The sequence below is a fragment of the Streptomyces sp. MBT53 genome (assembly GCF_016654115.1).
Taxonomy (GTDB): domain Bacteria; phylum Actinomycetota; class Actinomycetes; order Streptomycetales; family Streptomycetaceae; genus Streptomyces.
In genome coordinates this window covers 1-57,237 of sequence record NZ_JAEQAZ010000051.1, presented here as the reverse complement: position 1 = coordinate 57,237, position 57,237 = coordinate 1, and the positions used below count along the sequence as shown (strand labels likewise).

54 protein-coding genes and 4 pseudogenes (1 of these 58 only partly in view) are annotated in these 57,237 nt (G+C 70.0%); 21 read left to right on the top strand and 37 right to left on the bottom strand.

Translation table 11 applies throughout. The annotated features are described in order from the left end of the window. Both JHN45_RS20815 and JHN45_RS20810 read left to right on the top strand, forming a co-directional pair. Positions 1-717 carry the 3' end of an NF041680 family putative transposase gene (locus JHN45_RS20815; protein WP_201049991.1) on the top strand. The gene continues 759 nt to the left of window position 1, outside the view, so 717 of the gene's 1,476 nt are visible here — the last part of the coding sequence; its start codon lies off the left edge, out of view; it ends in the stop codon at positions 715-717. Positions 718-847: 130 nt separating this feature from the next. Beyond that, the gene (locus tag JHN45_RS20810) at positions 848-1,318 is read left to right on the top strand and encodes a hypothetical protein (RefSeq protein WP_201049990.1); all 471 of its coding nucleotides are present in this window, start codon (positions 848-850) and stop codon (positions 1,316-1,318) included. On the opposite strand, the gene JHN45_RS20805 is transcribed toward JHN45_RS20810, so the two are convergent. Beyond that, positions 1,290-1,925, bottom strand: coding sequence for an IS5 family transposase (locus tag JHN45_RS20805; RefSeq protein ID WP_201049989.1), 636 nt, complete (start codon positions 1,923-1,925; stop codon positions 1,290-1,292). The two genes, JHN45_RS20810 and JHN45_RS20805, sit on opposite strands and share 29 nt — an antisense overlap. 157 nt (positions 1,926-2,082) lie before the next feature. Here JHN45_RS20805 and JHN45_RS20800 point away from each other — a divergent pair, with 157 nt between their 5' ends. The 6 genes and pseudogenes from JHN45_RS20800 to JHN45_RS20775 all read left to right on the top strand — a co-directional run bounded on the left by JHN45_RS20800 (position 2,083) and on the right by JHN45_RS20775 (position 6,349). Further along, on the top strand, positions 2,083-2,478 hold the full coding sequence (locus tag JHN45_RS20800) for a MerR family transcriptional regulator (RefSeq protein WP_201049988.1): 396 nt from the start codon (positions 2,083-2,085) through the stop codon (positions 2,476-2,478). Between the two features lie 106 nt (positions 2,479-2,584). Further along, complete coding sequence (locus JHN45_RS20795) at positions 2,585-3,508, top strand: NADP-dependent oxidoreductase (protein WP_236583865.1); 924 nt, start codon at positions 2,585-2,587, stop codon at positions 3,506-3,508. A 237-nt stretch (positions 3,509-3,745) separates the two neighbouring features. Next, a complete protein-coding gene (locus JHN45_RS20790; protein WP_201049987.1) occupies positions 3,746-4,735 on the top strand; it encodes a tyrosine-type recombinase/integrase in 990 nt (329 codons plus the stop codon). Between the two features lie 88 nt (positions 4,736-4,823). Next, positions 4,824-5,351 (top strand): hypothetical protein, encoded by a 528-nt coding sequence (locus tag JHN45_RS20785; protein WP_201049986.1) that lies wholly within the window; start codon positions 4,824-4,826, stop codon positions 5,349-5,351. A 126-nt stretch (positions 5,352-5,477) separates the two neighbouring features. After that, positions 5,478-5,744 (top strand): annotated as a pseudogene (locus JHN45_RS20780) (ATP-binding protein); the annotation flags it as partial. 74 nt (positions 5,745-5,818) lie between these two features. Next, positions 5,819-6,349: an NUDIX hydrolase gene (locus JHN45_RS20775; protein ID WP_201049985.1), complete on the top strand. Its 531-nt coding sequence runs from the start codon at positions 5,819-5,821 to the stop codon at positions 6,347-6,349. A gap of 84 nt (positions 6,350-6,433) precedes the next feature. Here JHN45_RS20775 and JHN45_RS20770 read toward each other — a convergent pair whose 3' ends face one another. Beyond that, the gene (locus tag JHN45_RS20770) at positions 6,434-6,823 is read right to left on the bottom strand and encodes a hypothetical protein (RefSeq protein WP_201049984.1); all 390 of its coding nucleotides are present in this window, start codon (positions 6,821-6,823) and stop codon (positions 6,434-6,436) included. A 110-nt stretch (positions 6,824-6,933) separates the two neighbouring features. Here JHN45_RS20770 and JHN45_RS20765 point away from each other — a divergent pair. The 3 genes from JHN45_RS20765 (at position 6,934) to JHN45_RS54715 (ending at position 9,981) form a co-directional block, all read left to right on the top strand. Continuing rightward, positions 6,934-7,754 (top strand): IS5 family transposase gene (locus tag JHN45_RS20765; protein ID WP_201049983.1). Its coding sequence is split into 2 segments (ribosomal slippage): positions 6,934-7,273 and positions 7,273-7,754, totalling 822 coding nucleotides; the frame shifts between segments, so codons are not numbered across the junction. A gap of 11 nt (positions 7,755-7,765) precedes the next feature. Beyond that, entirely contained in the window at positions 7,766-8,497 is a 732-nt protein-coding gene (locus JHN45_RS20760) for a hypothetical protein (protein WP_307783153.1), read from the top strand. A 797-nt stretch (positions 8,498-9,294) separates the two neighbouring features. Continuing rightward, on the top strand, positions 9,295-9,981 hold the full coding sequence (locus JHN45_RS54715) for a DUF4276 family protein (protein ID WP_201049982.1): 687 nt from the start codon (positions 9,295-9,297) through the stop codon (positions 9,979-9,981). Here the strand turns inward: JHN45_RS54715 and JHN45_RS20750 are convergent. From JHN45_RS20750 to JHN45_RS20730, 5 genes are all read right to left on the bottom strand, one after another. After that, positions 9,953-11,440 carry a UvrD-helicase domain-containing protein gene (locus JHN45_RS20750; RefSeq protein WP_201049981.1) on the bottom strand — a complete coding sequence of 496 codons (1,488 nt, stop codon included), beginning with the start codon at positions 11,438-11,440 and terminating at the stop codon, positions 9,953-9,955. The two genes, JHN45_RS54715 and JHN45_RS20750, sit on opposite strands and share 29 nt — an antisense overlap. Before the next feature lie 84 nt (positions 11,441-11,524). After that, entirely contained in the window at positions 11,525-12,010 is a 486-nt protein-coding gene (locus JHN45_RS20745) for a hypothetical protein (RefSeq protein ID WP_201049980.1), read from the bottom strand. Continuing rightward, positions 12,010-12,531, bottom strand: a complete 522-nt coding sequence (locus JHN45_RS20740) for a hypothetical protein (protein WP_236583863.1) — start codon at positions 12,529-12,531, stop codon at positions 12,010-12,012. Before JHN45_RS20740 ends, JHN45_RS20745 begins: the two co-directional genes overlap by 1 nt. Positions 12,532-12,745: 214 nt before the next feature. Further along, positions 12,746-12,970 carry a DUF397 domain-containing protein gene (locus JHN45_RS20735; protein ID WP_201049979.1) on the bottom strand — a complete coding sequence of 75 codons (225 nt, stop codon included), beginning with the start codon at positions 12,968-12,970 and terminating at the stop codon, positions 12,746-12,748. Beyond that, positions 12,967-13,842 (bottom strand): helix-turn-helix transcriptional regulator, encoded by an 876-nt coding sequence (locus JHN45_RS20730; protein WP_201049978.1) that lies wholly within the window; start codon positions 13,840-13,842, stop codon positions 12,967-12,969. Before JHN45_RS20730 ends, JHN45_RS20735 begins: the two co-directional genes overlap by 4 nt. A gap of 511 nt (positions 13,843-14,353) precedes the next feature. Here JHN45_RS20730 and JHN45_RS20725 point away from each other — a divergent pair. The 8 genes from JHN45_RS20725 to JHN45_RS20690 all read left to right on the top strand — a co-directional run bounded on the left by JHN45_RS20725 (position 14,354) and on the right by JHN45_RS20690 (position 21,897). Continuing rightward, the gene (locus JHN45_RS20725; protein WP_307783152.1) at positions 14,354-14,785 is read left to right on the top strand and encodes an ATP-binding protein; all 432 of its coding nucleotides are present in this window, start codon (positions 14,354-14,356) and stop codon (positions 14,783-14,785) included. 14 nt (positions 14,786-14,799) lie between these two features. Further along, on the top strand, positions 14,800-15,267 hold the full coding sequence (locus JHN45_RS20720) for a hypothetical protein (protein WP_201049977.1): 468 nt from the start codon (positions 14,800-14,802) through the stop codon (positions 15,265-15,267). Between the two features lie 235 nt (positions 15,268-15,502). Further along, positions 15,503-16,507, top strand: a complete 1,005-nt coding sequence (locus JHN45_RS20715; protein WP_201049976.1) for a hypothetical protein — start codon at positions 15,503-15,505, stop codon at positions 16,505-16,507. Positions 16,508-16,685: 178 nt separating this feature from the next. Next, positions 16,686-18,140, top strand: a complete 1,455-nt coding sequence (locus tag JHN45_RS20710; RefSeq protein ID WP_236583878.1) for an amino acid permease — start codon at positions 16,686-16,688, stop codon at positions 18,138-18,140. Continuing rightward, on the top strand, positions 18,137-19,504 hold the full coding sequence (locus tag JHN45_RS20705) for a glutamine synthetase family protein (protein WP_201049974.1): 1,368 nt from the start codon (positions 18,137-18,139) through the stop codon (positions 19,502-19,504). The genes JHN45_RS20710 and JHN45_RS20705 overlap by 4 nt, the downstream gene beginning before the upstream one ends. Before the next feature lie 229 nt (positions 19,505-19,733). Next, positions 19,734-20,051, top strand: a complete 318-nt coding sequence (locus JHN45_RS20700) for a hypothetical protein (protein WP_201049973.1) — start codon at positions 19,734-19,736, stop codon at positions 20,049-20,051. Between the two features lie 339 nt (positions 20,052-20,390). Then, positions 20,391-20,732 carry a hypothetical protein gene (locus JHN45_RS20695; protein ID WP_201049972.1) on the top strand — a complete coding sequence of 114 codons (342 nt, stop codon included), beginning with the start codon at positions 20,391-20,393 and terminating at the stop codon, positions 20,730-20,732. A 70-nt stretch (positions 20,733-20,802) separates the two neighbouring features. Continuing rightward, entirely contained in the window at positions 20,803-21,897 is a 1,095-nt protein-coding gene (locus JHN45_RS20690) for a UDP-N-acetylglucosamine--N-acetylmuramyl-(pentapeptide) pyrophosphoryl-undecaprenol N-acetylglucosamine transferase (protein ID WP_236583877.1), read from the top strand. Between the two features lie 323 nt (positions 21,898-22,220). Here the strand turns inward: JHN45_RS20690 and JHN45_RS20685 are convergent, their stop codons facing one another. The 4 genes from JHN45_RS20685 to rfbB are packed head-to-tail and all read right to left on the bottom strand — an operon-like array spanning position 22,221 to position 25,786. Further along, positions 22,221-22,655 carry a low molecular weight protein-tyrosine-phosphatase gene (locus JHN45_RS20685; protein WP_201049971.1) on the bottom strand — a complete coding sequence of 145 codons (435 nt, stop codon included), beginning with the start codon at positions 22,653-22,655 and terminating at the stop codon, positions 22,221-22,223. After that, on the bottom strand, positions 22,652-23,794 hold the full coding sequence (locus JHN45_RS20680; protein WP_201049970.1) for a DegT/DnrJ/EryC1/StrS aminotransferase family protein: 1,143 nt from the start codon (positions 23,792-23,794) through the stop codon (positions 22,652-22,654). The genes JHN45_RS20685 and JHN45_RS20680 overlap by 4 nt, the downstream gene beginning before the upstream one ends. After that, positions 23,791-24,780, bottom strand: coding sequence for an ATP-grasp domain-containing protein (locus JHN45_RS20675; protein ID WP_201049969.1), 990 nt, complete (start codon positions 24,778-24,780; stop codon positions 23,791-23,793). Before JHN45_RS20675 ends, JHN45_RS20680 begins: the two co-directional genes overlap by 4 nt. 4 nt (positions 24,781-24,784) lie before the next feature. Next, positions 24,785-25,786 carry a dTDP-glucose 4,6-dehydratase gene (rfbB, locus tag JHN45_RS20670; protein ID WP_201049968.1) on the bottom strand — a complete coding sequence of 334 codons (1,002 nt, stop codon included), beginning with the start codon at positions 25,784-25,786 and terminating at the stop codon, positions 24,785-24,787. A 291-nt stretch (positions 25,787-26,077) separates the two neighbouring features. Between rfbB and JHN45_RS20665 the strand changes: the two genes are divergently transcribed. Beyond that, positions 26,078-27,490 carry a sporulation protein gene (locus JHN45_RS20665; RefSeq protein ID WP_201049967.1) on the top strand — a complete coding sequence of 471 codons (1,413 nt, stop codon included), beginning with the start codon at positions 26,078-26,080 and terminating at the stop codon, positions 27,488-27,490. Positions 27,491-27,821: 331 nt separating this feature from the next. On the opposite strand, the gene JHN45_RS53035 is transcribed toward JHN45_RS20665, so the two are convergent. From JHN45_RS53035 to JHN45_RS20540, 26 genes and pseudogenes are all read right to left on the bottom strand, one after another. After that, positions 27,822-29,339, bottom strand: coding sequence for a DUF2637 domain-containing protein (locus JHN45_RS53035; protein ID WP_236583875.1), 1,518 nt, complete (start codon positions 29,337-29,339; stop codon positions 27,822-27,824). 143 nt (positions 29,340-29,482) lie between these two features. After that, positions 29,483-32,905: a LysM peptidoglycan-binding domain-containing protein gene (locus tag JHN45_RS20655; protein WP_201049966.1), complete on the bottom strand. Its 3,423-nt coding sequence runs from the start codon at positions 32,903-32,905 to the stop codon at positions 29,483-29,485. Beyond that, complete coding sequence (locus tag JHN45_RS20650; protein WP_201049965.1) at positions 32,906-33,358, bottom strand: pilus assembly protein TadG-related protein; 453 nt, start codon at positions 33,356-33,358, stop codon at positions 32,906-32,908. It abuts the gene before it with no gap. Next, positions 33,358-33,810: a TadE/TadG family type IV pilus assembly protein gene (locus tag JHN45_RS20645; protein WP_374195630.1), complete on the bottom strand. Its 453-nt coding sequence runs from the start codon at positions 33,808-33,810 to the stop codon at positions 33,358-33,360. The genes JHN45_RS20650 and JHN45_RS20645 overlap by 1 nt, the downstream gene beginning before the upstream one ends. Before the next feature lie 11 nt (positions 33,811-33,821). Continuing rightward, positions 33,822-34,241, bottom strand: a pseudogene (locus JHN45_RS20640) (TadE/TadG family type IV pilus assembly protein); the annotation flags it as partial. Continuing rightward, complete coding sequence (locus JHN45_RS20635; RefSeq protein WP_201049964.1) at positions 34,241-34,444, bottom strand: hypothetical protein; 204 nt, start codon at positions 34,442-34,444, stop codon at positions 34,241-34,243. The gene JHN45_RS20635 and the pseudogene JHN45_RS20640, both read right to left, overlap by 1 nt. 50 nt (positions 34,445-34,494) lie before the next feature. Beyond that, complete coding sequence (locus JHN45_RS20630; RefSeq protein WP_201049963.1) at positions 34,495-35,379, bottom strand: type II secretion system F family protein; 885 nt, start codon at positions 35,377-35,379, stop codon at positions 34,495-34,497. Beyond that, entirely contained in the window at positions 35,376-36,317 is a 942-nt protein-coding gene (locus tag JHN45_RS20625) for a type II secretion system F family protein (RefSeq protein ID WP_201049962.1), read from the bottom strand. The genes JHN45_RS20630 and JHN45_RS20625 overlap by 4 nt, the downstream gene beginning before the upstream one ends. Further along, positions 36,314-37,792 (bottom strand): CpaF family protein, encoded by a 1,479-nt coding sequence (locus JHN45_RS20620; RefSeq protein ID WP_201049961.1) that lies wholly within the window; start codon positions 37,790-37,792, stop codon positions 36,314-36,316. The genes JHN45_RS20625 and JHN45_RS20620 overlap by 4 nt, the downstream gene beginning before the upstream one ends. Then, a complete protein-coding gene (locus tag JHN45_RS20615; RefSeq protein WP_201049960.1) occupies positions 37,782-38,606 on the bottom strand; it encodes a hypothetical protein in 825 nt (274 codons plus the stop codon). The genes JHN45_RS20620 and JHN45_RS20615 overlap by 11 nt, the downstream gene beginning before the upstream one ends. Beyond that, positions 38,606-39,310, bottom strand: a complete 705-nt coding sequence (locus tag JHN45_RS20610) for an SAF domain-containing protein (protein WP_236583860.1) — start codon at positions 39,308-39,310, stop codon at positions 38,606-38,608. Before JHN45_RS20610 ends, JHN45_RS20615 begins: the two co-directional genes overlap by 1 nt. Positions 39,311-39,331: 21 nt before the next feature. Continuing rightward, a complete protein-coding gene (locus JHN45_RS53030) occupies positions 39,332-40,225 on the bottom strand; it encodes an ATP/GTP-binding protein (protein ID WP_307783150.1) in 894 nt (297 codons plus the stop codon). 23 nt (positions 40,226-40,248) lie between these two features. After that, positions 40,249-40,836, bottom strand: a complete 588-nt coding sequence (locus JHN45_RS20600) for a hypothetical protein (RefSeq protein WP_201049959.1) — start codon at positions 40,834-40,836, stop codon at positions 40,249-40,251. Positions 40,837-41,127: 291 nt separating this feature from the next. Next, entirely contained in the window at positions 41,128-41,733 is a 606-nt protein-coding gene (locus JHN45_RS20595; RefSeq protein WP_201049958.1) for an OmpA family protein, read from the bottom strand. 12 nt (positions 41,734-41,745) lie between these two features. Further along, positions 41,746-42,321 carry a hypothetical protein gene (locus tag JHN45_RS20590; protein WP_201049957.1) on the bottom strand — a complete coding sequence of 192 codons (576 nt, stop codon included), beginning with the start codon at positions 42,319-42,321 and terminating at the stop codon, positions 41,746-41,748. 92 nt (positions 42,322-42,413) lie between these two features. Then, positions 42,414-42,542 carry a hypothetical protein gene (locus tag JHN45_RS54065; protein ID WP_268982286.1) on the bottom strand — a complete coding sequence of 43 codons (129 nt, stop codon included), beginning with the start codon at positions 42,540-42,542 and terminating at the stop codon, positions 42,414-42,416. A 249-nt stretch (positions 42,543-42,791) separates the two neighbouring features. Further along, positions 42,792-43,705: pseudogene (locus tag JHN45_RS20585) on the bottom strand (replication-relaxation family protein). Beyond that, positions 43,696-46,326: an ATP/GTP-binding protein gene (locus JHN45_RS20580; protein ID WP_201049956.1), complete on the bottom strand. Its 2,631-nt coding sequence runs from the start codon at positions 46,324-46,326 to the stop codon at positions 43,696-43,698. Before JHN45_RS20580 ends, JHN45_RS20585 begins: the two are co-directional and overlap by 10 nt. Continuing rightward, a complete protein-coding gene (locus JHN45_RS20575; protein ID WP_201049955.1) occupies positions 46,302-46,946 on the bottom strand; it encodes a hypothetical protein in 645 nt (214 codons plus the stop codon). The genes JHN45_RS20580 and JHN45_RS20575 overlap by 25 nt, the downstream gene beginning before the upstream one ends. Further along, positions 46,943-48,055, bottom strand: coding sequence for a bifunctional lytic transglycosylase/C40 family peptidase (locus tag JHN45_RS20570; protein WP_307783149.1), 1,113 nt, complete (start codon positions 48,053-48,055; stop codon positions 46,943-46,945). Before JHN45_RS20570 ends, JHN45_RS20575 begins: the two co-directional genes overlap by 4 nt. 44 nt (positions 48,056-48,099) lie before the next feature. Then, positions 48,100-50,829 (bottom strand): hypothetical protein, encoded by a 2,730-nt coding sequence (locus JHN45_RS20565; RefSeq protein WP_201049954.1) that lies wholly within the window; start codon positions 50,827-50,829, stop codon positions 48,100-48,102. A 1-nt stretch (position 50,830) separates the two neighbouring features. Then, entirely contained in the window at positions 50,831-51,184 is a 354-nt protein-coding gene (locus tag JHN45_RS20560; RefSeq protein WP_201049953.1) for a hypothetical protein, read from the bottom strand. Then, positions 51,181-53,880, bottom strand: coding sequence for an ATP-binding protein (locus tag JHN45_RS20555; RefSeq protein WP_201049952.1), 2,700 nt, complete (start codon positions 53,878-53,880; stop codon positions 51,181-51,183). The genes JHN45_RS20560 and JHN45_RS20555 overlap by 4 nt, the downstream gene beginning before the upstream one ends. Next, the gene (locus tag JHN45_RS20550; protein WP_201049951.1) at positions 53,877-54,446 is read right to left on the bottom strand and encodes a hypothetical protein; all 570 of its coding nucleotides are present in this window, start codon (positions 54,444-54,446) and stop codon (positions 53,877-53,879) included. Before JHN45_RS20550 ends, JHN45_RS20555 begins: the two co-directional genes overlap by 4 nt. Beyond that, positions 54,443-54,775: a hypothetical protein gene (locus JHN45_RS20545; protein WP_201049950.1), complete on the bottom strand. Its 333-nt coding sequence runs from the start codon at positions 54,773-54,775 to the stop codon at positions 54,443-54,445. The genes JHN45_RS20550 and JHN45_RS20545 overlap by 4 nt, the downstream gene beginning before the upstream one ends. Further along, positions 54,772-55,722, bottom strand: coding sequence for a conjugal transfer protein (locus JHN45_RS20540; RefSeq protein ID WP_201049949.1), 951 nt, complete (start codon positions 55,720-55,722; stop codon positions 54,772-54,774). The genes JHN45_RS20545 and JHN45_RS20540 overlap by 4 nt, the downstream gene beginning before the upstream one ends. Before the next feature lie 720 nt (positions 55,723-56,442). Here JHN45_RS20540 and JHN45_RS20535 point away from each other — a divergent pair. Next, a pseudogene (locus tag JHN45_RS20535) lies at positions 56,443-57,237 on the top strand (hypothetical protein); the annotation flags it as partial.

Sequence of the window (57,237 nt, the reverse complement as noted above, 5' to 3'; positions counted from 1 at the left end):
GGTGAGTTCGTCTTCGGCGACCCGGGAACCTGGGGCACGGAGCAGGCCGTGACAGCCACCTGCACCCGCCGCTACGGGAAGGCCACCGCCCAGGCGTGGGACCGGCTCCACCCGAGGCTGACCCGGCGGGCGGCCTGGCTCGATCACGAGGGGCCGCTGCCCATCATCGCGGGCACCGTCATCCGCCTGGCGGTGGAGAAGCTGCCCAGCGGCGGGGTGAACAAGCCGCTGTGGCTGTGGTGGTCGGGCACCGCCGCCACAGAAGCGGACCTCGACCGCTGCTGGCAGTCCTTCCTGCGACGCTTCGACATCGAGCACATGTTCCGCCTGTTCAAGCAGACGCTCGGATGGACCCGGCCCCGGCTCCGCAGCCCGGAGGCGGCAGACCGGTGGACGTGGCTTGTGGTCGCCGCCTACACCCAGCTCCGGCTCGCCCGCCCACTGGCCGCCGATCTACGGCGTCCCTGGGAGAAGCCGGCCGAGCCGAACAGACTCACCCCCGCCCGGGTCCGGCGGGGGTTCAGGAACCTGCGAGCGAAGACCGGCTCTCCAGCCGGTGCACCGAAATCGTCAACACCCGGACCAGGAAGACCACTTGGCTCGAAAAACCGCCGCACAGCCACCCGTCATGACGTGGGCAGAGTCCTCGTGACAGGCGAGGCATACAGCCGGCCCGCCCACCACAAGGTCGGCACGAAACCCCGTCGTACTGGATAAACGTCAAGCTCAGAAGCCATCCGCTTTCCGAACGTGATCGTTTGGTTCGGGCTGGGTGGGCATGAACTCCGGCTGGCGGCGGGAGAGATGGGCGTGGTTCGTCTGCTCGTCTCGCTTGTGGAGGTGGCTGGTGCCGTCGGTGCTAGGTCTGCTGGAGGCTCGGGAGAAGAAAGTCCGGGAAGAGGTGGCACGGCTGCGGGAGGAGGCCGAGCGGGTGGAGGCTGCCCTCGGCGAGGCGGAACGGGCACTTCAGCGTCTGGCGGATGCCCGCGTGACGGTGGCCGAGGTGCTGGCCGAGCCGCCCGTCGCGGTCGCGGAGCCGGTGGTGAGTGCGGTGGCGGGGTCGGTGGTGCCCAGACGGACCGAGGGCATGACGGCGGCGGTCCTGTCTGCGGACTACCAGCGGATCATGTCCGTGCTGGAGTCGGATGCGGCCCGGGAGGGTATGCGGTGCCAGCAGCTGGCCGCGGCCCTGGGCCTTCAGGCGGCTCCAGCGAAGGTCGAGGGGCTGCGGTCCAAGGCGAAACGCCTGGTGGAGCGGGGGTGGGCGCTCCAGGTGCGGCCGGGGGTGTTCACCCCGCTCGCGGCGTCGGCCGGCTGAAGGCGCCTGGCCGGTGCCCGGCCAGGCGGCTGCTCATGAGCATGGTCATGGACCACAGCACCATGGCCTCGTGCATGGCGGGCAGTGTCTCGTAGTCACGCACCAGGCGGCGCGAACGCATCAGCCAGCTCAGGGTGCGCTCCACCACCCACCTGCGCGGCAGCACCACGAACCCGCTGGTGTCGTCGGTGCGTTTGACGATCTCAAGGGTGAGCTGGAGTTTCTCTGCTGCCCAGCCGACGAGCCGGCCCGCATAACCGCCGTCCGCCCAGACGAGGCGGATGGAGAAGTACATGGTGCGCAGCCGCTCGAGCAGCGGGACGGCGGCGTCGCGGTCCTGCACGCTTGCCGCGGTCACCGCGACGGCCAGGACCAGGCCGAGGCAGTCCACGGCCAGGTGCCGCTTGCGGCCGCCCACCTTCTTCCCACCGTCCCACCCGGACGTCGAGCGCGGGATGTTCGTCGCCGCCCGCGGTGACTGCGAGTCCACGGTGGCGGCCGTCGGGTCCGGCGAACGGCCTTCCTTCTGGCGGACCTTGTCGCGCAGCCGGTCGTGGAGCTCGGTGAGCAGGCCCGTCACCTGCCAGCGTCGGGCGAACGCGTGCACTCGTGTCGGCGTACTGAGAAAGGTGGTCAGGCGCGTACAGACGAACGTGCTCAGTTGTGGGACCGGGACGACAACCCTGCGGTTGTGGCGGCGTCCGTGGGTGTCCATGACTGGCCGGCGGTCTGCGCCTGGAGCACGCGAGCGTAGGCTCTCAGGAATGCGGATCGGCGAGTTGTCCACGCGCACGGGCGTGAGTCCGCGCTCATTGCGGTACTACGAAGAGCAGGGCCTGCTGACCAGCTCACGCTCCGATACCGGGCAGCGTCACTATTCCGCTGCGGCGGTCCAGCGCGTCTCGCTCATCCGACAGCTGTTCGACGCGGGTATGTCGAGCCGGGTGATCGCGACTGTGCTGCCGTGTGTGGACGTCCCGGGTGACCTGGGCGTCGCCGAGGAGACGTTCACGGCGATGATGCGCGAGCGCGACCGGATCGACGCCGACATCGCGCACTTGATCGAGACCCGGGATGCGCTCGACGTGCTGATCAGGGCCAACAGCCGGCACCGGGCGGAGCTGTCCACGTCGCCGGAGTCGGCGGCACGGTTGGACTGATGCTGTGACCTGCGTCTCAGCCGCTTGCCCCTGACATCGATGTGACAGGTGAGGATGACTGCAGAGCCCGGAATCACCGGGTCGGTCACATGGGAGGCGGCAGAAGATGGGGCAGGCGTGGGGTTTCGGCAGGTATGGCGGGCCCGAGGTGCAGGAGTTCTTCGATCGTCCCGATCCCGCCCCTGGTCGCGGCGAGGTACTGATCCGGGTCGACGTGGCCGGCGTGAATCCCCTCGACCACATGCTGCGCTCGGGTCTGGTCCCCGGGCTCGACGGCGGGCGTCCGTTTCCCATTGTGCTGGGGATGGAGGCAGCGGGAACCGTTCTCGCCCGGGGCGAGGACGTCGACGGGCTCGAGGTGGGTGACGCGGTCTTCGGCTTCGCACTCACCGGTGGCGGCACCTACGCCGAGACGACGGTGCTGTCCGCGCCGAACACCGCGCGCATCCCGGCGGGCCTGTCCGTGACCGTGGCGGCAACACTGCCCGTGACCGGGACGACCGCGGTGGACGTGCTCGACCAGCTCGGCCTCCCGGCCGGTGCCACGGTCCTGGTCAACGGGGTCGGGGGTGGGGTCGGCCTCGTCGTCGCCCGGCTGGCCATCGGGCGCGAGTTGCGTGTGATCGGCACCGGGAGTACTGCCAAGCGCGAGCAGGCCGAGGCCATCGGGGTGCGGTTCATCGACTACACCGCCGGGGACGTCGTCGCCGCGGCACGCCAGCTGGTTCCGGAAGGCTTCGACGGGATCGTCGACCTGGTCGGAGGCGCCTCGCTGCGGACGGTCGCTCCGCTGGCCCGGGATCCCCGCAACGTCATCGCCGTGGGTGATATGTCTGTGCCCGATCTCGGTGGGCGTTTCATCGAGCGGCGCCTCGACCGGGAGAGTCTGGAGCGGTCCGCCAGGCTGGCACTCGACGGAGTTCTCGCACCCGTGATCACTGCGGTCCATCCGCTCTCCGACGCCCTGGCCGCACTCGCCTCCGTCGAGAACGGCCACGCTGCGGGCAAGGTTGTCATCAAGGTGGCATGAGAAGTGGCCTGGCCGCCCGGTGCCGTCGACCATCTATAGCGGACTGACGAGAGCCCGTGGTCAGCCATCACCAACTGAGCACGTTTACCTGTACGGGGTTGAGCACATTCAGGCGTACGCCGACACCTATATGGGACACCGCGAACCAGCCTGCACCTACTGGTACTTGTCGGCGGCCCCGGAACTGCTCGCCCTGGCCGCCGCCCGCCGCGACAGCGTCCGGAAGGCGGCCCGCCCATGACCCTGATCGCACCCACCCTGCAGGCGTTCTTCACCGAACGGCTCGGCCGCCAGCGTCAGGCCAGCCCCCGCACCATCGCCGCTTACCGTGACGCGCTCCGCCTCCTGCTGGGCTTCGTCCAGCAGCAGACCGGCACCGCCCCGGCGAAGCTGGACTGGAACGACCTGAACGCGAACGTGATCTCTGCGTTCCTCAACCACCTGGAGGACGAGCGCGGCAACAGCACCCGGACCCGCAACGTCCGCCTGACCGCGATCCGGTCGCTGTTCTCCTACGCCGCCCTCCAGCACCCCGAACACGCCCTGCTCATCCAGCGGGTCCTGGACATCCCACCCAAGCGGTTCGACAAGAGGACCGTCACGTTCTTGACCGCCACCGAGGTCGACGCCCTGCTGGCGGCACCGGATCCGAAACGCTGGGAGGGACGACGGGACAAGGCCATGCTGGCCCTGGCCGTCCAGACCGGCCTGCGCGTCACCGAACTCACCAGCCTGAACTGCGACGACATCACTCTGGGCGACGGCGCCGCTGTTCGCTGCGAGGGAAAGGGACGCAAACAGCGCACCGTCCCCCTCGACCGCCCCGTCCAGAATCTGCTCGGCGCCTGGCTGAACGAACGCGCCGGGCGCCGCGGCGATCCCCTCTTCTGCACCCGCACCGGACGACGCCTCAGCCGCGACGCCGTCGCTCAACGCCTGAGCACCCATACCCAGACTGCGGTGCGAGTCTGCCCGTCCCTGCTCGACAAGAGCATCCACCCGCACGTCCTGCGGCACAGTTGCGCGATGGCGCTGCTGCAGGCCGGCGTCGACACCACGGTCATCGCGCTCTGGCTCGGCCACGCCGGCGTCCGCTCCACCGACGCCTACGTCCACGCCGACATGACCATCAAGGAGAAGGCCCTGGCCCTGACTGCACCAATCACCGCTCAGCCCGGCCGCTACCGGCCCACCGACAAGGTTCTAGATTTCCTCGACCGTCTATGAGGTGGGGCAGGGCGAACCCTCGCGGCTGGAAAGACCTCGGACGAAGACCCAGCTCAGTCGGCGCCATCGACTCCGATAGCCTGCGGCGGTGGCCGATGCTTTGTTGAAGTTCCTGATCGATGCCGATCACGGGCAGTTTTATGTCCAAGACCTGGGGCCCTATGACGCGTGGATGGCTGAGCACGCGACGGACCCGGACCTGCCGCCAGCCGGCTGGACCCAGGAAGCGGTCCACATCCATCGAATCGGGGTGGAGCCGCACTCGCTCTCCGTCGGCACTGCCCGGGACGACATGGTCGAGTCACTGATCATCGTCCATGAGTTCGAACCGATGACCGAGCCGACGGCCGAGCACATCGTGGAGACAGACCTGGACGCCCCGACCGGTCAACTCACCATGTCCAGCCCGGGACTCCACCCGGAGGACGGGCCCAGCATGACCGTTCCCGCCGGTTTGTTGCGGGCCCGGGTCTCCTACATCCCGGCTGAAGCGCCCGACGTCGACACCAACGGCGGCCCTGGCGACCACTTCCTCTATCGGATCGACCTCTGGCCCGCCGACAAGACACGCGAGCTTGTCATCCTCAAGCAGGGTCCGAACCCGTGGGCCGGATAGATCCTCCCAGCCTGCGACTATGCCGAGCAGAACAGCCGCCACGCAGCCCGCGATCACGCTTGCTGATGGTCACCTCGGCATAGTCGCGGTCTCGGCATAGGTCGATCTATGCGGATATCGGCATAGGTGGACGAGCTCGGCTATATGGAACTGGATCGCAGGGGCGCTGAGCTGCTGTTCCAGGTTCTGACGGAGCGTGAGGAGAAGAACAGCGTCGCCATCGCGTCGAACGAGAGTTTCAGCGGTTGGACCAAGACCTTCACCGATCCCCGGCTTTGCGCGGCCATCGTCGACCGCCTCACCTTCGGCGGCAACCTGATCCAGACCGGCACCGAATCCTACCGCCTCGCGCTCACCCAGGCCCGGGCCGCAGCACAAGACGCCGCCAGCTGACCCCAACGCTGCCGAGCAAGGCAACAAGCTCAATTTCCGTTGATGCAGTCAGCCAGATGCGGCAACATGCTCCGATGCCGGAATCCCGGATCGAGCCGCTTGCCGTCGACGGCAACGGCAACGCTCTGATCGCGTTCATCCCTGAGGCAGAGGACGCCCCACCCGACGACGCCCCCCTGCCGCTGTCGCTGGTGGCTCTTTGGCACCACGACGCGGTTCTGCTGGTCTTCGGCAGACAACGACAGGAATGGGAGCTGCCCGGAGGAATCATCGAACCGGGCGAAAGCCCACGCCAAGCCGCTTCACGCGAGCTACTGGAAGAGACCGGTCAGAAGACTGATGCCCCCTCACAGTTCGTCGGCTACGCGAAGTTCATGCTTCAACCTGATCTGCGGATGGAGTACGGAGCGCTGTTCATCGGCAACGTCACACACCCTGGGCCCTTCCGGGACAACGAGGAAGTCTCAGCTTTCCGCTGGTGGGACCCCACAGTTCCACTGCCTGGAGGCACAGAGTCTCTCGACCTGCACCTTGCCCGCCTAGTGAGGCCCCCGCGACACCGAGAGGAGCAGGCCAACCTAGAGGGGTTCAAGGAAACTCACTGACGGTGTCAGTTCTCATCGATATTTTCCCGCCCCGTGATCACCAAGCGCTGCCCAAACTCAGCGATACACGGTGTCGCCTGTCAGCTACGAAGCCACGGCCGCGTCGGGGAAGCGGCGCGCTGCCGCTGCGAGCAGTGGGGCGCTGGGGCGGCGCAGTACCAGTTCCAGGCTCCGGAGGTCACGGGAGTGCACCAGAGCGAGGAGTGCTGGCCTGGCGGTCTCTTCGGCGGCACCTGTTGCGTACCGGTGCAGCGTGTCGCGGAGACCGGCGTCCGGGTCGGGCAGGTGCTCGATCCAGTGGCCGATCGTGCGCAGGCGGCTGGCAAGGGCGCGGGTGCTCCTCTGCTGAGGCAGGGCTGCCAGCAGCAGGTCCAGCACAGTTGGTTCCCGATCTCGCCAGATCTCGGCGATCTCCTCGGCCAGCCAGGAACCGCGCGAGCCGATGTCTCCGGCCGTGATCCAGCGAGCGGCCACAGTGAGGCCGGCGTCCGGATCCCCGGTGAGCAGACGCCTTACTAATCGTTTCAGAATGAGTTGAGCTGCGGGTCTTGCGCTCAGTGATCTTGGTCGGCAGGGTGTCCGGAGTGCGTGCTGATCTTGTTCCTGACGACTTGTGGGAGCGGGTGGCTCCGCTGCTGCCGACCGCTCCCGAGCGGCGCCTGCGCCATCCGGGGCGGTTGCGTGTTCCCGACCGAACTGCACTCGCCGGCGTCCTGTACGTGCTGCGGACCGGTGTCGCCTGGCGTGACGTCCCCGCGGAGACTATGGGCTGCTCCGGGGTGACGGCCTGGCGCCGACTGCGAGACTGGACCGAGGCTGGCGTCTGGCCCCGCCTGCACGCCGCCCTGCTGAGCGAGCTGCACCGCGCCGACCTGCTGGACCTGGACGACTGCGCCGTGGACGGCTCGCACATCCGGGCCCTCAAAGGGGGGATCACGTCGGCCCCTCGCCCGTCGACCGGGCCCGCCCCGGCTCCAAGCACCACTTGATCGTCGACCGTCACGGAACCCCGCTCGCCGTCACGCTCACCGGCGGCAACCGGCACGATGTCACCCAGCTCCTGCCCTTGTTGGACGCGGTCCCATCCATCCGGGGTCTGCGGGGACGCCCCCGCCGCAAGCCTCGGCGACTGTACGCGGACCGGGGCTACGACTTCGACAAGTACCGCCGCCTGCTGTGGAAGCGTGGCATCAAACCCGTGATCGCCCGACGCGGTGTCGCCCACGGCTCTGGGCTGGGCAAGGTCCGCTGGGTGGTCGAGCGCGCCTTCGCCTGGCTCCACCAGTTCAAACGACTCCGCACCCGCTACGAGCGACGCGCCGACCTCCATCAAGGCCTGCTCGAACTCGCCTGCGGAATCATCTGTCTCCGACGGCTTCTGAGAGCAGTCGAAGCGCAGCAGTAGGCTCCTGACGCGTGACCTTTTCTCCTCACGGCGTACCTGCGCCACTCCGCCATGAGCCCAGCCCGGAGGCCAGGCAAGAAGCGGACGACGACGCGTTGATCAAAGCTCTGCAGGCTCGCGCATGGGATCCGGGCCTGCGATTCGACCGCGCGGACGTCCCTGCCGCGTGGATCGTCGAGCGTTATGGCAAGCCCCGGTTGGAGCGGATGCGAGACGACATAGTTTCGTATGGCAGTGATGGGACGGTTGAGCTCAAGGCCGAGACCGAGGAGGTGACCGACTACTACGCCGACGCTCCTCGCGGGCCGCTGTTCCCTCCGATCTCCCTGTCAGAGGTCGAGAAGGCAGAGCAGAGAATCGGACGCCGTCTTCCCGAACTGCTTCGGCGCCTCTACACCGAGGTCGCCAACGGAGGATTCGGACCCGATGGCGGGCTTGCCTCCCTGACCGACGGCAACCGGGCTCCAGGGCACTTGCGCGACTGGCCGTGCGCGGCCAGCGTCCACGAACGCAACCTGTCAGAGGGCATGCCACCATCGTGGCTCTTCCTCACCTACGGCGGCTGCACGATGGAATGGCATGTCTCACTGAGCGCAGTCGACAACCCAGTGCTTCTCTACGACGCCGACGGCTACACCTTCGGGGAAGGCCCTCACGACGGCCTTCGCCATGCGACCGCCTCACTACGGAAATGGCTGTGGACCTGGGCTGACGGCGGCGACGTCTGGGATGAAGTCCTGTGACTGCTCTTACGAGCAAGAGTGACGTCGCCTCCCACGTCCAGCTCATTCTGAAACGGTCAGTTAGTTGCTCGTCCTGGGTAGTGGTGCCAGACCAGGGAAAGTCTTCGTCCCCTGGGTCAGGTTCGGCACCGTCCTCGGCGATCACATCTACCAGATCAGCCGGGTAGGGCGGCCCGGATCGTGCGACGGCAAGCATGGCCGCCGCCAGCCTGACCTCAGGCAGCGGGCCGTCGAGTGCCCCTGTCTCCCGTCCGAATCGGGCCAGGACCACCATCGCGTCCGCCCGTACCGCCGGGACGGGATCGGTGGCGTAGACCCCCTCGAGCTGTGCCACGACGGAGGCCCGCTGCTCCACTGGAAGCAGATCGGCCACGGCCGCGACCACCCGCAGTGCAGCCCGGCGTATCCCTCGCTCGGTGTCCTCGAGGCAGAACAACAGCTCTGGGAGCACTTGGCAGAGCTCGATGCAAACTGCGGCGACCGAACTGCTTGGCCAGTGAGGCAAGTCGACGTCCGCCGGGTCGTGGTCGGCAAGGACGGCGAGCAGCATCAACAACTCGGCGCGCTTGTTCGGGGCGTGCCGCACGGCGTGCGCGAGGAAGGAGACGGCAGGCGCCGACGCTGAGTAGACCGTCCCCTGGTGGTGGATGTTGCCGTAAAGCTCATAAATCGCCTCGTCGGCCATCTCCCCGTCGTCCTGGTAGATCGCCTTGATCAGCTCAGGCACGTCCTCCGCGGAACCGTAGGCGTGGGTCAGGGAATGCCACCGGACACGGTCCAGCTCGGCCGGAGATCTCATGGTCTGCGCTCCTCAGCTGATCAGGTGCGCCGACCATATCGATCACCGCCGACAAGGCCTCGTCCAGACCGATGCGGGATTGACGAACCCTGTGCGAACGGCCGCTCCCTCACGCCGCGGCCGGCCTCGGTCTACCCGACGACATCGGCATGCCGACCACGCACTACGCCATACCCGTCGAAGCCAGCCACAGCGGCGGCACCGCGTACACGCTGCTCCGCCTCGGCCTCTGCAACCAGACCGGGCGGGCCGAACACGACAGACGCGTTCCCCCCGGCCGACCGGGGTCCTGGCTCTGCTGGACTCGGACGACGACTGCCCCGTCGAGCCGGCCCGGACCCTGCATGAGCACGCACAAGCCACTCACCACAACGTCCCGCTGGTCGCAGTCGCGGCAGTCCGTGAATTCGAAGCCTGGTTCCTCGCCGGCGCGGCCAGCCTGGCCGGCCGCGCCGGACTGCCGCACGGCCTCCAGCCGCCACCGCGTCCAGAGAGCATCCGGGGCGCCAAGGAGTGGCTCTCACGGCAGATGCCACCGGGCGCGACGTACCAGGAGACCGCACACCAGCCGTCCTTCGCAGCACAGTTCGACCTGGACGCCGCGCGCGCCGCAGCGCCCTCCTTCGGCAAATTCTGCCGTGACGTGAAATTCCTCGTCACCGGAGAACGCGAACGGCACGGCTGACCTCGCCAGACGGGTGGGTGTTGATCCATGAGAGGCCGCCGAGGTCGAGGTGTTGTCGGGCGCGGGTGACGGCGACGTAGGCGAGGCGGGCGTCGGTGTCGTTGACGGGTTCTGGGACGGGGTGTCCCTGGTCGTCGTGCCGGTCGGTGTCCTTGGGCGGTGGGAAGTCGTTGCCGATCTGGACGGTGGGCCATTCGCGGCCTTTGGCGGTGTGGGCGGTGGAGACGGTCACCTCGGCGTGGGCTTCGTCGGTGAGTTGGTCGACGGCGGTGAGGATGGCGTCGGGGCCGTGGGTGTCGACGAGGTCGACGAAGGGCTGCAGGTCACGACCGGCGGGATCGTGGGCGGCGTAGTCCTGGACTTCGCTCCAGGAGGGGAAGAGGACGAGTTCGGGGTGGGTGGTGCGGCGCCCGTCTTTGAGGTCGCGGGCGGCGAGGGCCAGCGCGGCGAGCTGCTGTCCTCCCCGGGTGAGGGCGACGCGGTGGCCGGTAGTGAGCAGGCGCATGACTTCGGCCAGGGCGCCGATGTTGGTGCGGCACAGCACCGCGTCCGGCCGGTCGAGGTCGCCGACTTCGGTCGCGATGGTGTCGGTGCCGGTGAGGCGGATGGGGGCGTCGGCGAGTGTGAGCCAGCGGTTGGCCTCTTCGGCGATGAGGGGGCCGAAGCGGAAGGAGCGGGTCAGGGTGAGGGGAGTGGCGTCGAAGCCGGTCATCACATCCTGGGCGCCGCGCCAGCCGTAGATGGCCTGGGCGGAGTCGCCGACCACGACGAGCTGGGCACGGCCGCGCTGGGCGGCGAAGACTTCCTCGAGGACCGGGTTGGTGTCCTGGGCCTCGTCGAGGAAGAGGAAGTCGGCTTCGATCGTGGGCTCGGTGAGGGCCCACATTTTCAGGTAGTGGTCGTGTTCGAAGCGGACCACGCCCCGCTCGGGGTTGTGCAGGTCGGCCCAGGCTTCGAGGGCGAACGGCAGGACCTGGTGGGCGAGTTGGGCGTGCCCGGCGGGTGTGTCGAGGCCGCGCAGGCGCGGCACGTGGTGGCGGGCCAGGGTCCGGTCGGCGGAATAGCAGTAGTGGGTCACGGTGCGCAGCACGGAGTGGGAGAGCGCCCGGGGGCTGATCTCGTGATCGCCGATGCGGACCGGCCGGGTGATGCCGAGTGCCTGGCCGGTCTTCCAGGCGGGCTGGCGGGGGCTGTTGATCCGGCTGGTGAAGCGGTGGCCGAGGGCGGCGTAGGCCGTGGCATGGGCGGTCTTGCACCGCACCGTGCGCGGGAAGCGGGTGGCGGCATCCCGGGCGATGTCCTTGTTGAAGGCGAGGTAGCGGCCACGGCGGCGGGTGCTGTCGGCGAGCAGGCCGAGCGTGCTGGTCTTCCCCGTCCCGGCGCCGGCCTGCAGGACGAGATGGTGACCGGCCCGGAAGGCATCGACGGCATGGGCCTGTTCGCCGGTGGGCGTGTGCAACAAGGGCTCCGATGAAAAAGGGATCGGGGAACGCAAGGCGGGGTCTGCAACCGCTGTGCCGCGGGTGGTGCGGGGGAGGGGGAGTCACGGCGCTGCGCGGGTGGGCTGGTGCTGACGGCCGTGCAGGAGCCCGTCGACGCAGGCCAGTACTTCGTGGGGCGTGTGGTGGGCGAGCAGGCTCTCCAGCCGGTCCTCCAGCCGTCGGGCGCGTTCCTGCTCGGCCCGGGTGAGGGCCGCGGTCACACGCCGGCGGAGCAGGTCCCGGGGCCGCTGTCCCACGACGGCCGCGTCCCGCCGCAGTGCCCTGTCGGCTGTGTGGCCGAGGGCGACGTTGAGCAGGACCTGACCGTGCCGGTCGGGGTAGTGCGTGCTCAGGACGTCGATGGGCAGCAGCACGTCCAGCCGGCGCCGCAGCGCATGCAGGGCCCCGCCGGGACTGCGCGCGCCACGGACCGCCATCAGCCGGGTACGGTCCGCGTTCGCGGCCAGCGGCACACCGCAGCGCGCATGCCGGAGTTCGCCGGAGGTGGCGGGTCTGGTCAGGGTGCTCTCGACGGCGTGGTGCGGCATCACGGCCGGACCCCCTGCCGAGCGCGGCCCGCAGACCCGGGGCGCCGGGCGGGGGCGGGCAGGCGGGCGTGGATGTGCTCGTGGTGGCGCAGCGGGTCGAAGGGTTCCCACTCGGCCACCGCCAGGTCGGCGGCCGTGGGCGAGGCTGCGTGCTGCGGGCAGCGCTGGGCGCGCCAGCGCAGCTGCTCGGCGTACGGGAGGGCACTGAGGTCGTAGAGGGCCATGACCGCGGCGGGCAGGGCCAGCTGACCGCTCGTCGCGGTGGCCGGGACCAGCCTCCAGGTGCCGGCTGGGGTATCGGGGGAGAGCAGGGTGCTGGTGCAGCGGTGACGGCGCCGGGTCGGGGCGATGCACTGGATCTCGTCCACCGGGCGGGCGGCGAGGTAGCGCACGTACAGCAGCTGCACGATGGGGCGGGCCGGGCGGCAGGCCCCCGAGTTTTCTTGCTGGGGTGCCGGGCTGTCCGCGAAGGCCGGGGGAGGGGTGAAGGCGCCGGCGTCGATCAGACGGCGGGTGTTCACGGCCAGCACCCTAGGCATCACCCGTCAGGGATGTGCTTGGACCGTCAAAAGTCTCCCGCGACCGTCAAGCAAGTCCAGCAACAACCGCGTCAAGCATCACCTGGGACTGCACAGTCAACGCACCCCGACCTGCGTCAGTGCGGTGGGCGAAAAGCGCCGATGCCCATCCCTGCAAGTCAGGGGAGATGCATCGACGCTTCCGTTCGTGAGCGGGCTACTGATCGAATGAGTGCGAGCGGAATAGGCTGACGAAAGCGGACCAAGCCCCGGTGCGTACGGCAAGCGCAGGTCCCGCCGCGTTCTTCGAGTCTCGGACCCCGACCTTAGTGCTCAAGGCAGCGACCTCGACGCAGTTCCCCCCCTCGCCTGTGCTGTAGGAGGACTTGAACCAGGCCCCCTCGGGGGCAAGTTCGGTGGAGACAGCGTGCTGATGGATCATGTCTTCTCTCGCTTTAGTGTCTCAACGAATGCAGGGGTTTCCTCGGGCGGCTGCGCCGAGGCGATCATGGAGTTGAACCAGCGGGTGAACCGGGCCACGGTGGCAGGTCGGTCGGACATGGACATGGCGCTGCCGAGGCCTGTGTCGACCTGCACGGTGGTAGGGCGGTCTCCACCGAGGTCAAGGATCGTGAAATTGCTCCAGAGACGTTTGACCGGGGCATCCGTCAGCAGCACTTGGATAGTCACGTTGGGCAGCGCAGCCATGCGAAGGATCTCGTCGTACTGGCCCCGCATCACAGCAGGGCTGCCGACGGGGTGCCGCAACGCGGCTTCGCCCAGGATCGCCCACAGCTTCCGAGGTTCCTCGTCACGAGTGAAAGGCTCGCGACGTTTCATGCGTAGCGCGACGTTGCTGATGATGAACTCGCTTGTCGTTTCTTCGATCGGCTGCACCTCGGTGAACTGGGCGTGTGCGTACCCCTCGGTCTGCAATTGCCCCGGAATCACGTTGGGGTTGTAGACGCTGACGGCCTGGGCGACGGATTCGATCCCCGCGAACGTCCTCGTGGTGGTGAGGACCGTGCGGAACTGGGTTGTCCAGTCCTGACTTGCCGGGGCCTTGTAGAGATCCTCAAGCGACTGCACCAGGTCGAGGTCGTCCGCGACGCCGTAGGCGATCAGTAGCTTGCGAAGGTCACCGACCATTCGGAAGGCGCTCTGGCCGAGTTCGATGCGTCGCAACTTGTCGTAGGTGAGCCCGTTGACCGTCTTCGCGGCCTCTTCGATGGTCAAGCCGGCGGTCTTGCGAAGCTCGCGCATCTGGATGCCGAGGTCCACTCGTGGTGCCGTCGTCCCGATCTGCTTGGCCATACCCTGCATCCTCCAGCGTCTCAAGTCGCCTGTGTACGCACGGGAGCTACCGATCTTGCCATCCGAGCTCGGAGCCTGACACCCCAAGTCCCCTTCTTGTAGCCCTCACTGCATCTTGCGGCATATACCAATCCATGCGCCAGTGCATATGCAGTACACATTCGATTGCGTATGAACCTGCCTCGGCGCCAATCTAGTTGGGCGCGCCGGATCGGACGTCACGTTCAGAGCGGAGTGCTCGGTGGGCGCTTTCGTGTGACGGGTGCTGGTGAGCGGCCCTGCGACGATCCGCGCTTCGCGTACGGCTCGGTTCCTGCTGGGAACCGTCCACTTCCGTGGGTGTGGACAGCGGGACTTCCGCGCCGGGCCGGACGCGCCACTGCTTCATGACGAGACGGAGAAGGTGACGAGGATGTCCCCGAAAGTCGCTGGCCACGCTGGCGAGGCAGCCACGTGTCCGGTGTCCGTAGCGCCTGATGTCCCGCTCCGTGGGGCGTTCGGAGGATCCGGTGTGGACGTGACCATGCGCTCCGTGCTCAGCGTGTACCCCGGATTCGACATGTCCTTCAGGCGAAGTGCGGGTTCCACGGCTGGCGTGATCGCCGAAGCGGACCGCGCCGTGCCGTCTCGTTCACGCGTTATCGTCCGGGCCGCGCTGCGGTATTGGGGACTGCAAGAGCTCGTCGAGGATGCTGATCTGCTCGTCACCGAGCTCGTCACGAACGCGTTCAAACACGGGCGCGGTGATGTCGGGGTGCGCCTGTACCTCACCGATACGCACCTCCTGATCGAGGTGCGGGACGGTTCTCCCAAAGTTCCCGTGCTGGGCGATGCCGCTCTCGACGACGAGGCCGGACGTGGTCTCTTCCTCGTCTCCGCCATCGCCGACGACTGGGGTGTCAGCCCTGACGGCATGACGACCTGGTGCTCCCTCCCCTTTTGAGAAGGAACGACGGCATGGAACAGCGCGCCAGTACCGTGGTCCTGGATCTCGCGGGCGAAGACACCTGGTGGATTCGGAAGGAGAAGTTCCCCGCCGATAGTCTCGCGGCCGGGAATGCTCTCCGCTTCACCCGTCTCTACCTGCATGCGGACTTTGAGCACGTCTTCGTGGACATCGAGGATGCGAGCGCGGTCGCGGGTGTGCTGATGGCCAACGCCGTACGCCATGCGCGTGTGCCCGAGTACGCCCAGATCACCGTGGAGTGGGCGCTCCTGGCCTCCGGTGACGTCGTCATCCAGGTGCGTGACCGCCGTCGTGACTTCCCCGACTTCGACGAGGTCATGAAGTGGGAGCCGGCCGAGGGCGACCGTCCCCGCGGTTTGTGGATCGCCCGCCGGCGCGGAGCGGAGATCGCCTACGCCCCCGTGGACGACGGGAAAGTCGTCCAAGCCTTGATTACGCCGCGTGCGCTGGCCGATTAACCCCCGTCGTGCATCGTCCCCCTTGACCGGCCGCCGGGGTGCTGCGCGCCTTGCCTCCCCCGTCGAGGCGCCCGTCCCGGCGGCCAACTCCCCTTCTTTTCAACCTTCTTGAGGCTCCGATGACCCCCTTACCAGCGCTCCGGCTCTGTCTCAGGCCGTTAGCCACACTCCCCGTTGCCCGCGCCCTCGCCACGGGAGAGACTCCGGAGCGCCCGCGCAGGAACGGGACCTGCCGATGAACGGCGCTGTTCAGCCCCAGTTTCACCCGGCGGGGTTCGACGGCGCGCTGCGGACGGCGCTGGACGACATCCGTGCCGGCCGGTGGCGGTCGACGAGCGAACTGCTGAGGAACTGCCGCACCTGGGGGGTGCGTACCGCTCGCAGTCAGGTTCTGGCGGCGGCGGTGGTGGCGGCTCAGGGGGATGCGGTCGAGGCGTGGTTGCAGGAGGAGCCGAGCGCCGACGCGTTGATGATGAGGGCGCGGGTGAGGGTGCAGCAGGCGCTGGGTGCGTACCGGGCGGGGGAGCGCGGTGTGGGGGTGCTTGCGGGCCGTGCCCGGGCGGCGTGCTTTGAGGCGGCGCGTTACGGGCCTGCTGATCCGGTGCCGTGGGTGTGTCTGGTGGCGCTGGCGCAGCTGGACTGGCCCGAGGAGTGGCGGCGGCGCCCCGAGCACCGGGTCCAGCCCCCGGAGTACATGCTGCCGTCCGGGCCGTGGGTTTTGTTGCACGAGGCCGACAAGCGTGATCCGGGCAGTCGTGAGGCGTGGCACCGCATGGTCCAGGCGCTGCGGGCGTACGGGGCGAATGTCCGCGACGTGGTCCGGTGGATCTGTTCGTGGGCGCCGGAGGGTTCGTCGCTGTTGTTGCTGCCGCTGTATGTGCACGCCGAGCACTATGCGAAGGAGCGGGCCCGTGGTGCGCTGACCCCGTTGTACTGGACCACCGACCTGATCTCCCACTCCGCGTGGCGGGCGTTGGAAGGGTGGTTCTGGCACGCGGACCGGACCGAGTGGTTGCCCCAGGACCTGGGCCACCTTGCGCAGACGCTGTTCTCCACAGGCCTGTACCGGGAGGCTGCCCCGGTCTTCGAGGCGATCGGGCCGTTCGTCACCCCGGAGCCGTGGAAGTACGTCGCCGAAGCGCCGGACATGTGGCTGGAGCAGTTCGAACGCGCCCGCGACAAATGCCTTGCGGCTGCGGCTGCGGCGGGCGGCACGCGGTACGCGGCGCGACGCCGGTGACCGGTCGCCGAAGCACCTGCCGCGCCCCGCCGTCTCGGCACTCCCTCACCCCGCAGGCCACCGCTCGGCCCCCCTGGTCGTTTCACCGTCCCCGCCCCCGTTTGTGGAGGTATTTCCGTTGTCTTCCCCAAGAACCACCCACCGCCGCGCCCCGAACGATGAGGATGTGTTGCGGCAGATGGGCTACAAGCCCCAACTGGCCCGCCGTATGGGCCCGTTCGGGAACTTCGCGCTGAGCTTCTCGATCATCTCGGTGCTGTCCGGGTGCATGACCCTGTTCGGGTTCGGGCTCATTACCGGCGGTCCGGCGGTCATGCTGGGGGGCTGGGCCTTCGTCGGTCTGACGGTGCTGTGTCTGGGTGCCGCGCTCGCCGAGGTCACCTCCGCCTACCCCGTCGCCGGTGCCCTGTTCTACATGGCCGGCCGGCTCGGCGGCCCCAAGTGGGGCTTCTATACCGGGTATTTGAACCTGTTGGGTCTGCTCGGCGGCATGGCCGGGGGCAGTTACGGCATGTCGCTGTTCGTCGGCGCGTGGTTGAACCTCCAGTGGGGCTTCACGCCCACCCCCGGAAAGACGCTGGCCATCTGCGGCGCCATCCTGTTACTGCTGGCCGTGCTGAACCTGTTCGGGGTGCGGCTGGTGTCCGTGCTGAACTCGGTCAGCGTGTGGTGGCACATCGGTGGCGTCGCGGTGATCGTCGGCGCCCTGGCCCTCGTCCCCTCCCGGCATCAGTCGGCGAGCTTCGTGTTCACCCACTTCGCCAACACCACCGGGTGGGGCAACCCGCTCTACGTGATCGCGCTCGGGCTGCTCCTCGCGCAGTACACCTTCTGCGGCTACGACGCCTCCGCCCACCTCTCCGAGGAGACCGCCCACGCCCAGATATCCGCCGCCAAGGGCATCGTGAACTCCATCTTCTACTCCTGGATCGTGGGCTTCGTCCTGCTCGCCGGGATGCTGTTCGCGATCCAGGACTACGCCGGCACCGTCGGCAGTGCGACCGGGGTGCCGCCCGCGCAGATCTTCCTGGACGCCCTCGGCCTGACCGGCGCGAAGATCCTCCTGCTGGTCGTGATCGTCGCCCAGCTGTTCTGCGCGAACGCGGGACTGGCCTCCGCCTCACGGATGGTGTTCGCGTTCTCCCGCGACGGTGCCCTGCCCTTCTCCAAGACCTGGCAGCGGCTGAGCCCCCGCACCAAGACCCCGGTCCCGGCCGTGTGGCTCTCGGTGGCCGTCCCCTTCGTGCTGGCCCTGCCGTCGCTGTACTCGCTGACGGCGTACTCCGCGGTCACCGCGATCAACGTCATCGGGATCACCCCCGCCTACGCCATCCCCGTCTACCTGCGCCTGCGCGCCGGGGACCGCTTCGTCCCGGGGCCCTGGTCTCTGGGCCGCTGGAGCAAACCCATCGGCTGGATCGCCGTCGGCTGGGTGGCCTTCATCAGCATCGTGTTCTGTCTCCCGCAGGTCTCCCCGGTCACCACGGATTCCTTCAACTACGCCCCTGTCGCGCTCGCGGCCGTCCTGCTCCTGGCCACCGTCGGATGGGCGACCCGCGGCCGACGCAGTTACGGGATCCCTGAGTACGGGACCGCCAAGGAGCGCGCCCTGTTGGGGGAGGACCTCGTATGAGTGAGACCTCTCGCCGGCCGGAGGCCCCCTACTTTGCGGCCCTGTGCGAACTGGTGGAGCGCGGAGCCGCGGACACCGTGCTGCTGGCTGTGCCCGACATGCTGGGCCGGCTGAAGGGCAAACGGATCGACGCGCACCATTTCGTTGACCGCGTCGCGTTCGGCGGCAGCGACGTGTGCGCCTACGTCCTGGCCACCGATGTCGACAACCGGGCGCTCGACGGCTTCGCCCTGGCCTCCGCCGAGACCGGCTACGGCGACGTGAGCCTGCTTCCCGACCCGGGCGCCGTCTACCAGCTGGGCTGGATGAAGCGCACCGCCCTGGTCTTCGCCGACGCGATCGGCCGCGACGGAGGGCCCGTCAGCGTGGCCCCGCGGCAGATCCTGCAACGCCAGCTCGCCCGGCTCGCGTCCCGCGGCATCACCGCCCGGGTCGGCCTGGAGACCGAGTTCGTGCTCAGTTACGCCGACGCCACGGACTCCCACCGCCGCCCCCTGCGGCCGGTGTTCGACCGCAACCTCGACTACGCCCTCGACCACCCGCGCCTGCTGACCCGCTTCTTCGAGGAGCTGCAGGAGTGCCTCGGTGCCATGGGGTGGCCGGTCGAGGCGGTCAAGACCGAGGGCGCCCCGGGGCAGGTGGAAGTGACGTTCCCCTACGGCGATCCGCTGCGGGCGGCCGACATCCACCTGCTGTTCCAGCATGCCGCGCGGACCCTCGCCGAGCAGGCCGGACTGGTGGCGAACTTCATGGCCGCACCCGCGACCGGCATCGGCAGCAGCTGCCACATCCACCTCTCTCTCCAAGGCCGCGACAAGGTGCCGCTGTTCGCCGAGACCGAGGGGCGGATGCCCGATGCCGCCCGCTACGCCGTCGGCGGCCTCCTGGACGTCCTGCCGCACCTGGGGCTCCTGTATGCGCCGACGGCCAACTCCTACAAACGCTACGTCCCGGGAACCTTCGCCCCAACGACCTTCACCTGGGGCCGCGACAACCGCACCTGCGCCATCCGGGTCGTCGGCCGGGGCGAGAACCTCCACCTGGAGAACCGTCTGCCCGGCGCCGACACCAACCCTTACCTCGCACTCGCCGCGACCCTCGCCGCCGTCCTGGCCGGCCTCGACCACAAGCCTGAACCAACCCAGCCCTACATCGGCAGCGCCTTCGACGACCCCCAGGCACCACCGGTACCGGGCTCACTGCAGGAGGCACTCGACGCCCTCCAGGGCTGCCCCCTCCCGGCGCAGGACTTGCTCACCCCGGAGGTGGCCGCGCACTACAGGAACGCGGCCCGCCACGAACTCGCCGTTCACCGCACCACCGTGACTGACCTCGATCTGCACAGGGGACTCACTCCGGCCTGATCGGCATCCAACTCCCGTGCGCGGCGGCCGGGTTGGGGCTCGCCGCCGCGTACGGGCCCTCACCTCGCCGGTATTGGACACGGAGCTCCGGCTCTGTGCTTGGCGCCGGGGAGCGGGACACCCTTCGTTCCCCGGGACCAGACGGTGGCCCGGGGGCGAAGGGCCCCGGATCCCATCAGACAGACCACTTCTCGGCAGGGCTGTCCGTTCCCTCATTTTGGAGAGTGTCTTGCTCGCGGCGCTGTTATTGGGCAGTGTCGGGGGCGCCTACCTCGCTCTGCTGCGTCTGGCAGGGGAGCAGGCGGAGTACGGGATTGACGCGTGCGGTAATGCCGCCCGTGAAGTGATCGGGGTCAGCTTCCGACTCGCGGATCCCCGTCAGCGTCTGCCGTATCTGGCCAAGCGCGGGCGAAATCGGGTGTTCCAGTCCGCCGAGGCCCTCTGGCACCTCGCCGGCCGCCGGGACCTGGGGATGATCGGCCGCTACTCGGCGTCCGTACGCGACTGCAGCGCCGGCGGTATCCGTCTGGGTGGGTCCGCCTACTGACACACGTTGTCCGGTCCGCCCACGTCAACGACACCGACGCCGAGCGCGTCAAGCGCGTCCTTGAGGAGGCGGACTTCGGGCCGGCGGCGCTGTCTTTCCCGTTCGCGGCGATGCCCCGCAACACCACAGGCTCCGCCATCGCGGACGTCCCGCGCCACGAACACGTACTCCGTACGAACCGGCGCCGCGGCGCGGTGGCCCAGGACATCGACTTCGACCGCTGGGCGGTCATCCTGCGCAAGCCGGATGCCGTCGAGCGCGGTCTCACCGGCGCCGTCCTGACGCCGATCGAGGCTTCCGGCTGCACGATGATGAGCCGCCGCACCGGACCGTACAGCCGTGGCAGGTCCATGTGCACTACAGGGATGGGATCTCATCGTCGGCGCGGACCGTTTCCCCGACCCGGACATCCCCGCCTGCCTGGACGACACCTACGCGGGCAAGCCCGTGACCGTCGCCCTCGCCTACGGCGAGCCCGGCATCCACAGCCACCTGTGCCAGCTGATCAGTCACTTCGATCCATTGCGGGCCGTGCCGGGCACGATCCACGGGGATCTCGGTCACGACAGTCTGGAGCTGGCTCCCGTTGCACGTGACGGGGTCGGGGCCCATCGGGTCCGCTACGGTACGAGCGTCCTCCGTACAGCCCGATGGGATTTCCTTGGTGAACAGTGCTCATGACGCCGTGTCAGCTGGCGTTTTCCGGTTGGTTGTGACGGGTGGCGGGACCGGTGGGCACACCTATCCTGCGCTGACGGCGGTGCGGACGCTTCAGCAACGTCTGGCGGTGTCCGGCCGGGCGTTGGAGGCGCTGTGGATCGGCACGGAGGGTGGTCTGGAGGCCAGGGTCGCACCCGCTGAGGGGATCGCGTTCACGACGGTCGCCACGGGCAAGATCCGGCGGTCGGCGAATCCGCTGAAGATGCTGTCGGGGGCCAACATGACGGACATGGCGCGGGTACCGCTCGGGGTAGCACAGGCCCGCAAGATCATTGCGGATTTCCGGCCGGACGCCGTCCTGGCGACGGGCGGCTACGTGGCCGTGCCGGCCGGGCTCGCGGCCCGGATCTGCCGACGGCCGCTGGTGCTGCACGAACAGACGGTGCGTCTGGGCCTGGCCAACCGCAAACTCGCCGGGTCGGCGACCGCGATCGCGGTCTCCTCGGAGTCGACGCTGGAGCTGCTTCCCGCAGCCTCCCGGGCGATCGCCGTCGTCACCGGGAATCCGGTACGGCCTCAGGTGCTGTCGGGGCACGGCGCGAAGGCGATCGAGGCGCTCGGCCTGCGAGGCTTCGACAGCCGACGGCCCACGGTGTACGTGACCGGCGGCGCCCAGGGCTCCCAGCAGATCAACGAGGTCGTGGCGGAAGTGCTGCCCTGGTTGCTCACGCACGCGAACGTCGTCCACCAGTGCGGGCCCGACCACGTCGAGAGCCTGCGCCGCCGCGCGGCGTCACTCCCGCCGGAGTCCGTCGGCCGCTACTACGTGAGCGGGTTCGTGGGGGCGGAACTGCCCGACGTGCTCGCGCTCGCCGACGTGGTGATCTCGCGCAGCGGAGCGGGCACACTCGCCGAGCTGACCGCGCTCGGCAAGGCGGCCTTGTTCATCCCGCTGGCGTCCTCGGCGGGCAACGAGCAATACCACAACGCCCGTTACCTCCAGGAGGCGGGCGCCGCCGTGGCGCTGACCGACGGTGTTACCGGGCAGGCTCTCGCCAGTGCACTGGAGCCGCTGCTGGCCGATCCGGGCCTGCGGGCGGCGATGGCGGAGCGGGCCCGCGCACACGGAAGGCCGGACGCGGCCGAGAGGCTGGTGGACGTGATCCTGTCCGCCGCGGCCGGCTGACCCCAACCGCAGGAGAGCATCGGAAGGCCCTGGACGCCCGTTACCGCAGGCCGGAACGTGCGTTGGTGTCTGAGAGGAGCGGCGTCACGCCGCTCCGTCTGGTCACAGGATCTGAGGCCTCGCGCCTGCCTTTCGGGCGGCAGCGGGGGACCGGGGCAGGGACTGGCGGGCAGGCCCGATCGGTACCACGCGACCGAGCCTGCCGACGCCGTGGCGAAGCTGGTGGATTCGGCTGGGATCCCGACCGCTGCGCGCTACGCATGCGGAACCCCCGGAAGGCGATTACCCTCCCGGGGGTCTTCTGCGCCCGGCCCAGGGAGCGGCTACAGGTGGCGGTCGGCACCCGCGTCGATGACCGCGGCGACCTCGGCGAAGGCGGTGGTGTCGCCGCCGTAGGGGTCGGGGACGTCCTGCCCGTCCAGGTAGAGGCGCAGTTTGGGCAGGTCGGGCGGGACGGCCAGGGCATGGAGCGCGGAGAGGACGGCGTGGTCCATGGCGAGGACGGTGTCGGCCCATCCGATGAGATCCCGGTCGACCCGGCGGCCGCGGTGCCCGGTGAGGTCGTAGCCGAGGGCGGCTGCCGCGTCGATCATCAGCGGATGGGCGGGGCGGCCGGCGTGCTTGTCCCGCAGGCCGGCCGAGCGCACCTCGACGGCGCTTCCGCCCCGGTGGGCGAGGACGGCGGCGCCGAGCGGGGAGCGGCAGATGTTGCCCAGGCACACGACCAGCACGCGCCGGGGCCGGGACGCCGCGGTCACGGCCGTGCCCGGGAGAGCGTGGTGCGCAGCGCGTCCGCGACCTGGGCGATGCCATTTGGGTGGAGGTGGAGGTGGAAGGGGAGGGTGAGGATTTCGCGGCCGACCTGCTCGGTCACCGGCAGGGGCCGGTGCCAGGAGGCGAACGCGGGCTGGAGGTGATTGGGCGGGTAGTGGGTGCCGACGCCGATGCCGTGCGCGCGCAGGGTGCGGAAGACGTGCTCCCGGTGGTGGGGGACGCGGACTGCGCACAGATGGGGCACGGTGCGCTCGATGTCGAGGTTGACGAGGTCGATGCCCTCGATCCCTTCCAGGGCTGCGGCGTAGTCCTGCCACAGCTGTCGGCGCCGCTGCTGGATCTCGGGAAGGTGGGGGAGTTGCGCGAGGCCGATCGCGGCGTTGAGGGATGGCATCTGCACGCGCAGCCCGAAGCCGCTGACGGGGTAACTGGTCATGTCGGCGCGGCTGGTGACGGTGTCGGTGATGCCGAGGCTGCGCAGCGCCCGGCAGACGGCCGCCTCCTCGGCGCTGCGGGGAATGACCATGCCGCCCTGTCCGCAGGTCAGGTTCTTGACCGGCCCGAAGGAGAAGCAGGTCAGGTCGCCGGTGGCTCCCACGGGATGGGCGGCGTCGTGGGCGGAGCCGAAGGCATGCGCGGCGTCCTCGATCACGGTGATGCCCCGCCGGTCGAGTTCGGGGCGTATCGCCGACAGGTTGACGGCCCGGCCCGCGTACAGGACGGGGAGCACAGCCCGGGTCGCCGGGGTGAGAGCTTCGGCGATTTCGGCGCCCTGGGTGCACAGGGTAATGGGATCGACGTCGGCGAAGCGGGGGGTGGCCCCAGTGGCGAGGACGGCCTGGACGGTGGCGCAGAAGGTGAAGCTCGGCACGACGACCTCGTCACCGGGGCCGATCCCGGCGGCCAGCAGTGCGACGTGCAGGGCCGCGGTCCCCGAGGAGACGGCGACGGCGTCCGTGACGCCCAGGACATCGGCGACCTGTGTCTCGAACTGGTCGCAGGCGTCGGAGTGGTTGTAGTGGCCGCTGTGCAGAGCGGTGAGGAGCGAGTAGTCCTCGGTCCCGAACAGGTAAGGGCGCGCGTTGGCGCCGGCACCTGTGACGGAGGCGGTGGAGGTGGTCATCGCGGGGCGATCCCTTCGGTGACGGCGAGCGTCTCGTAGGACTTGGTGAGGCGGACGCCGGGGCGGTAGCGGAGCCGGTCGTGGTCGACGGGGTGGCCGGTGAGGCCATTGAGGTATTGGCCGACGAGGTCGGCGCCGGCGGCTTCGGCGGCGGGAAAACCGCCGCCGAACCGTGCGTTGGCCTCGATGATCACCACTCGGTGCGGGCCGCCCTCGCACAGGAAGCCCTGGACGCAGCAGGCGCCGACGAGGCCGGTGGCCGCCAGGACCGCCCTCACCTGCTGCTCCACCTCGGCGTCGTGGAACGTCTCGGTGACCATGGCCAGTCCGCCCTTGACGACCAGCCGCAGGCGCAGAATGACGCTGGCGCACCCCTCGCGGTCGATGAGGCAGTCTGCGGTGAACTCCCGTCCCTCGACCTGTTCCTGGACGATCGGGTCGGGCACCAGTTCACACAGGACGGTCGCCTGGGCACGGGTGCGGCAGTGGATGACGTCCTTGGAGCCCTGCCCGCGGCGGGGTTTGACGACGAGCGGCCCGTCGGGGGCCGCGTCGAGCTGGTCGGGCCCGACCGTACGCGGGGTGGGGATGTGGTGGTCGCAAAGCACCCGGGCGAAGCGGGCCTTGTCGGTGCAGGCCGCGATAGCGGGCAGGTCGGGCAGCCAGAGCGTCACGCCGAGGCCGGCCAGGTCGCTGCGCAGGCCGAACAGGTGGGGCAGTTCCTGTTCGACGGCCGAGACCACGGCGTCGGGCCGCAGTTGGGCGCTCAGCCGCAGCGTGCTCGATGCGTAGCCGGCGTCGCGGGCGGGCACGGTGACCCGCGCCGTGACATCGGGCAGGCGCAGGCCGATCGCGTCCGGGTCGCTGTCGGCGGCGATGACCTCACAGCCCAGGGCCAGGAGACGACGGGCGACATCGAGGCCCGGGGCTCCGCCCACGCCGGTGACGAGGATCCGCCGGGGACGCCCGCTGGTGGTGTCGGTCATGGCGTCACGCTCCGGCCGGGACGGCGAGCGGACGCAGCGCACGGGAAGTCTGGAGCATTGGTGCCCAGCGCTCCGGATTGCGGCGGTACCAGTCGGCGGTGGCAGCCAGTTCCTCCTTCAGGTCACGGACGGGCCGGTAGCCGAGCCGGGTGGCGATCTTGGACCAGTCCATGGCGTAACGCCGGTCGTTGGCCTGCCGGTCGGGGATGTAGGTCACCAGGTCCTGCTCGGCGCCGCACACCTCCAGCAGCATCTCCGTCAGCTGGGCGTTGGTCAGGTCGCTCCCGCCTGCGATGTTGTAGATCTCGCCCGGTTCTCCGTCGCGCATGACGGCGCCGATGCCCTGGCAGTTGTCGGCCACGTGCAGCCAGTCGCGGACATGCTCGCCCCGGCCGTGGAGCGTGACCGCCTCGCCGCGCAGCAGGCGGGTGACGAACAGCGGGATGATCTTCTCCGGATACTGGGCGGGCCCGAAGTTGTTCGAGGAGCGGGTCACGCACACGCCGAGCCCGTAGGTGCGGAAGGCGCTCAGGGCGATCAGGTCGCTGGCGGCCTTCGAGGCGGCGTAGGGCACGGTCGGCAGCAGCGGAGAGGCCTCAGTGGCTGTCCCCTCCGTCAGCGGTCCGTACACCTCGTCGGTGGAGACGTGCACGAACCGTTCGATCCGGTGCCGCACGGCGGCGTTCACCAGGATGTGGGTGCCCATCACGTTCGTCTGGACGAACGGCCCGCCGGCCTGCAGGGAGCGGTCGACGTGGGACTCGGCCGCGAAATGTACGACGTGGCTGTGCCCGGCCATGACCTGCTCGACGAGCGAGCCGTCGAGGATGCTGCCGTGCACGAACGTCATCCTCGGGTCGAGAAAAGCCTCCCCGAGGTTTTCGACGTGGCCTGCGTAGGTGAGGGCGTCCAACACGGTGACCTGGGATATACCGTCTGCCTCCAGCAGCGACTTGACGTAGTGGGAGCCGATGAAACCGGCCCCGCCGGTCACGAGCACCTTCATGGGCTTGTTCCCCTTCCCCGGGGTTGCGCGACGGGTGAAACGCCGCCGGGAGCACCTGATCGCGAGGAACAGCGGGGCGGGTCCCGAGTCCTCGCGGCCTTCCGGCAGCGACTTCGAAAGCAAGTGCGATGACCGCATGAAACGCCGCCGCTGCGCCCCGCACAGGCTCACGAAGGGGGCTCACAACGGGGAAACAGCCCGGCAGCAGGTCGCAGGCTCCTAGGCTCGAAAGCCCAACTGGCCCTGCCGCACGGCGTATCCGGCGGGACCCGGTTCCCAGGAGGTTCTGCCATGGAACTCAGCGACCACCCGGCCAGGACCGCCAGGACCCCGAACGAAGCACTGGCCCGGCTGATCGAGGCGTCCGGGATGAGCCACCACGCGCTGGCCCGCCGCGTGAACGACCTCGCAGAGCAGGCCGGGATCGCCTCCTCCTACACCCATACGAGTGTCGTGAACTGGACCCGGCGCGGCATGGTTCCCCGCCCGCCCATCCCCGCGTTCATCGCCCAGGTTCTGGCCGAACCGTTAGGCCGGCCGGTCGACCCGGCCGAGATAGGCATGGCCCAGGCAGGGCAAAGCGCCGACCGCGTCGGCTTGGATTTCCACCGGGACGTTCACCAGGCAGTCCATACCGCGACACGATTCTGGAGCACCGTGCACCGCCGTACCTTCGTCACCAGCGCCTTCGCCGTCGGCGCCTACAGCACACCGGTCACCCGGTGGCTGGCCGTCCCCACCGACGCGGACGCCGCCCACCGCGGCAGAAACCGCGTCGGACGCCAGGACCTTGAAGCACTGTGGACGGCTGCCGCCGCCGCGCAGCGCTCGGACTCGAAGTACGGCGGCGGCACCCGCACAGCCTCGACAGCAGCCGCTTTCCTCAACGAGCGCGCCATCCCGCTCCTGCACGCCGACTGCACCGACGCCGTGGGCAAAGAGCTGTTCGCCGGCACCGCCGAACTGGCCCGCGTCGCGGGCTGGAGTGCGCTCGACATGGGCCACCACGCCCTGGCTCAACGGCACTTCATCCAGGCCCTGCGCATGGCCCGAGCCGCAGGACGCCTGGACATCGGCTGCCACGTCCTCACCAACATGGCCCTCCAGACCATCCTGCGCGGCTACCCCGACGAAGCCGTGGACATGGTGCAGGGCGCCTACGACCGTGCACGGCACGTGGCAGCACCGCGCGTCCTGGCCTTCGCCAAGCTCATCGAGGCCCGCGCCCACGCCGGTCTCGGCGACGCCCGGTCCGCCGCCGGCGCGCTCGCCTCCTCCGAACAGCTCCTGGAACGCGCCGATACCGGCCAGGGCGACGAACCCGCATGGATCAGCTACTACACGCCCGCCCGGATGGCGGCCGACGCCGTGGAGATTCACCGGGACCTCGGCCTGCCCGTCGCGGCCCTGCGCTGGAACAACCGGGCCACCCCCATGTCCACGAACGACTTCACCCGTTCCGTCGGACTGCGGATGACCGTTCTGGCCACCGCGCATCTCCAGAACCGCGACCTGGACCAAGCCCTTGCACACGGACAGCGCGCCGTCATTATCCTCAGCCGCGTACGGTCGACCCGCGCCACCGACTACCTCGCCGGCGTCGTCCGTGCCATGGCGCCCTGGCACCGCGACCCCCGAGTCATCGACCTCTCCCGCCGCGCGCACCAGGCCATCACCTTCAGCGCCAACAGCGTGGCCATTTAGGAAGGCTGTGATCTGCGTTATCGGCTGCCGCTGTGCGAGCGCTGGGCGCGGGCTCTGTGGACGGGCGTTTCCCGGTACCTCACAGGCATCGGCACCCAGACCAGCGAGAAGGGCGAATCGCACTACACCTGGCAGGCGCCGCAGCCACGAGAACACCCCTTGCGCGCCCTGGCACCGGTCGTGCACGCGCTGTCTCTCACCGGCGTTTGGGGCAGGCCTCGCTTCCTCGGCTGGCCCCGGTCGAATTCGAGACCGTCTCGATCACACCGGCCCACCGGACCGCGTGACCGAGCCTGTCACCCGAAGCGTGCATCAGGCTCTTTTGTCTGGGTCAGGGCGTTGTTTGCCGGCGGAGTGCCTGCCAGCGTTGTTCGAAGGTGTGTTGGTGTTTGTTGAGGTCGTGTGGGTGGATGGGCTGGTTGTACTGGGCGGTGATGCCGTGCTGCGCGAGGTCTTTGGCGACGTGGTCGGGGGCCGGGCGGTCATCGATGGCTCGGTGCTGGGCCCAGATGGTGTAGATCCGGAATTGTAGGAAGTAGCGGGCCAGTGTCTTTGCTCTGATGGGTTGGTTGTCGCGGTCCAGGATCCCCTGGCTGGCGAGATACGCCGACAGCTCGGTCGCGTCTGGCTCTGTCATGTGCTGTTGCTGGAGGTCGTGCCAGGCCAGGTAGTAGCGGTCGACAGGAGTGAGGCTGCGTGGAGGCGATGTCGTCATTTTGTCGGGCGTCGACTCGGCGGGCGGAATCCCCCTGTTGGGCTCCTTGTCCTGGCCGGGATGTGGGGCCTGTGCATTTCGCGGGGGAGGCACGGCGTCTGAGGAACGTCCGGTGCGGGGTGTTTCAGCGGCTCCCGGGTCTGGGGGAGCGGAGTTGAACGTTGCTTCATCCGGGACGGTGTGCGGGGCAGGCGTTTCCTCGTCCCACGCCCACGCCCACGCCCACTCCCATTCCTCGTCCCTGTGGGGATCCTCCTCCGGGTCGTGTCCGGGGTCGTAGTCGTCTTCGTGGGCGGCTTCTTGCGGCAGAGTGTAGGACCACAGGCTTGCGTCCGGCCCCGGGTGTTGAGTGTGTTCCGGCTGCTTGGGGGGCTCGTTGTCATCAAGGTCTGGATGGTGTTCGCCGGCCGGTGCCGTGTCGTTGCGTACGGCTGGTGCCGCCTCGGGGGGTCGGCTGCGTGCGGCCGTGTCGGTCGGCTCCAACTGCGGGGCGGGGGGCAGCAGTACGGGCTCGATGCCCGCCGCCGGCAGACCCGAGGGGGCCGTCTCCGCGAGCGGGACGCCGTAGCGGGCCAGGCGCAGGGGCATCAGGGACTCCACCGGGGCCTTGCGGCGCCACGCGCGGCCGAAGCGGGAGTGGAGGCGCGCCTGGTAGACGAGACGATCCTGCTCCAGCTTGATGACCTGCTCGTAGGAACGCAGCTCCCACAGCTTCATCCGGCGCCACAGCAGGAACGTCGGGAGGGGGGAGAGCAGCCAGCGGGTGAGGCGGACGCCCTCCATGTGCTTGTCGGCCGTGATGTCGGCGATCCGGCCGATCGCGTGCCGGGCCGCCTCCACGGAGACCACGAACAGGATCGGGATCACCGCGTGCATACCGACACCGAGCGGGTCGGGCCAGGCCGCGGCGCCGTTGAACGCGATCGTCGCGACCGTCAGCAGCCACGCCGTCTGGCGCAGCAGCGGGAAGGGAATCCTGATCCAGGTCAGGAGCAGGTCCAGGGCGAGCAGGACGCAGATGCCCGCGTCGATACCGACCGGGAAGACATACGCGAAGTTGCCGAAGCCCTTCTTCAGGGCGAGTTCGCGTACGGCGGCGTACGAACCGGCGAAGCCGATTCCGGCGATGACCATCGCACCGGAGACGACCACGCCGACGAGCACCCGCTGGGTACGGCTGAGAACGGCCGGGACACGGCGCGGACCGCGCCCCGTGGGGTGGGCCGGCGGGGGTATGTGGGCTTGCGAGGAGGGCGGTGCGGGGCGGGGCGAGTTCATCAGAACTGCGTCCCGTCGGAGCGAGGCGTGCCCAGGAGGTCGTTGATGAGTTGCTCGGTCTCCGGCTCCAGTGAGCAGTCCAATGTCCGGTTGACCTGCTGGACGCGGGTGATGGCGGTGTGAAGGCCCTGCCGGTTCCCGGCCGCGGCCTCGATCCGGAGCCAGTCCCGGTAGAGGAGTTCCGCTGTGTTGTCGACGTCGAGGCCGGTCGCGACGGCCTGGCGGGCGGCACTGAGATCGTGGTGTGGGCCGGCGGGGGTGCGGTAGGTGGCGATGGTGTGTGCCACGTCGACGATCCGCGTACTCATTTCCTGCTGGTAGGGCTCGGCCCATGGCAGGGGCCTGCCGCCGAAGGGCCGGCCCTGCACCAGGGCGAGCGCGCGCTCCAGATCGGGGAGGCCGGAGGGTCCCAGCGGCAGTGCGCGTTCGACGAGTTGGAGGAAGCGGTTCCAGTCGCAGCACACGCCGGGGGAGAGCCGGTAGGGGTCGCCGCCGGATTTGCGGCGTGGCACGTAGGGGTTGCCGTCAGGGTCGTTGCCCAGGGAACTGCGCAGGCCCTGTATCCGGGCGTTGAGGGTGGTCGGCGACCAGGGGCTGACTGGGTCCATGTCGGAGCACAGGACGTCCGCGCTTCGTCCGGGCCGGAAATGCAGCAGCGCGGCGAGCTGTGCCATGCGTGGGCCGTGGCCGGTGTGTTCCACGCCGGTCACGTGGACCGGACCCAGGACCCGGATCTCCGGCGCGTGCACGTCATGAGCCTCCTCGCTCCCGTCCGTGGTCTCCGGTACGGGGACGTCGTCACCGGCGCCCCGTTCGTCACTCTCTGGGACTTTTGCGGCGGGAGACGCTGCCGAGCCGGCATTCGGGGCGTTGGCCTCGGCCTGGGGCGGCGGTTCAGCGGTGGGCAGCAGCCGAAGTCCGGACGGGTCGGTGGAGGCGGCGAGCAGAGCGGGGAAGATGCCGTTGGCGCCGTCCGCTGCCGGCGCCACCGCAGGGCCCGTGGTGTCCCCGGCCGCGGGTGTGATTGGGGGCTCTGCCGGCGTGGTCTGCTGGGGCGGCGCCGTGCTGTCGGGCTCGTCCGGCACGTCCTGCCAGGGCCCCTCGGCCGGGTGGGCTGACTGGGCGGACAACGTCAGTGCGTTGGTGATCTGTTGGTAGGCGGCGTGCTCCAGACGTTGCACGGTGATGTCGGCGCCGACGGAGTCGAGGGGCTGCGGTGTGCTGAGCGAGGCGTTGAGGATCTCGGCCTCGGGGAAGTGCGCGGCCGCGGACGACGCCGGCGCAATCAGGGTGACGGGCACCGCTGCGGCCTTGTCGATGACCTCGGCGAACTCCCAGGCCGTGTCCGTGTCCAACGATGATGCGCACAGCAGCAGGTAGGGCTGGTGGCTGGTCTCGGGCAGCTGGTGTGCTTCCAGCAGCCGCTCGCTCAGGTCGCGCAGCGCGTGTCTGGCCTGCCGCATGTGCGCGATCCGCGCGGTGGGCAGCAGCCCGGGCAGATCCTCGCCGAACCCGAGGGTGACGATCTCGACGTCGCTCGCCCACGGGCTCATCCCGAGTTCCAGGGCGAGGGAGATGCACACCTCGGTGATGTGGACCGGGTTGCCGTCCAGCAGCAGGGCGGACACCCGAGCGAGGTTGAGCAGAACCAGGTCGCCTGCTTCGGTGCTGCCAATCGTGGCCAGTCCCGGATACGGCGCCGGCACCTGATGGGCCGTCTCCTCGTCCAGGAGATCGGCGTCGGCGGCCAGGACCCACCAACCGGCCTTGCCCGAGGTGAAGGGCGCCTGCGGCTCCTGGACGAGGTCCTCGGGCAGCACCTCCACCGCGCGCGCACCGATCCGCGCGGCCCGCAGCGCGGGCAGGCCCGCCTCGTCCCCCTCCTCGGCCGCCCGGTAAGCCATCGTGCGCAGGGCCACGTCCAGACGGGCGGCGCCGCCAGGCTCGGCGGCCGCCGCCAACTGCGCCTCAGCCGACGACGGTTCCGGCGCGATGGCGATCGTCTCGCCCGGCTTGCGGCGGCGGCGCTGCAACGTCCTGCGCAGCGCCAGAGCGCCGGTGACGGCGGCCGCCAGCAGTGCGCCCGCGCCGAGCACGGTGCGCAGGTTCAGCGGACTGCTCGTCGGAGTCGATACCGGCGGCGCGGATGCCGTGGCGGCGGGGGAGGAGGCAGCGGAGTTCGACGCCTCGGACGACGCCGACGGAGAGGCAACAGAGGGAGCAGAGCTCGTGGTGGGCGTGAGCGTCGCGGAAGGAGACTGTTCCTGGCCGGGGTGCTCGGCGGGACGGTTGCTCGGGATGCTGGAGGGCGTGGACTCCGGCGCGGGCGCCGTGGTGGTTCCCGGCGTCGGAGCCTGCTCATCCCCCGCGGCATCGCCCGGCTTCTGACCGTCGGGCGTCTGGGCGGCCGGGGGAGTGGCCTCCTGGCCGCCCGCCTTCTCACCGTCGCCACTGTCGCGCGGCGGTGCGTGCTGGCCGGCCTGGACGCCGGGCACGGTCACCTGCTGCCCCGGGAAGACCTCGTCCGGGTCGGTGATGGCGGGCAGCCCGTCCGGCTGCGGCTTGCCCCGGCTGGCCTCGTACAGCTTCGGCCACTCGTTGCCGTCGCCAAGCTCCTTCTCCGCGATCTTCGACAGGTAGTCGCCCGCGTGGACGGTGACGACGTGCTCGCTGCCGTCCGCGGAAGCCGGGGCGTCGTCTCCCAACTGCGTACGGAAGCCTCCTGCCGTACCGGCGGCGTGCGGCATCCTGAGCTGCCAGCCGGGCTGCAGGAAGCTGTTCGCACGGAAGATCTCCCCGTCCGCCATGGTGTGGCCCGCGTTGAGGTCGGCGATCTCCCGCCACTGCTCGCCGTCGCCGAGTTCCTTCTCGGCGATGCTCCACAGGCTCTCCGCCGGCCGCACCTCCCGTACCGTGTACGTCTCGTCCTGCACGCGGTCGGCGGCCGATGCCGTGCGGTCCGCGCCGGCGCTCTCCGCGCCTACCTGACCCGGCAGTTGGACGGCGGTTGCGCTGGGGGCGGCCTGGGCGGGGGTGGCCAGCGCGGAGCCGGTGGGCAGCAGCACCAGGATCCCGCCGATCAGGACGGCCGCGGCGCGCTGCGAGGCACCCAGCCCCCGCGGAGCGTGCCAGAACCGGCCGCGCAGTTGCGCGCTCAACTCCCGTACGGCGCAGAACGTGAACTGCGCCCACCCGGTCCATCCCACGGCGACGAGCAGCAGCAGGAACGCTCCGCCGGTGTCCTGCCGGTCCAGCAGGTGGGTGAGGTCGTCGCGGCCCGAAGCCCACAGGGCGGGGGTCACCCGGGCCAGCAGCAGCGGCAGCCCGGCGACGGCGCCGACCAGGACCAGCAGACTGCACGCCGCGATGACGATCCGGGCCGGGAGGGAACGGACTGCGGCGGGGGAGTGGGGAGTGCGCATTCAGTTTCCTTCGGGTGCGGTGACGCCGTGCAGGAGAGTCGCTTCGCCGTGGCCGGTCACCGCGAGAGAGTCAATCCCGACCGCGGACAGGAACTTCGTGGCGTAGGTGTCGGTGATCGTCACGGTGAGCGTCTTGCCGTTCCCGGACACACGGACCGTGCCGGTGGCGCCGGCCGAGCGGAGATAGGCCTGGGCGGCGGCCTGCGCGTCCTGCGGGTCGACGACGACCGCCGTGCCGGTGATGGCCTGCGCCGGGTCGATGGCCTGCCCGCCGGCCCGGGCGGCCTCACCGGCGATGTAGTCGGCGCGTTCGGTGGCGCGCATCGTGCTGCCGCCGTCGACGGAGATACCGATGATGCCGATCAGCGCGACGACACACACGGCCACGAACACCGTGACCCCGCCCCGGTCGTCCAGCCGTCCTTGGTATCGGCCTGCCGGCCGCGCGATCATCAGTCCCCCCGCTGCCGGTACTGATCAACGACCGACGTTGCCGTCGACGTCAGCGTCCGTGCACCGGGCACGCCCGGCAGCAGGAGATCGGACAGGTTGACCGTGCAGCTCACGGTCACGGTGACCGTCCCCACCTGTCCCACGGGCACATTGAGGCCGCCGGTGTTCACATGGACGCTGGCGGACGCGCACGTGATGCCCTGATCGTTCAGGGACTCGAGGGCGGCCGCGTGGGCGGCGTCCTGCGCGGAGGCCACGGTGCGGTGGATGGACGCTTCGCGTGCCGCGTCCTCGGACGCCGCGTCGATCTTCGCGCCGGAGGTGACGAGCCGTCCGCCGGCGATCGCCAGGCACAGGAACATGATCAGAGAGGGGAGGACGATGGCGGCCTCGATCGCGACACTGCCCTCGTCCCCACCGGCCAGCTGCCTCCAACGGGCCCTGATGCGCAACGGACACACCCCCCGGCCGTTGTCCAGCGTTCGACGGGCCCCGACGCCGACTGCGTGATCTTGAGCCCGGACAGGCCCGGGATCATCGACAAGGCCGTACCGGAGACCCGTACGCGTACGCGCTGCCCGTCGTTGGCGGCCGAGACGCCGTAGCCGCGCAGGCTGTCCCCCGCACTGCGCGCAAGGACGTCCTGGGCGCGGGCCGTGCCGTCGGCGGGGGACGCCTGGTAGGCGCGGGCCGCGGTGAGGCCCTCGCGGGCTGCGGTCAGGGCGATCTCCCGGGCGTAGTACCACATGGAGGCCTGGATGACGGCGATGGTGGCGAGCAGGATGAAGGGGAAGACGATCGCCATCTGGACGGAGGCGTCGCCCCGGTCGTCCCCCCAGCGCCGCCCGTGCCACCAGGCCCGGATACGGGGGCCGCCCGGCATCAGATCCCGCTCAGGCTCAGGTTGTATTTCGCGATCACTACGGCGATCGTGCCGGCGATCGCCAGGGCGCCGCCGACGGCGGCGACCCAGATGATGACGGTGGTGATGCTGATGTCGCCACGGTCCGGCTGACGCGTGGCCTCCTCGATGCGTGTGGCCAGCCGGCGGACGGCGCGGCAGGACCGTAAGGCGGTGTACTTCATCGGGCGTGCTCCTCCACCAGATTGAGCGAGTTCGACGGTCGGAAACGGATTCAGACAGTGAGCATGCGGATCACCGCTGGGAACGCCATCAGCAACATGACCAGGACGGCGAGGAGAGCGCCGGGGGCGGTCATTTTCTCGCTGGCCGTGTTGGCCTCGGCGGCCTGGTCGGCGAGCAGTTCGGTGTTCAGTGCGGCGGTGCGGGCCCGCAGGGCCTTGTAGACGGCGGCGCCGTCGGTGGCCGAGCCGCGCATGATGTCGGCGACATCCGTCAGGACAGGCAGGTCGTACTCGTCGGCGAGTTCGGACAGCGCCTGGTACGGCGGGATCTTCTCCAGCCGGGCACGGCGCAGAGCGCCCTGCAGATACAGGAACGGCCACCCCCGCCCGACAGCTGCTGCCTTCTCCAGCGCCTCAGCCGGCCCGGCGTCCGCGGCCCGCTTGAGCGCCACCAGGTCGAGGTAGGCGGACAGAGCGTGCGCGAACTCCTCTCGTGCCCGCTTGGCCTGGTCACGTACGGCGAGATCGGGAGTGATGAACAGCAGGCCGGCGATGGCCAGTCCGGCGGCCGCGGGCACGTAGAAGGGCAGGGAGACGCCCGCGATGATCCACGGGACGGACACCAGCACGGGGCAGAGCAGGCCGAGCGCGGCGAGCGCCGTCTTCTTCAGCATGAACTGGCCCGGCCCCTGTCCGAGCAGGGCAAGATTCTTGACGGGGATCCGTACGCCGGGCAGGTGCTCGAGGCGGGCCAGCAGCCACTTGCCCCACCGCTCGTCGCGGTCCAGCTCCGGCTCGGGCATGCTCAGGCGCGCGGGACCGGTGCGCTTGAGCGCCACCGCCAACGCGGGCGGCTGCTGCAGCAGTTCACGCACGAGTAGGGCGACACCGCCGCCTACGGTGCCTCCGGCCGCTACGACGGGAAGCAGATTCACGGCGTGACCCCTTCCCGCATGCGCCCCTGGTCCGGTTCTGGAGCGGGTGTGGGCAGGCGGACGGTGCTGCGCGCGTCGGCGATCAGGAACCGGGCGATGTGGCGGAAGGTGCCCAGCGAGCGCATCAGGGCGAGCGTGGCGATGAATCCGGCGGTCAGGAACGCCAACACCAGCTGGCCCAGCAGGGTGTTGTAGGGGCGGGTGAAGGACGGCACGAAGAACCCGGCGACGACGATGCCCAGCGTGATCAGGGTCATCCACCGCACGGTCGTCCGCGACTTGGCCCGGTCGGCCTCCACCTTCCGCTTGCCGGCCACCTCCTCACGGACGGTCGCGGCCAGGTCCTCCAGCCCCTGCGCGAGGCCCGGGCCGCGGTCGCCCGCCGAGAGGATCAGCGCGGCCGCCACCTTGTCGGCCGTGATGTCGTCGAGCTCGTCGGCGAACGCGCGGAGCGCCTCCTCGGGCCGCCATCCCAGGCGCAGCCGGTCGGAGAGATTGACGATCTGCCCGGCCAGCTCCTCCGGGGCACCCCGACGGCTGGTGATCATCGCTTGCTCCAGGCCCATGCCCAGCCGCAGCAGCCCGGCCAGATGCTGCGTCCATGCGCTCAGCGCCTCCAACTGCCCGATGCGCTCCTGCGCGATCTGCGCCGGCGAGATCAACCACGGCACCCCGACCACAGCCGCACCCACCATCGCACCGGCCACGAAATTCCCGGAGACCAGCCACACGCCCACGAACACCACCAGCGCCGCGACGGTCAGCGTGCGACGTCGCAGCCGGACCTCCTCGCCCAGCTCGGCGCCGCCGCGCACCGCCTTCCACCGCTCGCGCAGCGGGGCCCGGCGCTGCACCGAAGTCCCCACCACACCGGCGACAGTACCGATCAGTCCGCCGATGACGGCCATGCCACTGAGCAGCGCCCACAACAGGATCACCGGCCGGCCCCCACCTTCAGAGCCAGCGGCCGCTCCCAGGCCCCGTAGGGCAGTTGGAGCAGGCCGGAGTCGAAGCCCACCCGGCGCAGGTCATCCACACAGCCCGGGTCCATCCGCGGTACCGCCCGCAGCTCCCCGAACTCCCTTCCCGGAGCGAAGATCTCGTTGGTCGCCGGGCGCCCGGACTCGCCGATCCCGCTCACCTCCAGGACGTGGGAGACATAGCGGTGACGGTGGCCGCCGATCCGTGTCTCGTCCGTCATGTCGACGTACACGATGAAGTCCAGGCCGTTGGCGGTCTGCCGGTACGCCAGCTGTTCGGACAGGTTGCCCTGGGCCAGCGCATACAGCTCGGCGATCCGGTCGAAGACGATGTCGGGGCGACGCGCGTGGATCGTGCACAGGTTGCCGCCCGACCCGTTCGTCAACGCCTGCATCATGGCGACGACTTCGGGACCGCGGACCTCACCGACCACAATCCGCTCCAGCGACATCCGCAGTGCCGGATGCATCAGGTCCAGCAACGTGATCTCGCCCGCGCCGCGGCCGGTGACGTCCTTCTCCCCGTTGGACTCCCGCCCCACCAGGTTGACGACCTGGCGGTGGTAGCCGTTGGCGTGGGCGAACAGCTCGTCCTCGGTCTGGATGGTGGCGAAGCGGCAGTCCGGATCGAACTCGCGGAGCATCGCCCGCAGCAGCGTGGTCTTCCCGGCCTTCTGCTTTCCCGCGATCATGACGTTCTTCTCCGCGCGCACGCACGCGCCGAGAAACTCCCGCAGGATCGCATCGATCGTGCCCAGCTCCACCAGGTCATCGAGGCCGACGTGGAAGACCCGGTGACGGCGGATGACCGCATACGTCATCGGACCGAGCCCGGTGATCGCCTGCAGCCGGGAGCCGTCCTGAAGCGAGAGCGCGAGGGTGGGGTGCGCGGTGGAGATGGTGCGCTCGTTGTGCCCGGAGTCGCGGGCCAACTCCCGCAGCAGTTCCAGGAGTTCCTCCTCCGAGTCCGCTACCGGCCCGACCATCCGGCGTTCACCGTCGCCGTAGTCGAGCCACACCTCGCCCGGCCCCTGGATGATGATGTCCTCGACCCGCCCGTCGTCCAGATACGGCTGCAGCCGCCCAGCCCGGTAGAGCAGGTCATACACGGCACCCCGCAGCGCACCGTCCTCGCGCGGTGTCATCGCGTGCGCGTCCGACCACAACGCGACCGCCTCGTTGATCCAGCCCAGGCAGCGCTGCTCCTCGCTGGCCCGGTTCATCCCCGGGACGGTCTTCAGCAACTCCTCACGCTGCCGGGCGACTTGGGCCGCGATGCTCCGGGCCGCCTGGTAGTCGACGGTGATCTGCGGTGCTGCCGTGCCGACCGTGTGTGAACTCGAAGCGGCTCCTGCCGGAGCCCGGTAGGCCGACTGAGGGCGGCCGGGCGGGGGAGTGACGGACGGGTCGGGGTGCAGAGGCTTAGCGTCCACGGTTCGCCTCCCCGCCGGCGAAGACGCGGCGCTGATCGAGGCGGGAACGGCGTACGGCGGCCCGCTGCACCAGCAGAGCACTGCTCGTGCGGGCAGCCTTCATCAGCGGCGACCTGGTGAAGCGTCGGGGCTGCTCGGCGCCGTCCGACAGCACCCGCGCATCCTGCGGCGCGTACGGCAGTGTCGCCACGACCGGTACCTGCAGCACGCGCTGGACCTCGCCGGCGGGGTAGGGACCTTCGTCGATCACCAGCAGGCCGACGTCCCCGACACGTTCCTCCAGAGCCGTCACCCGGGCCTGCGCGGCCTGAAGACAGCGCAGGGTGTTGCGCACCACCATGATGACAGCGTCGGCCTGCTCGGCCAGGACCCCGGAGAGACCGAAGGCGCCACTGCGGCCGAGGTCGATCAGAACGTCGTGACCGTGCTCGGTCTCAATGCCCCGGAACATGGACGCCAGGCCCTTCCAGACCGAACCCAGGCTCGCCGCCTGGGCCGGGTCGGTGACGCCGGGCAGCAGCAGCCGGTCACGCGGTGACTCCGGCTTCCCCTCCTCGCCGTTCAGGGCGATCAGCTGACGCCAGAAAGCGTCGCCGAACTCGCCCTTGCGGGCCGCCACCGACAGGTTCCGCAGCCCGTACCGGTCGCCGAGCGTGCCCTGCAGCAGTCCGTGCAGGACGGCCCCGCCGTCCGGGTCGCACTCAGCAAGGATCATCTTCCGGCCCGGCTCCAGCGGCCACGACAACAGCAGCGCGAGCGCAGTGGTCGTCACTCCGGGTGCGCCGGTGCAGCCGGCCAGCGCGATGACGGCCATCAGCTGCCGTCCGCAGCGGTGAGGACCAGGCGCAGGGTGCTCGCCGACACCCACGCGGCGACGGTCGGGCCGTCGGTCGCGGAGGTCGCGACGTCGACGACCACAACCCCGGTGCCAGGGGCGGCTTTGGACGCCTTCACGACCCGTCCGGTGATCGTCTCCGGAGCGGTGGAGGACTTGTCGGTGTCCGTGTCGCCCTGCGCGGGAACGTGGACCAGTTCGACTCTCTGGCCGGGGACCAGGCTGGTGGCGGGAACCTGTTCGGGCTTGAGCCCGATCGGAACCAGTTGCTCGCCGGCCTTCACCAGAGAGTCCTTGGTTACCTGCGACGGCGTCAGGAGCGAGCCCGGCTTCAGTTCCACGGCCGCCCGCTTGCCCACCACCGCCTTCACATCGTCCGCGTGGACGGCCTTCACCGACGGGTCCAGGGAGATCGAGGCCGTCCCCAGGTCCTGTTCGGTAAGGACCTGGCCGACCTGGACGTCGCGGACCACGGTGACCACCTGGGTGCGGTGGCCGACTTGGAGCAGCAAGACGGCAACACCCGCCCCACCGGCGGCGATCAGTGCTAGCGACAGGGCGATCACGCCCGGCCGGCGCCTGCGGGCCGACACCCGCGGCGGCGCGACCGGTGCGGCCACTTGCCCCTGCTGGGGGACTCCGCTCGCACTTGTTCCTCCTGTGCGTTCTTGGGTCTTGCTCAACGCTGCATCCTTCCGATGGCGTTACCTGACGACCTGGAGCTCGCCGATCGCCACCTGTGTCTGGGTCTGCCGGATCTCGGTGAGCTGGCCGGTCTGTCCTCCGCCGGCCGTGACCTGCCAGTCGATCGCCCACGTCGAGGCCGCGGTCACCTCGTATTTGCCGCTGCCCGCGCTGGCCGAGGTCGTGGTGTAGAGGTGGCCGCACGTCGGGGACTCGCCCATGCCGGCGGAGGCCGCGTAGACCGTGCCGGGGCCCGCGCACGTCACCGTGGCGCCGTCACCCATCCGCCACACGATCTTCGACACCTTCGCGGTTGCCGTGACGGTCACGGCCCCAGCCGTCGCCGACGCGGACTGCGGGCCATACGTTGTTGCGCTCTGGTTGACCCACATCCACATCGGAACCCCGACCGTGTACGTACCGGCCGCACGGGGGTTGGCGACGTCTGGGCCGCGCAGCGTCATCTTCTTGACGGCTTCCAGGGCCAGTACCGCAGGATCCACCGCCGCGCCTTCAGCCGGCGGCTGGGCGAACCACTGACTGGTCATGTTCGGGTTGTCCGGGCAGTACGCGTCGTAGATCGCGCCGTCGGCGGGGTCATGCCCCTCCCAGCGGGGATCGCCCGCGGCCGGCTGGGGATCGGCCTGCTGGAAGTAGCAGTTGCGGCCGTTGGCCCAGTACCCGTAGTTCTTCAGGTAGCAGGGGACTTCCTGGTTGCCGACGAGGCTGTCGTAGCACTTGGGCTTGGCGGCATTGCCGTTCGAGGCCTGTTGGTCGCCACCGGCCTGGCCCGGTGTAGGGATGGTGTCGTCGGCGACGACTCGGCACAGACCCCTCTCGTTGCAGACGACCTTGCCACTACCTGCATATGCGGTGGCCTCTCCCGAATCTAAGAAGACGAGCGCTGCTAACACGGCACTAGCCAGGGCGGGCCGGTTCAGCATCTCTTCGCCTTGTTTGCCTTCTCGTCGGTGACCAGCCACCGGGAGCCCTGCTCTTGGAGGTGTGCGACGGTTGTGTATCGCTTGACTTGGTTGGGCGGGGTGACGCTCTTGCCTGTCTTCTTGTCCACCGATTCCCAGGTGTTCAGGTCGAAGCACACCGTGAGGGTCGCCCGCGTGCCAGTGGCATCGATCGCAACGTCGTCCTCGGTGACTGTCACCTTGGGCTCACCTTTGACGATGATGCCGTTCTGCATGTTGACGAAGACCGTGTCCTTCGTGTCCCGCAGCGCGGCACCGGTCGCGTACTTGGCGATGTTGCTTCCGGCGAGCGAGGACTTTGCGTAGGCCTTGACCTGTTCGTCGTTCATGCCTTGGTAGGCGGCGATGACGTCCTTGCGGGTCTGGGCCTCGGCTGCGGACACCGTGGTCGTGGGCGAGGCGGTAGTCGGGCTCGACGACTTCTGTGCCGTGTCACCATCGCTGGGTGAACAGCCTGCTGTCGCGGCGATCGCAGCGAGTGCCATCAGGCCCACGGACACCGTGGACCGATTTCGGATGCGAACAGCCGTGAGCGGTGGCATGCGTCGGTCTTCTCGTGTCACGTTGTCTCCCCGTACGAACACGATGCGTGGAGACCACAACGCCGGGCTCCGTGTTGTCCCTGCCCAGCCTGCGGCCTGGTCGAGCTGCGGTGATGCGTTTGCGTAGCGGCAAGATTACGCATATGCCAGCCAATCTTTCGGTGGGGTAAGCGAGTTGACTCGAACAACTCGGGTTTCATTTGGTCGCTTTCGGAGTCGGATGTCGTTTGTGGTTCTGTATGTTTGCTCGTTCCGTTTGCGTATGGTTCGGGCGGGTCTTCGTTCGTGTGATCAGCTGTCTGCCTGCGGGAATGAGATCTCGACGCGCCGGTTTGCTCGTCGGCCTGCGTCGGTGCTGTTCGATGCGACGGGATTCCGTTCGCCGAACCCCCGTGTCTCGAAACAGACCTTTGAGGGGAGTTCGCCGGCCAGGACGTCTTGTACGGCTTGGGCCCGCTGCGCGGACAGGATGTCGCCGTGGGCGGAGGAGCCGAGGTCGTCGGTGAAACCGAAGACGCGGACCTTCAACGGCAGCGGCCGGCGGATCTGCCTGGCGATCGCGGCGATGCGGGACTGCGCCTGACTGCTGAGCCGGGCGCTGTCCTTGGCGAACAGCACCTCGGCCTGGAGCGTGTACGTCACTTCCGCGTTGGTGTCCTTGCGCCGTTGGGAGCCGTCCTGGTCCTCGACCACCCGGCTGAGGGCGACGGGATCCGAACGGAGATCGAGAATCCTGGGCGGGGCGAGCGTGGCACCGCCGCGCAGCGCAAGGCCGGAGCTGCTCCGGTACGGGCTGGCGACTGCCTGCTGGCTGCTGCCGGCTGCCGTGTTGAGGGCCGCGGCCAGCGTGGTGAGGGTGAGGAGCGAGACCGTGAGGCGGGATCGGATCGGGCGCATGAGTGCCTCACCTCATCCGGAGATCTTGATGGTTGCGGTGTCGAACAGGGGCAGCTGGAAACCGACCGTGGTTGTCGTCGCGGGCGGTGCGGGGAACTGCATGAAGACGCGGACGCTCTCACCGGCCTTCAGCGTGGACAGGCCGGTCGTGGTGAGAGGGTGTCCGCTCGTGTCGCGCAGCACGTAGTAGCGCTTGTGCTGTTCGAAGTCGGTCACGGTGGCCCCGGCCAGCGACGGTCCGGTCCTGAGCACGTCGAGCTCGTCGCCGCGCAACTCGGCGGGGACGACGGCTGTTTGGGACCCGTCGTTCTTCAGGTCGCCGCGGACGGTGAGGTAGGCGGCCGGGTCCCGCCGGGCCGACGTGATCGTCAGTGACAGGCCGTTCTGCCCCTGGAGCTCGGTCAGCGGATCGCCCGTGCGGACCAGTTGCTCGCGCGGAGCGGACTCACCGTGCGCCGTTGCTGCTGCCGGCGCGCCGCCGTGCTGGGGGCTGCCGTTCGAGCAGCCGGCGGCTCCGAGGCCCAGCACGGCCGTGATCGTCAGCGCGGCCAGGCGCCTGCCGGTCGCTGCGGTGAGCCGTGTGCTCATTGAAGTGAGTCCTTTCCGTGGAGTGGTCCCGGGATGGGCTGGTTGCGGTGGCCGGTGCCCTGTCGGGGTGGCCTCTGTTCGGAGCAGGGGGCTCACGGGGTGGGTGAGGGCGGCGGCCATACCGTGATCACGTCGCCGTCGAGGGTGACGAGCCGGCCGGGGAACCGGCGGCGCACCAGGCATAGATCGTCCAGGTCGAAGTCGCCGGTCCCCTCGACCACGCAGGCGCTCCCGATGTGCGTGACGGCCCGGGTCGAGACGGGCCACGTGACCGTGGCACACATTTCGTTGCTGCGAACGTCGCCCGTAGCTCGTGTCATCCGGCATCCCCTAAATTCATTGCTTGCAGGGCCTGTTGAAGCCGACGCCATGCTGTGCAGTAGTAAACTATTGGTTCGCGTGAGCAAAGTTCAAGCGGTTTCTGTGGCAGTTGCGAAGCTGCGACATTCGGCCTCGGGCGTGATGCGGTGTCACAGTTCGGTCCACGGGCGGGGCGTGCCGCCGGCCAGCGGCGTCCACACATCGGAGGTGGGGCCGTGCTCGTCGAGGTCGTCGAGGACAACGGCCCCGAGCGGCACGTCGAGGGCGAAGTCGGCCACGTGCGGATGGTGGGCGGTCATGGCCTTGAGGTCGCTGATCCGGTTGTCCATCGCCTGGCGCCCGGCGCCGGTCAGCACGAACAGGATCCGGGGAAGACGGGGTACCAGCGCAGCCAGCCGGGCCCGGACTGCTGCCCGCGCCGGCCGACCGGCTGCGGTTCGTAGGACCACAGCCGCGCGTACTCGATCAGTTTGGCCGCGAGGCGCTCGCTGCTCGTGGTGGCCCGGTCGACCTCCACGAACGCCCTGAGTTTGTGCCGCTGTTGGCCGTCGACGAGGGTGTAGTGCATGACCGCGTCGGCCACGACCTTCTCGCCGTCACCGATCGCGTGGAAAACCTCGGGCGTCCAGTCGAGGTGACCGTGCTCGTCGCCGCGTCGGCGGGCGTCGGCGACGAACTCCAGATGCGTACGCAGGACGGTCAGGGTGTGGGGGGTCTTCAGCGAGGCGGCCGTGGCCGAGGTGATGGGATACGGCGGGCGGCCGCGCAGTGCGGGCCAGTCCCTGGTGAGGCGGGCGCCCTTCGCCGTGAGGTGCCAGACCCGCGTGCGGCTGGACTGGGGGAGTACGACGAAGTCGACCAGGCGCTCGCCGAGCAGCTGGTTCAGCCGCTCCGAGACCGACTGGCGGGAGCGGTCGGGACGCAGGAGAACATGCAGTTGCCTGGTGGATGCCATGCGGTGCTGGGCGAGCGTGGCCAGGAGCTGATGCACGAGAGGTTCCACGGGGCTGGGCGTGAAGCCCGCCGTCGTACGGTCCTTGGGCTGGGCGGTGGTCAGTTCCATTCGTTGTCCTTCGACAGGCGGGCTGAGGAGGCGCCGGCAGGGGCGTGCGCGGCGAGGAAGGCGGTGACGCGGCCGAGCTGGCCGGCGGCGCGGATGTGGAGCTGGTCCAGCGGGAGGGCCCCGGCGTTGGCCTGGGCGGCCCGCTCCAGGGCGGGGACGTTCTTCGGGCGGGCCTGGTCGGCGAAGACGTCGTCGAGGTGGGGCCCGCGCAGCTGGATGGGCCCGACGCGATGGCCGCGTACGTTCAGCGAGACGAAGTGCTCGAAACGTTCCATGGTGGCGACCCGGTGCGGGCTGGGGTTGTCGCCCCATTCCGCGGTGATCGGGGCGATCGCGGATGTCGACCCGGCGGTGGTGGCCAGGGTGGACGCGTTCTGCACCAGCGACAGCCGGACCGGGGTGGGCAGCCGGGACAGCAGCTGGGTCATGCCGTGGACGTGGCACCGGTACTTGCGCAGGTCCTCGAACATGGCGGCGATGGTCTCCGGGGCCGCGCCGGTCAGGGTGATCAGCTCGTCGAAGTACGGGCGGAACGGCACCCGTTGGCGTTCGGGGGTGTCACGCCGGGAGCGCGCGGCGCGCAGCAGATCGCGGGCGAGGAGCGCGGTCAGGAGCCGGTCGGTGGGCCCGTTGCCGCCCGGGCACACCCACACGATCATTCTGGAGTCCATCGCGGCGCGGATGTTGTAGACGCCGACCGGCTGGCCGAGGAACGCGCGGGTGATCGGACTGGCGGAGAGACGGGCGAGCGGGTTGAGGATCACGGCGAACGCGTCCGGCGGCAGGGTCGGGAACACCGCCTTCCACCACGAGCGGGTCTCCTCGTCGAGCCGGCCCGCGACGGCGGCGAGCGCCGCCGTGCGGAACGGAGCGTCGGTGAGCAGGGCGCGGACGTGGAAGATCGTGGCCTGGTCTGCGGGCCGGCCGGCCTGGCAGGCGGCCTCGTTGACTGCGACCAGGATGGCGAGAGTGGCGGTGAGGATGGTGAGCGCGCGTGGAGCGGTCGCGTCGTCCCAGGCCAGCGTGGAGGCGTAGGCGTCGGCGATCGCCTCGACGACCTCGTGCGCTGCCTGCCCGTGGTGCATGCCGAGCGGATTCCACGAGCTGACCATGGGGTTGGGTCCGAGAGCGTTGAGGTCAACCAGAGCGATGCGCGGCGCCAGGTGCGCGTGGGCCAGGAACGTCGTGGCCCGCGGCCACGAGTCGCGGTGCGGGTCGACGAAGACCAGTCCTCCGCCCGCGTGCGCCCAGCCGATCGCCTGCGCCAGGGCCCGCTCGGTCTTGCCGCCGCCCGCCTTGCCGACGCCGACCTCGAACAGGGTCTCCTCGGCGTAGGTGGCGACCAGCCGCTGCCGGCCGTCCGGACCCCGGTAGATGCCCTGCAGCAGGAATTCGGGGTCGCCGAATTCAAAGGTCGGCAGGTCCCCGGCGAGCACCGGCAGGCGGCAGTTGACGGTCGGGGGCTTGAGCAGGCCGGTCAGTTCCTCCAGCCTCACCCAGTTCGCGCGGGGGGGCTGGCAGTGCCCCAGGTTCCAGCGCCGCTCGAACCCACGGCGGGTGGGCCAGTGATCGGCCCCGAGCCGCCGCGGTCCCAGCCTCCAGCCGCGCATCGCCCATCGTGAGCGGCTGCCGAACACGTCGAGGGCGGCCTGGAGTTGGGCGAGGCGGGCCTGTGCGCGGCCTTCAATGTTGGAGGCGCACATCACGAGGAGCTGGATCCGGACCAGGTGGTCGTCTTCAGCGAGCTTGCCCAGCGCCTCGGCCGGCTCCACACGGCGGGGCACGGGAGGCATCACCAGCCGCCGTCCTGCACCTGATCCGGGGCGGTCGCTGAGGAGTTGCTGCAGCTGCCCGCCCCAGGAGTCCTCGATGCCGCTGGCGTCCTGCCGTAGCCAGCGTGCGGCCCGCTGGGCCTCCCGGTGCTCCGAGCGGCGAGCGGCGCTCATCAGCTGCAGGCGGCGGGCCCGCAGGGTCCACTTCGGGGCGCGCTGGACGTCGAGGCGGATCTCGGCGAGGTCGCCGAGCTCGGCCCGCAGGTCGGACACGGCGTCGACGAGCGGCTGGAGCGGGTCGGGGGCGAGTGGCACCTCGCGCAGCGGAGAGGTGACCTTGCCGCGCAGGATGAACTCGGCTCGCACGGTGTGCTTGCGGGGCTCATCCACGATCGGCCTCGCCCGGTTGACGGTGATGTCCGGCCCGAACGGTGTGATGGACAGCAGCCGTTCACCGCCGACCGGGCCTTCGACGCGGTAGCGCAGCGGGGTGCTGCCGTCCGCGCGTAGCCGGATCTGTACGGTCTTCGCCCGGCGGGGCGCCCACCACGGCATCGCCGTGGATGCGCGGGCGAGCTGGACACCGCGCCTGAAGATCTCCTCCAGGTCCGGGTCGAAGTGCCGGTTGGAGACGAGTTCCAGGGCCATCCGTTCGGCCGAGGCCCGCTCCGCGAGCCGGCGGAGCACCACCTCGCCCACGCCCCAGCAGGCGGCGATGGCCAGGGCGAGCAGATACCAGTGGCCGTAGAGCCAGTCGACGGCGTCGATGAGGCCGGTGAGGAGGTCGAGTACCTGACCGGCAGCCGTCTCGTCGGCCCGGCTGGTCAGGGGCGGGGCTGCGGAGTCCACGTCACGGTTCCCTTCTTGATCGTGCGGGTGAAGTGCCAGTCGGTGATGCGAAGGTCGGTGAAGGTGCCGCCGCGGTCCGCCCCCGCCCACACCAGATGGACCACCGCCTTGTCGGGACTGCCGTCGTGGCGGGCGATCGCGGCCTGGATACGGAAACGGGCGGTGGCGAACGCCGGAGCCACCGCCCGGTTCGAGGTGGGGAAGACGTCCGGCCACGTGGCGCGGCCGATGCCGGTGGCGTCCGCGCGCAGCAGTGCCCGGCCGGCGGCGAGCAACTCCCGCTCGTCGGAGACCGGAAGATCGGCGGGCCAGGCTGTGACCAGGTTCTGCTGGATGGCCCCGTCGCCGGCCACGCCCTCGCCGTGCGGCGGCAGCACGGACGACTCGACGGCCGACGATGTCTCTGCCGAGGGAGCCACACGGGCAACCGCACCGGCGGCCGGCTCGCCCACAGGGGTCGCAGCAGCTGCCGAGGACGGAATCGTGGCCGCGTGCACGGTGGGCGTAACCGCCGGCGCCGACGGTTCCTGACCGTGCGGCACGCCCAGCAGGGCGACGCCGGCGACGGCGAGGACGACCGTGCTCAGCAGCAGACGCGGGGTGCGCTTGGTGGTGGTCACAGGAGCCGTGCTCCCCCCGCGTAGCCGGACATCGCCTCCACGGCGTCCAGACGCACCACGGTGCCCGGGCGGGCGGCGTTGACCATCTGCCCGCTGCCCAGGTAGATCCCGACGTGGTAGATCGTGGCATCGCGTCCGGGCGCGGTGGCGAAGAAGACCAGGTCACCGGGCTTGAGGACGAGCGGGCCGAGACCGGCGGGGATCCGCCGGCCCATGCCGGCCTGGGCGGCCGCGACGCGCGGCAGGCGGATGCCGGCCCTCGCGTAGGCGTACTGGGTCAGCCCGGAGCAGTCGAAGCCCTTGATCGTCGCGCCGCTCTTGCCGCTCGGCGAGCAACAGATGCCGTACGACGCGCCGTTCGTACCGCCGCCGCCCCAGGAGTAGGGGACACCCCGCTGGGAGAGCGCCGCCTCGATGACGGTGCGGGCCGTGCCTGTGACGTTCTTCAGGTCCGGGTCCTTGGCGGCCGCCGTGTACTGGTCGATCCACCCGAGCACGTTGGCGACGTATGCGGCGGAGTGGTTGTACTGGAGGATCGCGGCCTGGAGTTGGGCGCGCTGGGTCAGGTTGCGTCCGCTTCCGCACAGGTAGACGGCGGCGCCGAGCGCGGCGTCGTCGGCGTTGTGCGGGTCGGCGACCTTGTCGCCGTTGCCGTCCTCGCCGACGCTTTTCCAGGTGGAGGGCAGGAACTGGAACGGCCCGACGGCACGCTCCCCGTTCGCGGTGCCGTCCCACTTGCCGCCGTCGGTGTCCGCGACGGCGGTGGTGTTGCCGCCGGCCCCGGAACCGTTGAGGAGGACCCCGTAGATCTTCGGGGTGATGTCGCCGCCTGCGGCGATGTTGTGGCCGACGGCGTGGTTGGACTCGACCTTGGCGATCCCGGCGAGGATCTGCCAGCGCATGCCCTGGCACTTCGGCACGTATGTGCCGACCTGCTGGACGGCCTTCTTGTAAGCGGTGAGCATGCGCGCCGGGATGTCCGCGACGCTGCCGCCCTCGGCGATCCCGCCGTCGTCGACTATCCCCGTCTTCAGCGCCACGTAGGCGCCGATCGCGCCCGACACCGGGGCGGCGCAGCACACGGCGGCGAACATCAACAGCGCGATCACACACGCCCACCGCCTGATCCGCTTCGTACGGCGCCCGGACCGGCTCACTCGCCCTCGCCGTCCTCATTTCGCCGACGGGCCCGCTCCTCGCGCAGGCGTTCCGCCTCGGGCGCCGTCCGCCGCATCAGGTCCCGTATCCGGGCCCGCGCTTCCTCCCGCGTCTGGTTCCGCGCGCTCCTGCCGCCGGGAAGAACAGCCCCGCCGCGATCGGAGCGAGGCGGGGTGGCCGCCGTCGGCGCAGGCCGCACGGGGGCGGGGGCCGGACGGGGAGGAGCTGGCCGGGGCGTGCTGCCAGGCGACGTCGGACGCCCAACGGGCAGGCGGTGCTTGCTGAAGGGCCCGTCGCCGCCCCGGTCGTCTGCTTCCCGTACGGCCCGGGCCACGTGGCGGCCGGTGTCTCCCCAGACGCGGGCGTCCTCGCGCACGGTGTTGCCCCACACCCGTACCTGCTGCTCCGCGTCCCGCGTGTAGCGCGAGCCTCCCTCACGAGCGCGGCGGATGTTGGCCGGCAGACCTACCGTCGCCCCGTACGCGGCCCTGCCGCCCCGGTGGAGGATGCGGTAGCCGCGCAGACGCACCAGCCGGTTGTGGGCGCGCGTCGAGAGCAGAGTGCGGTCGGAGTTCTGATCGTGGAGGACCTGACCGGTGGTGCGGTCGACGATCTGCCCATGGTCGTTGCGGTACCGGTTGGGTGGCCCTCCGGGCCTGCGCGGCCCCCCACCGGATCCGCCCGGACCGTCCGGTCCGCCGTCCGGCGGGCCGCCGCCGTTCGGGTCGCCGTCCGAAGTGGGCTTGCGCCACGTTTCCAGCTTCTCCCGGTCCGGCCGCTTGCCGATCAGCAGCCAGTGCGCGCCCTTCACGCCGAGCCGCGCTCCCAGCCCGCCCACGGCCGCCGCCGCGGTGAGCGGGGCCAGGCCCCGACCGGCTTCGGCGGTGGCGTCGGCGAGCATCCCGCCGGTGTCCACCGGCATGCCGGCGCCGTCGACGAGCGAGGTCAGCGCGCTCAGCAGCCGGTAGCGGGTGCCCAGCAGACCGAACCGGCCGCCCCCGCCGCCGGCGAAGGCACGCAGCCCGCCGCCGTAACCGCCCATCGCAGCAGGGGAGTTCATCGCGAGGGCGGCACCGAGCTCGGAGGAGTCGCCGGGCAGGTGGGTGCCGCCGACCTTCGCGTAGCGCATCCGCATCGCCATGCGCTGGCCGAAGTTGGTGATACCGCTCAGCATGCGGCGGTGCCCGGCCGCGCCGCCGATCGCCAGGACGTCGATGAGCAGGATCCGTTCCACAACGAGGTCGGGGCCGTTGGTGATGGTTGCGTCCACCGCGATGCCGAAGAACGGGACGAACGCGCAGATCGCGACAAGGGCGAGCATCGAAATCCCCCACAGCGACAGCCACTTCCACACGCTCTGCCGCGGCGGCCCGGGCAGCATGCCCGCGACGAACGTGACGCCGCCGGCGGCCGCGGCCGCGGCACAGATGCCCTGGGTGCCGAGCATCACGATCGCCGAGGACAGCAGCATGCCGCAGATGAACAGTGCTGCGACCAGGAGCAGGGCGGCGCCGCCGACCCGCCACCAGGTGGGCTTTTCGGCGTAGGCGGCGCACGCTTTGCCGACCGGTCCTGCTCTCTTCATGTCGTCGAGGAACGCGGCGAACTCCTGGTCGTCCTGGCTGATAACCGGGGAGGCGATGTTCAGCAGATCGCCGCCGGAGGTGATCGGGGGCAGCGCGCCGCCGGGCAGTTTGGCGTCATGATCGCGCTCGCAGAAATCCTTGGCCTCGCCGACGATCAGGTGGCAGGGATCCTTCGCCTTCGCTTGTTGGCGCTGCTCGCAGTAGGCCTTGGCGGTTGATGAGAGTGTGTCGCAGCCGTTCTTGGAGTTGGCGGCTTCCTTTGTGCTGGTGTCGTAGGCGCCGCCGACCCACATCACGTGAAGCGCGTAGGCCTTGCGGTCGGACGCCCTCGCGGGATCGAGGATCCGGCCGTACTCCAGCAGCATGTACGGCTTGACGATCAGCGCGTTGGTGATCGAGTCCTGGAGGGGGCGGGCGATGTCCGCCGCGGAGATGGGCGCCTCGGCGGCATGCTGCAGGCACTTGAGTTCGGCGTTGCCGGCCATCCCCGCGCACGGGTCGGCGGAGGCGATCTTCCCGCCCCAGTTGTAGGAGTTGACGCTCTCCTGGGCGACCTCGGAGGCCACCTGCTGTGCCTGGCCGAGCGGGCCGTCCTGGGTGAGGAGGTAGTCGGGGCGTACGAAGGTGGAGGCGGCGAACGCAGCGATCAGCAGGGTCAGGAAGATCTCGCCCAGTCCGCGGCCGACCCGGCCGCGGACAATCATGAAGCCGGCGAACACGAACCCCCAGGCCAGCAGAAGGCCTTTCAGCCCGAGGGTGTCGACGACCACGTGGTTGTAGGTGTCGGCGACCTCCTGCGCGGGACGGATCAGGACCTTCAGCAGCGGGAAACGGAAGGCGAGTTCGATCGCCCACCCGGCCAGCCCGACCAGCAGCCGGATCACGGTGAACAGGGCGGACAGCGCGAACGAGAGGGCCTGCGCCTTGAAGTCCACGATGGAGCCGCCCTCGGAACTCAGGTCGTAGCCGTTGATCGGCACACCTTCGGAGGAGGTGATGTTCAGCGGGGAGAGGAGGTCCCCGGTTTCGCTGCTGCTGCTCGCCGCGTACACGACCTGGGTGTTGACCAGGACGAACACGCCGGTAAGCAGCACGACGAATCCGGCCGAGCGCAGGGTGGGGCGGTCTGGACGCCACATGTCAGCGCCGCCTCTGCCGGGTGGTGCGGCGCCACCAAAAGGCGAGAGCGGTCAGGCCGGCGCCGACCGCCAGCAGCCGCCACGCTGCCGAAGCCCTGTCGTGGTGCCCGGCCGGGGCGGCGGTCGTGGTACCGCGCTCGCAGTACGTCTTAGCCCGTCCCACGATCAGGCGGCACGGATCAGGGTGCGCCGACGGTGAACTGGACGCGAAGGCCTGCCCGGTGTGCGGCCACCACGCATCCGGCACGCCCACCCCGCAGACCAGGACGAGCACGCCGACGGTCACGGCGAGAGTGGTGAGGGCGGTCGCGGCCGCGCGGATGCGCCGGGAGCGGTCCCACGAGGAAGAGATCATTGAACGGGCTCCTTCGGACGGGCGACGGCCTCACCGGTGAGCGGCCGGGCCGCTGAACCCGTGTGGTGCGAGGCGTCGGCGGAGCGGTGTCCCGGTGTGGTGGTGATGGACGACTCGATGCGCGCGATGCGGGGGATGACGGCTTTCACCCGGCCGGTGTTCTGCCGCGGGCAGGCCAGCAGGAACTCGCCCTCCCGGCCCTTGCGGCCCACGGGGGACAGGCCGGTGGTCACCAGCCGCAGCAGCTCCGGGTCGCCCGGGTCGAGGCCGACGAACTCCAGGCCACGGCGGGCGCGTTCACGGTCGGTGGTCCGGGCGAGAGCGCGGTAGGCCATCAGGCCGCGGTCGGGACCGAGTTCCTCGGCGTCATGGGATGCGCCGAGCAGGCCGGCGCCGTGTTTGCGTCCGTCGTGGAGGATCTCGTGGACCAGGGCGGTGCCCTCGGCCGAGGAGGTGAGCCAGTACAGCTCGTCCAGGACCACGGCGGTGAACCGCCGGGGGTCTTCGAAGGCGGTCTGACGGGCAATCGCAGCGATCAGGTAGAGCACCGCACGGCCGATCAGCGCCTCCAGCGGCTGCTGGAGGAGAACCTCCGGCTTGTCGAACGCCGCCTTCGGCGGCAGCTTCAGGCCGGCCGTGGTGATCACGATCATGTCGGAGGTGCTGGAGGCGTCCAGCCGCACCGGCGGCAGCGCCGGGTCGAAGACCATCCGGGCCAGGGAGTTGGTGGCCACGACCCGGAGGAGACCGGCGAGTGTGGCCGCCGCGTCCTGCCGCTTGCCCACCTCGCTCGTGGCCATCTCGTCGAGGACCTCGACCACGCGGTGCATGGACGGCTGCTCGCCGGCGGCGGCCTGCTCGACGGCGTGGTGCAGCACCTCCCCGTTGGTGCTCATCGGGCCGATACCGAGCTGGAGAGTCAGATAGGACAGGGCGTAGTGGCGGCCCTCGGGGCCGGCGAACATCCGCAGCGGGTCGATGGAGACCTCGGCCCGGGCGGCGTCGACGATCTGGACGCGTCCCTTCGCCGCGGTCCGGGCGAACGTCGCCCACTCGCGGACCGGGGTGCGGTCGATGCAGATCGCGCACCCGCCGCGCGCCCACACCGCCTCGGCGATCAGCTTCTGCAGCACGCTCTTGCCCGCACCGAGGTCGCCGACGATACCCATCGACGCCGACGCGTCCTGTTTCGGCGCGTCCGCGACGTTGATCATGACGGGGCGGGTGGTGCCCGAGTCGAGGTCGATGCCGAGGAACATGCCGGCCGGGTCGCCGACCTCGGACGCGGTGAAGGCGCCGCCCAGTGCCCAGTCCTCGGAGACCTGGTGCTGGGTGAACTCCCGCACCACGCCCGGCCGTACGGTGCCCGGCAGGCCGAGGGTGAACAGGGCCTCCTGGAGGCCGGCCGGGCGTACGGCACGGTAGTCGGCGCCTGCGAGCAGGGCGGTCAGGGCCCGGGCGCGGGCGTCGCAGACCGCGGCGGTCGGCCCCCACACCGTCAGCACGGTCACCGACTGCACCTCGACCTCGACCGAAGTGCGCGAGAGACGGGCGTCCAGTTCGCCGAGGTCCCGCGCGGCCTCGCTCAGCGAGGCCGGCATACCGGTGGGACGCGCATCGTACTGGTCGGCCTGGTCGATCAGCTCGTTCTTCTTACGCCGTACTTGGTCACGCGCCTTATCCGCGGGCACCAGGGTGAGGTCGACGGTGTAGTCGACGGGAAAGTCCAGGCTTTCCAGTTGGGCGAAGAGGTCGGCGGCGTCCTGCGCGACGGCAGGCGGGCACTCGGCCAGCGCTAACTGCGCCTGATAGCCCACCCCGAGGTCGGATTCGACCTGCAGCCAGCGCCGCCGCAGCGGGGAGGCGGCCTTCAGCCGCCACCAGGCCGTGCGGCCCGACCGAGTTATCTGCCCGGCACCCTTGAGGTTGTCGGCGTCGTCGAGTTCGGGGTCGATACCGCCTTCCTGGAGGCGGACTTGGCCGAGGTCGGCGTAGCTGGGGGAGTGCAGTACCCCCTCACGGACCTGCCCTCCGTACAGCTCGCTTGCTTCGGCCTCGGCCAGCAGCGGCTCCACCAGGCCGCGATGGAGGGCGTGCTGGATCATCCAGACGACCTCCGCCGGGCGGGCGGGACGGAAGGCGATACCGCCGGCGAGCGAGGCCTGAACCCGGGAGGCCTGCTCGCGGTACGCGGTCACCTCGCGCCGTGCCACCGGCGCCGGCCGCATGCCCAGCGCCGGTGAGACTTCCGCCCACATGGAGCCGAGCGACGCGGACACCTGCAGGCCGGCGCTCTCGGTCTGCAGGGGTACGGCCAGCCACAGGGTGCGGCGGTGCATCTCCTGGTCGTCCAGCAGATCGAGGGTGGCGTCGACGTTCTCCACCCACGGATGCGTGCCGCCGCGTGGGGCTGTGTCGGCCGGCTCGATGCCCTCGATCATGCGCAGGGCGATCTCGCCCGGGTCGACCTGCGCGCACAGCCCGAACAGGCGTGGAGCCCCGGACAGGGAGCGGATCAGGTGGGTGATCCTGGCGAGCTGTTCGTCGCGGACCGCGGCGGGCAGGTAGGTGCCCTGCACGGTTTCCTCGCTGCGGCCGCGGGCGTCCGGGCCGGGGTGCAGCCGGTAGAGCGCCCACACACTGCCGTGCGTCGACCACACCAGATGCCCGGCGATGTGACGGATCGGCACCCTCATCGCACACCCCCGCGCTGCGCGGTGAGGGCGAGAAGCTGTTGCACACCCGATACCGGACCCACCGGCGCAGCCGGCTCCGGACGTCGGCGCGACGACGAGCGAGCGGCGGCCGTGCTCGCGCGCGGTGACCGGGCGGCGCGCTGCCCAGCCGCAGGAGACGGTACGCCCGCAGCAGCGGGCGCGGGCGGGCCCTCGATCGTGAAACCGCTGAGCAGGGGGTGTGAGGCGCGGTCGCGGGCGGCGCGCCCGCCGATCCGTCCCCCTTGTGGCTGTCCGCCCAACAGCAGCCAGCCCAGGGCCGCTTGCATCGGGGCACGCCCCCGGATCTTCGGCCGGCGTACCGCCCAGATCGCCAGCAGCCAGGCCGCGATCGGGACCGGCCCCATCCACGACCACCACGCAATGGTCTTGACGAGGAGGAAGCCGCCGACAACGGCGACCGCGATCTGCGCGGGCGTGTACGGGCCGAGCGGGATCCTCCAGTCGGCGACCTTGCCCAGAACCCAGGGGTGGCGGCGGGCAGAGGTGTAGAAGCGGCCCACCCGCGTGGGAGCGTTCGCGGTCACAGCCAGCCTCCGACGCCGGGCGAGTGCACGCGGGAGGCCGGGAGTTCGGAGTGGACAACGCCCGGGACGACGGGTGCACCGTTCTTCACCTCATCCTCGAACATGTGCGCGAGACTGTCGCGCGAGTTGTAGAGACCCAGCGCGATCACCATCAGTAGCAATGCGCCGATCCCCGCCTTGAGCGAGAATTTTTGGATCATGGTGACGACGACGAGGACGAGGAGACCGGCCGTCAGGCCTGTGGTCGCCCAGTTCTTGAACATGCCGATCCAGTGGTTGCCGAGGTCATTCAGCTGGCCGGCGAGCAGCACGCTGTGCACCGAGTTCACCGCACACCGCCCACCCGCGCGGTCCCGGGCTCCCCGGGCTCTTCGGATTCCAGTGCGGCGACTTCCCACCGGCCGGAGCGGACTCGGAGCGTCAGCTCGTACGCCAGCGGCCACCGGCCGCCGGCGTCCTGGGCCTCGACCTGGACGAGGACACGCACCGTCGTGCCGTCGGTCGGCACCCGCTCGGAGGCGGCGGCCTGTTCGACGGCGGAGATCTGCTGGACGGACACCGTCGTGTACGGGGCGGGAGAGACAGCTGACAGCGTCACGCCGGGAGCGAGGTAGCGGTCGAGCTCTCCGGAACCGGTCAGGTAGGTGGCGAAGAACTCCGTGAGCGCGGACGACAGAGCACCGTCGGGGACGCTCACGCCGTACGGCGACTTCGCCGCCTCGGCCCGGGCCGGACCCGCCACCACGCCCGGCGCACCGGTCACCGCGAACGAGGTGCCCGCACCGCCGACGGCAACCGGCACGGCGTAGTAGCGCACCGACCCGTCGGCGTACTGCGCAGCCACCGTCACCGACCACTGGCCGTCGGCGTGCTGCGCACTGCGCACCGCCGTCACGGACTGCGGCGCCGACTGCGCACCCGCGACCGGGTCGGGCAACTCGACGTCCGGCGCGAGCGCCTGCGCAAGCCGCGCCTGCGCACTCGTCGCGTCGTCCACGCTGCTGCGCAACCACGCACTGACGAACACCTGCGCATAACCTTCCGGGTCGGCGGAGGCCGCCATAGTGCGCACGGAGGTGGACTTGGCGGGGATGGCCGCCTCGACCGTGGTGGGAGTGGAGGCGACGGCGACGGCCAGGGCGACGGGGCTGGCCGCGATAACGGTCCACACCGCCAGGCGCGAGAGACGCACGCGGCGCCGCATCGACTCCAGCCGGGCGCCGGCCGCTATGGGAGGAGCAGCCTCGCTCTCTGAGGCCTGCTTGCCAGGAGACATGGTCAAACTCCCAGGTCAGAAGGTTGCCTGCTGACTTGAGAAAACCCGCCGACCCCGACCCGACCACCGACCACGAAGGCCCGACCACGGTCACGATGGAGACACGAAGCCCGTGGTCGGGCTCGTGGTCGGCCCGACCACCGGCCCGACCACGAGCCGATCGGGGAAAGGACGTCGCGGCCGTCCACGCTTTCCGAACCGGGGCTGGGAGACCACACGCTCCATGGCCCCACGCCGATGCGCAGACAGATGTCACCCGGACCCCGTGAGGCACCTGCGCAGTGCGTCGCCCGCACCCCGCGCAGACGAGGATCAGGATTCGCGGGGCTGGTTGAGCAACTGCACCGCACTCGGCGACTGCGCACGATCCTCGGCCGGTTGCGCAGCCGGTTGCGCAACGCCGTTCTGAGGCTGCGCAATCGGGGTCCCGGTGCGACCGCGTACCCGGCTGACGATGCGTGGTCGGCCCGACCACGAGCTCCACCGCGGCAGTCAGACGGCCGCGTTGCCGGATCGTGACCGGTGGTCGGGGCCCATGGCCGCCGGTCTGGTCGGGTTCGGCGGATGAGCTGACGCCATGGAACACACGCACGACCGCGCACCCGGGCCCGCCACCCGCTCCACCCCGGCGAGCTCGGAGCGCTGCCCCGGACACCGCGCGTGGCCCACCCCGGAAACACCACGGTGAACCGCTTCGGGGCAGGAGTCCGCCGGGGGGTCATGGCGGCCGATGGCTTCACACAGATCGCCAACGGCCTGTTCCGGGACGGCCGGCTCTCCTACAAGTCGAAAGGCATCTTCGGATACGTCTCCACCCACCGGGACGGCTGGCAGGTCACTCTCGCCGAACTCGTCTCCACAGGCCCCGACGGACGCGATGCGGTCCGCGCCGGCCTGACGGAACTCGAGCGGTGCGGCTACCTCATCCGCGACCGCCTGCGCCGTCCGAACGGGACGCTCGGCGAGGTCGCCTACTCGATCACCGACCGCCCCGCCACCCTCGACGCCGCCCTGATGGAAGCCACCTCCGGCCTCGCGATCGACGACGAACACCACCGCGGCTTCGGGGCGGGGATCCGCCGGGGGGTGATGGCGGCCGACGGTTTCACGCAGATCGCCAACGGCCTGTTCCGGGACAGCCAGTTGTCCTTCAAGGCGAAGGGCATCTTCGGGTACGTCTCCACGCACCGGGACGGCTGGCAGGTCACCGTCGCCGAGCTGGTGCGCCGCGGCCGCGAGGGCGTCGACGCCGTCACCACCGGGCTCCACCAGCTGGAGCGGCACGGATTCCTCTGCCGCGCCCGCGAGCGCAACTCCGACGGCACCCTCGGCCAGGCGCTGTACGTCATCACCGACCTGCCCGCCCTGCAAAACCCCAGCTCACCACCAGAGTCGGGTTTTCCAGGACTGGATGAGCCTACGTTGGCTGATCCCGGCACTAAGAACACCATCGTTAAGAAGACCAACAAGCAGAACACCACCCCCCTCCCTCCATGCCGCAGCGAAGCGCCTCGG

Coding starts and splice junctions, on each gene's coding strand:
- JHN45_RS20565 (WP_201049954.1), bottom strand. CDS start 50,829: ATGTGGCGTCCAGACCGCCCCACCCTGCGCTCGGCCGGATTCGTCGTG.
- rfbB (WP_201049968.1), bottom strand. CDS start 25,786: ATGAAGGTGCTCGTGACCGGCGGGGCCGGTTTCATCGGCTCCCACTAC.
- JHN45_RS20555 (WP_201049952.1), bottom strand. CDS start 53,880: ATGAGGGTGCCGATCCGTCACATCGCCGGGCATCTGGTGTGGTCGACG.
- JHN45_RS20615 (WP_201049960.1), bottom strand. CDS start 38,606: ATGGCCGTCATCGCGCTGGCCGGCTGCACCGGCGCACCCGGAGTGACG.
- JHN45_RS20665 (WP_201049967.1), top strand. CDS start 26,078: ATGGAACTCAGCGACCACCCGGCCAGGACCGCCAGGACCCCGAACGAA.
- JHN45_RS20590 (WP_201049957.1), bottom strand. CDS start 42,321: ATGAGCACACGGCTCACCGCAGCGACCGGCAGGCGCCTGGCCGCGCTG.
- JHN45_RS20655 (WP_201049966.1), bottom strand. CDS start 32,905: ATGCGCACTCCCCACTCCCCCGCCGCAGTCCGTTCCCTCCCGGCCCGG.
- JHN45_RS20540 (WP_201049949.1), bottom strand. CDS start 55,722: ATGTCTCCTGGCAAGCAGGCCTCAGAGAGCGAGGCTGCTCCTCCCATA.
- JHN45_RS20735 (WP_201049979.1), bottom strand. CDS start 12,970: ATGATCCATCAGCACGCTGTCTCCACCGAACTTGCCCCCGAGGGGGCC.
- JHN45_RS20790 (WP_201049987.1), top strand. CDS start 3,746: ATGACCCTGATCGCACCCACCCTGCAGGCGTTCTTCACCGAACGGCTC.
- JHN45_RS20650 (WP_201049965.1), bottom strand. CDS start 33,358: ATGATCGCGCGGCCGGCAGGCCGATACCAAGGACGGCTGGACGACCGG.
- JHN45_RS20720 (WP_201049977.1), top strand. CDS start 14,800: ATGGAACAGCGCGCCAGTACCGTGGTCCTGGATCTCGCGGGCGAAGAC.
- JHN45_RS20600 (WP_201049959.1), bottom strand. CDS start 40,836: ATGCCACCGCTCACGGCTGTTCGCATCCGAAATCGGTCCACGGTGTCC.
- JHN45_RS20680 (WP_201049970.1), bottom strand. CDS start 23,794: ATGACCACCTCCACCGCCTCCGTCACAGGTGCCGGCGCCAACGCGCGC.
- JHN45_RS20595 (WP_201049958.1), bottom strand. CDS start 41,733: ATGCGCCCGATCCGATCCCGCCTCACGGTCTCGCTCCTCACCCTCACC.
- JHN45_RS20675 (WP_201049969.1), bottom strand. CDS start 24,780: ATGACCGACACCACCAGCGGGCGTCCCCGGCGGATCCTCGTCACCGGC.
- JHN45_RS54715 (WP_201049982.1), top strand. CDS start 9,295: ATGGTCTGCGCTCCTCAGCTGATCAGGTGCGCCGACCATATCGATCAC.
- JHN45_RS20705 (WP_201049974.1), top strand. CDS start 18,137: ATGAGTGAGACCTCTCGCCGGCCGGAGGCCCCCTACTTTGCGGCCCTG.
- JHN45_RS20745 (WP_201049980.1), bottom strand. CDS start 12,010: ATGCCGCACCACGCCGTCGAGAGCACCCTGACCAGACCCGCCACCTCC.
- JHN45_RS20775 (WP_201049985.1), top strand. CDS start 5,819: ATGCCGGAATCCCGGATCGAGCCGCTTGCCGTCGACGGCAACGGCAAC.
- JHN45_RS20710 (WP_236583878.1), top strand. CDS start 16,686: ATGGGCTACAAGCCCCAACTGGCCCGCCGTATGGGCCCGTTCGGGAAC.
- JHN45_RS20560 (WP_201049953.1), bottom strand. CDS start 51,184: ATGATCTCTTCCTCGTGGGACCGCTCCCGGCGCATCCGCGCGGCCGCG.
- JHN45_RS53035 (WP_236583875.1), bottom strand. CDS start 29,339: ATGGTCATCGCCGGAATCGGCTTCGCCGGTTCGTACGCCGCCGTACGC.
- JHN45_RS20800 (WP_201049988.1), top strand. CDS start 2,083: ATGCGGATCGGCGAGTTGTCCACGCGCACGGGCGTGAGTCCGCGCTCA.
- JHN45_RS20795 (WP_236583865.1), top strand. CDS start 2,585: ATGGGGCAGGCGTGGGGTTTCGGCAGGTATGGCGGGCCCGAGGTGCAG.
- JHN45_RS20635 (WP_201049964.1), bottom strand. CDS start 34,444: ATGAAGTACACCGCCTTACGGTCCTGCCGCGCCGTCCGCCGGCTGGCC.
- JHN45_RS20715 (WP_201049976.1), top strand. CDS start 15,503: ATGAACGGCGCTGTTCAGCCCCAGTTTCACCCGGCGGGGTTCGACGGC.
- JHN45_RS20730 (WP_201049978.1), bottom strand. CDS start 13,842: ATGGCCAAGCAGATCGGGACGACGGCACCACGAGTGGACCTCGGCATC.